Origin of the sequence: Streptococcus plurextorum DSM 22810, from assembly GCF_000423745.1 — a bacterium.
Lineage (GTDB): Bacteria > Bacillota > Bacilli > Lactobacillales > Streptococcaceae > Streptococcus > Streptococcus plurextorum.
Window position 1 is genome coordinate 173,015 of the sequence record NZ_AUIO01000002.1, and the last position, 54,452, is coordinate 227,466.

53 protein-coding genes, 2 pseudogenes and 1 riboswitch (1 of these 56 cut by a window edge) are annotated in these 54,452 nt (G+C 41.9%); of the genes and pseudogenes, 16 read left to right on the forward strand and 39 right to left on the reverse strand.

Features of this window, described 5'->3' with window-relative positions; all coding sequences use genetic code 11:
• From G575_RS0102755 to G575_RS0102765, 3 genes are all read left to right on the forward strand, one after another.
• Window positions 1–945 carry the 3' portion of an AAA family ATPase gene (locus G575_RS0102755; protein ID WP_027971349.1) on the forward strand. 711 nt of this gene lie to the left of the window's left edge, so the window shows 945 of its 1,656 coding nt (coding positions 712–1,656); its start codon lies beyond the left edge, outside the window; the stop codon is at window positions 943–945.
• Window positions 946–1,002: 57 nt separating this feature from the next.
• Window positions 1,003–1,860: a DNA adenine methylase gene (locus G575_RS0102760; RefSeq protein WP_027971350.1), complete on the forward strand. Its 858-nt coding sequence runs from the start codon at window positions 1,003–1,005 to the stop codon at window positions 1,858–1,860.
• 123 nt (window positions 1,861–1,983) lie between these two features.
• Complete coding sequence (locus tag G575_RS0102765; RefSeq protein WP_027971351.1) at window positions 1,984–3,126, forward strand: tyrosine-type recombinase/integrase; 1,143 nt, start codon at window positions 1,984–1,986, stop codon at window positions 3,124–3,126.
• Between the two features lie 146 nt (window positions 3,127–3,272).
• On the opposite strand, the gene G575_RS0102770 is transcribed toward G575_RS0102765, so the two are convergent.
• Window positions 3,273–3,548: an HU family DNA-binding protein gene (locus G575_RS0102770; RefSeq protein ID WP_027971352.1), complete on the reverse strand. Its 276-nt coding sequence runs from the start codon at window positions 3,546–3,548 to the stop codon at window positions 3,273–3,275.
• 304 nt (window positions 3,549–3,852) lie between these two features.
• On the opposite strand from G575_RS0102770, the gene nrdH reads away from it, so the two are divergent.
• The 3 genes from nrdH (at window position 3,853) to nrdF (ending at window position 7,477) form a co-directional block, all read left to right on the forward strand.
• Entirely contained in the window at window positions 3,853–4,077 is a 225-nt protein-coding gene (gene nrdH, locus G575_RS0102775) for a glutaredoxin-like protein NrdH (RefSeq protein WP_027971353.1), read from the forward strand.
• A gap of 37 nt (window positions 4,078–4,114) precedes the next feature.
• The gene (nrdE, locus tag G575_RS11035) at window positions 4,115–6,274 is read left to right on the forward strand and encodes a class 1b ribonucleoside-diphosphate reductase subunit alpha (RefSeq protein ID WP_037622536.1); all 2,160 of its coding nucleotides are present in this window, start codon (window positions 4,115–4,117) and stop codon (window positions 6,272–6,274) included.
• 243 nt (window positions 6,275–6,517) lie between these two features.
• Window positions 6,518–7,477 (forward strand): class 1b ribonucleoside-diphosphate reductase subunit beta, encoded by a 960-nt coding sequence (gene nrdF / locus G575_RS0102795; RefSeq protein ID WP_156874708.1) that lies wholly within the window; start codon window positions 6,518–6,520, stop codon window positions 7,475–7,477.
• A gap of 80 nt (window positions 7,478–7,557) precedes the next feature.
• On the opposite strand, the gene ileS is transcribed toward nrdF, so the two are convergent.
• The 14 genes and pseudogenes from ileS to G575_RS0102860 form a co-directional block, all read right to left on the reverse strand.
• Window positions 7,558–10,350: an isoleucine--tRNA ligase gene (gene ileS / locus G575_RS0102800; RefSeq protein WP_027971355.1), complete on the reverse strand. Its 2,793-nt coding sequence runs from the start codon at window positions 10,348–10,350 to the stop codon at window positions 7,558–7,560.
• A 266-nt stretch (window positions 10,351–10,616) separates the two neighbouring features.
• Window positions 10,617–11,426, reverse strand: coding sequence for a DivIVA domain-containing protein (locus G575_RS0102805; protein ID WP_027971356.1), 810 nt, complete (start codon window positions 11,424–11,426; stop codon window positions 10,617–10,619).
• Window positions 11,427–11,436: 10 nt separating this feature from the next.
• Window positions 11,437–12,231: a YlmH family RNA-binding protein gene (locus G575_RS0102810; RefSeq protein ID WP_027971357.1), complete on the reverse strand. Its 795-nt coding sequence runs from the start codon at window positions 12,229–12,231 to the stop codon at window positions 11,437–11,439.
• Window positions 12,225–12,500 (reverse strand): YggT family protein, encoded by a 276-nt coding sequence (locus G575_RS0102815; protein WP_027971358.1) that lies wholly within the window; start codon window positions 12,498–12,500, stop codon window positions 12,225–12,227. The genes G575_RS0102810 and G575_RS0102815 overlap by 7 nt, the downstream gene beginning before the upstream one ends.
• A 7-nt stretch (window positions 12,501–12,507) precedes the next feature.
• Window positions 12,508–13,065, reverse strand: a complete 558-nt coding sequence (locus G575_RS0102820) for a cell division protein SepF (RefSeq protein ID WP_027971359.1) — start codon at window positions 13,063–13,065, stop codon at window positions 12,508–12,510.
• Window positions 13,066–13,076: 11 nt separating this feature from the next.
• Window positions 13,077–13,748 (reverse strand): YggS family pyridoxal phosphate-dependent enzyme, encoded by a 672-nt coding sequence (locus tag G575_RS0102825; protein ID WP_027971360.1) that lies wholly within the window; start codon window positions 13,746–13,748, stop codon window positions 13,077–13,079.
• 1 nt (window position 13,749) lies between these two features.
• Window positions 13,750–15,018 (reverse strand): cell division protein FtsZ, encoded by a 1,269-nt coding sequence (gene ftsZ, locus G575_RS0102830; protein WP_027971361.1) that lies wholly within the window; start codon window positions 15,016–15,018, stop codon window positions 13,750–13,752.
• Window positions 15,019–15,044: 26 nt separating this feature from the next.
• A complete protein-coding gene (locus G575_RS12640) occupies window positions 15,045–15,236 on the reverse strand; it encodes a cell division protein FtsA C-terminal domain-containing protein (RefSeq protein ID WP_425423298.1) in 192 nt (63 codons plus the stop codon).
• Window positions 15,212–16,406 (reverse strand): annotated as a pseudogene (gene ftsA, locus G575_RS0102835) (cell division protein FtsA); the annotation flags it as partial. The pseudogene ftsA and the gene G575_RS12640, both read right to left, overlap by 25 nt.
• 131 nt (window positions 16,407–16,537) lie before the next feature.
• Window positions 16,538–17,254, reverse strand: coding sequence for a 5'-methylthioadenosine/adenosylhomocysteine nucleosidase (locus tag G575_RS0102840; protein WP_027971363.1), 717 nt, complete (start codon window positions 17,252–17,254; stop codon window positions 16,538–16,540).
• Between the two features lie 14 nt (window positions 17,255–17,268).
• Window positions 17,269–17,523 carry a cell wall synthase accessory phosphoprotein MacP gene (macP, locus tag G575_RS0102845; RefSeq protein ID WP_027971364.1) on the reverse strand — a complete coding sequence of 85 codons (255 nt, stop codon included), beginning with the start codon at window positions 17,521–17,523 and terminating at the stop codon, window positions 17,269–17,271.
• A complete protein-coding gene (locus G575_RS0102850) occupies window positions 17,520–18,074 on the reverse strand; it encodes an NUDIX hydrolase (RefSeq protein WP_027971365.1) in 555 nt (184 codons plus the stop codon). The genes macP and G575_RS0102850 overlap by 4 nt, the downstream gene beginning before the upstream one ends.
• 14 nt (window positions 18,075–18,088) lie before the next feature.
• Window positions 18,089–19,468, reverse strand: coding sequence for a bifunctional UDP-N-acetylglucosamine diphosphorylase/glucosamine-1-phosphate N-acetyltransferase GlmU (gene glmU, locus G575_RS0102855; RefSeq protein WP_027971366.1), 1,380 nt, complete (start codon window positions 19,466–19,468; stop codon window positions 18,089–18,091).
• Window positions 19,469–19,733: 265 nt separating this feature from the next.
• On the reverse strand, window positions 19,734–20,699 hold the full coding sequence (locus tag G575_RS0102860; protein ID WP_027971367.1) for a Gfo/Idh/MocA family protein: 966 nt from the start codon (window positions 20,697–20,699) through the stop codon (window positions 19,734–19,736).
• A 199-nt stretch (window positions 20,700–20,898) separates the two neighbouring features.
• Here G575_RS0102860 and G575_RS0102865 point away from each other — a divergent pair, with 199 nt between their 5' ends.
• From G575_RS0102865 to G575_RS0102900, 8 genes are all read left to right on the forward strand, one after another.
• Window positions 20,899–21,705, forward strand: a complete 807-nt coding sequence (locus tag G575_RS0102865) for a formate/nitrite transporter family protein (RefSeq protein ID WP_027971368.1) — start codon at window positions 20,899–20,901, stop codon at window positions 21,703–21,705.
• 80 nt (window positions 21,706–21,785) lie between these two features.
• Complete coding sequence (locus G575_RS0102870; protein ID WP_027971369.1) at window positions 21,786–22,241, forward strand: hypothetical protein; 456 nt, start codon at window positions 21,786–21,788, stop codon at window positions 22,239–22,241.
• A 5-nt stretch (window positions 22,242–22,246) separates the two neighbouring features.
• A complete protein-coding gene (locus G575_RS0102875) occupies window positions 22,247–22,672 on the forward strand; it encodes a hypothetical protein (protein WP_027971370.1) in 426 nt (141 codons plus the stop codon).
• A gap of 219 nt (window positions 22,673–22,891) precedes the next feature.
• A complete protein-coding gene (locus G575_RS12565) occupies window positions 22,892–23,023 on the forward strand; it encodes an SPJ_0845 family protein (RefSeq protein WP_281168243.1) in 132 nt (43 codons plus the stop codon).
• Window positions 23,007–23,213: a hypothetical protein gene (locus tag G575_RS11040; protein WP_037622541.1), complete on the forward strand. Its 207-nt coding sequence runs from the start codon at window positions 23,007–23,009 to the stop codon at window positions 23,211–23,213. The genes G575_RS12565 and G575_RS11040 overlap by 17 nt, the downstream gene beginning before the upstream one ends.
• Entirely contained in the window at window positions 23,200–23,364 is a 165-nt protein-coding gene (locus G575_RS12100; protein WP_156874706.1) for a hypothetical protein, read from the forward strand. The genes G575_RS11040 and G575_RS12100 overlap by 14 nt, the downstream gene beginning before the upstream one ends.
• Window positions 23,357–24,256: a permease gene (locus G575_RS0102895; protein WP_027971371.1), complete on the forward strand. Its 900-nt coding sequence runs from the start codon at window positions 23,357–23,359 to the stop codon at window positions 24,254–24,256. Before G575_RS12100 ends, G575_RS0102895 begins: the two co-directional genes overlap by 8 nt.
• Window positions 24,253–25,068: a TIGR03943 family putative permease subunit gene (locus G575_RS0102900; protein ID WP_027971372.1), complete on the forward strand. Its 816-nt coding sequence runs from the start codon at window positions 24,253–24,255 to the stop codon at window positions 25,066–25,068. The genes G575_RS0102895 and G575_RS0102900 overlap by 4 nt, the downstream gene beginning before the upstream one ends.
• A 528-nt stretch (window positions 25,069–25,596) precedes the next feature.
• Here the strand turns inward: G575_RS0102900 and G575_RS0102910 are convergent.
• Together G575_RS0102910 and pcrA are read right to left on the reverse strand one after the other, a co-directional pair.
• Complete coding sequence (locus G575_RS0102910) at window positions 25,597–26,334, reverse strand: cyclase family protein (RefSeq protein ID WP_027971374.1); 738 nt, start codon at window positions 26,332–26,334, stop codon at window positions 25,597–25,599.
• Between the two features lie 235 nt (window positions 26,335–26,569).
• Complete coding sequence (pcrA, locus tag G575_RS0102915; RefSeq protein WP_037622543.1) at window positions 26,570–28,858, reverse strand: DNA helicase PcrA; 2,289 nt, start codon at window positions 28,856–28,858, stop codon at window positions 26,570–26,572.
• A 227-nt stretch (window positions 28,859–29,085) separates the two neighbouring features.
• Window positions 29,086–29,179, forward strand: a riboswitch (glycine riboswitch).
• Window positions 29,180–29,284: 105 nt separating this feature from the next.
• Between pcrA and G575_RS0102920 the strand changes: the two genes are divergently transcribed.
• Together G575_RS0102920 and G575_RS0102925 are read left to right on the forward strand one after the other, a co-directional pair.
• Window positions 29,285–30,628 carry an alanine/glycine:cation symporter family protein gene (locus G575_RS0102920; protein WP_027971376.1) on the forward strand — a complete coding sequence of 448 codons (1,344 nt, stop codon included), beginning with the start codon at window positions 29,285–29,287 and terminating at the stop codon, window positions 30,626–30,628.
• A gap of 87 nt (window positions 30,629–30,715) precedes the next feature.
• Complete coding sequence (locus G575_RS0102925; protein ID WP_027971377.1) at window positions 30,716–31,909, forward strand: cation diffusion facilitator family transporter; 1,194 nt, start codon at window positions 30,716–30,718, stop codon at window positions 31,907–31,909.
• Window positions 31,910–31,977: 68 nt separating this feature from the next.
• On the opposite strand, the gene G575_RS0102930 is transcribed toward G575_RS0102925, so the two are convergent.
• The 22 genes and pseudogenes from G575_RS0102930 to G575_RS0103035 form a co-directional block, all read right to left on the reverse strand.
• Window positions 31,978–32,958 (reverse strand): aldose epimerase family protein, encoded by a 981-nt coding sequence (locus G575_RS0102930; protein ID WP_027971378.1) that lies wholly within the window; start codon window positions 32,956–32,958, stop codon window positions 31,978–31,980.
• Window positions 32,959–32,970: 12 nt separating this feature from the next.
• Window positions 32,971–34,125, reverse strand: coding sequence for an N-acetylglucosamine-6-phosphate deacetylase (nagA, locus tag G575_RS0102935; RefSeq protein ID WP_027971379.1), 1,155 nt, complete (start codon window positions 34,123–34,125; stop codon window positions 32,971–32,973).
• 13 nt (window positions 34,126–34,138) lie between these two features.
• On the reverse strand, window positions 34,139–34,948 hold the full coding sequence (locus G575_RS0102940; protein ID WP_027971380.1) for a 6-phosphogluconolactonase: 810 nt from the start codon (window positions 34,946–34,948) through the stop codon (window positions 34,139–34,141).
• Between the two features lie 25 nt (window positions 34,949–34,973).
• The gene (locus G575_RS0102945) at window positions 34,974–35,639 is read right to left on the reverse strand and encodes a response regulator transcription factor (RefSeq protein WP_027971381.1); all 666 of its coding nucleotides are present in this window, start codon (window positions 35,637–35,639) and stop codon (window positions 34,974–34,976) included.
• A complete protein-coding gene (locus G575_RS0102950; protein WP_027971382.1) occupies window positions 35,632–37,140 on the reverse strand; it encodes a sensor histidine kinase in 1,509 nt (502 codons plus the stop codon). Before G575_RS0102950 ends, G575_RS0102945 begins: the two co-directional genes overlap by 8 nt.
• 155 nt (window positions 37,141–37,295) lie before the next feature.
• A complete protein-coding gene (locus G575_RS0102955; RefSeq protein WP_027971383.1) occupies window positions 37,296–38,336 on the reverse strand; it encodes an ABC transporter substrate-binding protein in 1,041 nt (346 codons plus the stop codon).
• A 30-nt stretch (window positions 38,337–38,366) separates the two neighbouring features.
• On the reverse strand, window positions 38,367–39,158 hold the full coding sequence (locus tag G575_RS0102960; RefSeq protein WP_027971384.1) for an ABC transporter ATP-binding protein: 792 nt from the start codon (window positions 39,156–39,158) through the stop codon (window positions 38,367–38,369).
• Entirely contained in the window at window positions 39,134–39,919 is a 786-nt protein-coding gene (locus tag G575_RS0102965; RefSeq protein WP_037622545.1) for an ABC transporter permease, read from the reverse strand. The genes G575_RS0102960 and G575_RS0102965 overlap by 25 nt, the downstream gene beginning before the upstream one ends.
• A 113-nt stretch (window positions 39,920–40,032) precedes the next feature.
• Window positions 40,033–41,505 carry a lactate racemase domain-containing protein gene (locus tag G575_RS0102970; protein ID WP_027971386.1) on the reverse strand — a complete coding sequence of 491 codons (1,473 nt, stop codon included), beginning with the start codon at window positions 41,503–41,505 and terminating at the stop codon, window positions 40,033–40,035.
• 3 nt (window positions 41,506–41,508) lie between these two features.
• Window positions 41,509–42,363: a triose-phosphate isomerase family protein gene (locus G575_RS0102975; RefSeq protein ID WP_027971387.1), complete on the reverse strand. Its 855-nt coding sequence runs from the start codon at window positions 42,361–42,363 to the stop codon at window positions 41,509–41,511.
• On the reverse strand, window positions 42,360–43,166 hold the full coding sequence (larE, locus tag G575_RS0102980) for an ATP-dependent sacrificial sulfur transferase LarE (RefSeq protein WP_037622548.1): 807 nt from the start codon (window positions 43,164–43,166) through the stop codon (window positions 42,360–42,362). Before larE ends, G575_RS0102975 begins: the two co-directional genes overlap by 4 nt.
• Before the next feature lie 57 nt (window positions 43,167–43,223).
• Complete coding sequence (locus G575_RS0102985) at window positions 43,224–44,483, reverse strand: glucose-6-phosphate isomerase (protein ID WP_027971389.1); 1,260 nt, start codon at window positions 44,481–44,483, stop codon at window positions 43,224–43,226.
• 4 nt (window positions 44,484–44,487) lie between these two features.
• The gene (locus tag G575_RS0102990) at window positions 44,488–45,639 is read right to left on the reverse strand and encodes a class II fructose-bisphosphate aldolase (RefSeq protein ID WP_027971390.1); all 1,152 of its coding nucleotides are present in this window, start codon (window positions 45,637–45,639) and stop codon (window positions 44,488–44,490) included.
• A gap of 15 nt (window positions 45,640–45,654) precedes the next feature.
• Window positions 45,655–46,818 (reverse strand): diphosphate--fructose-6-phosphate 1-phosphotransferase, encoded by a 1,164-nt coding sequence (locus tag G575_RS0102995; RefSeq protein ID WP_027971391.1) that lies wholly within the window; start codon window positions 46,816–46,818, stop codon window positions 45,655–45,657.
• Between the two features lie 133 nt (window positions 46,819–46,951).
• On the reverse strand, window positions 46,952–47,497 hold the full coding sequence (locus G575_RS0103000; protein WP_027971392.1) for a DUF924 family protein: 546 nt from the start codon (window positions 47,495–47,497) through the stop codon (window positions 46,952–46,954).
• Window positions 47,494–48,447: an ABC transporter substrate-binding protein gene (locus tag G575_RS0103005; RefSeq protein ID WP_027971393.1), complete on the reverse strand. Its 954-nt coding sequence runs from the start codon at window positions 48,445–48,447 to the stop codon at window positions 47,494–47,496. Before G575_RS0103005 ends, G575_RS0103000 begins: the two co-directional genes overlap by 4 nt.
• 26 nt (window positions 48,448–48,473) lie before the next feature.
• A complete protein-coding gene (locus tag G575_RS0103010) occupies window positions 48,474–49,232 on the reverse strand; it encodes an ABC transporter ATP-binding protein (protein WP_027971394.1) in 759 nt (252 codons plus the stop codon).
• Between the two features lie 3 nt (window positions 49,233–49,235).
• On the reverse strand, window positions 49,236–50,258 hold the full coding sequence (locus G575_RS0103015; protein WP_027971395.1) for a FecCD family ABC transporter permease: 1,023 nt from the start codon (window positions 50,256–50,258) through the stop codon (window positions 49,236–49,238).
• A gap of 9 nt (window positions 50,259–50,267) precedes the next feature.
• Window positions 50,268–51,293 carry a LacI family DNA-binding transcriptional regulator gene (locus G575_RS0103020; protein ID WP_027971396.1) on the reverse strand — a complete coding sequence of 342 codons (1,026 nt, stop codon included), beginning with the start codon at window positions 51,291–51,293 and terminating at the stop codon, window positions 50,268–50,270.
• Window positions 51,286–52,583, reverse strand: a pseudogene (gene larC / locus G575_RS12420) (nickel pincer cofactor biosynthesis protein LarC). The gene G575_RS0103020 and the pseudogene larC overlap by 8 nt, the downstream one beginning before the upstream one ends.
• A gap of 1 nt (window position 52,584) precedes the next feature.
• On the reverse strand, window positions 52,585–53,253 hold the full coding sequence (gene larB, locus G575_RS0103030) for a nickel pincer cofactor biosynthesis protein LarB (protein ID WP_027971397.1): 669 nt from the start codon (window positions 53,251–53,253) through the stop codon (window positions 52,585–52,587).
• A 186-nt stretch (window positions 53,254–53,439) separates the two neighbouring features.
• Window positions 53,440–54,222, reverse strand: coding sequence for a sulfite exporter TauE/SafE family protein (locus G575_RS0103035; protein ID WP_027971398.1), 783 nt, complete (start codon window positions 54,220–54,222; stop codon window positions 53,440–53,442).
• Window positions 54,223–54,452: the final 230 nt, after the last annotated feature.

A 54,452-nucleotide genomic window follows, 5' to 3' on the forward strand; every position in this document is an offset into this window, starting at 1 on the left:
ATCTCGTTCATGAGAGTCTTTCAATCTAAGTCTGATGCAAAACAACTAACCGGCTTACTTTCAATTGATGAATTCGAGGCAAGTTTACATCCAATAGCCCAATTAAATCTATTTAATTTTTTATTAGAGTGGTCAAGAAATTATAATGTTCAAATTTTGCTAAATACCCATTCATTATATCTTATTCAAGAAGTAATGAAAATGGAGACTAGATTAAACAACAAAGTAATCCGTATCAATTTTATTACGAAACGTTTTTCGGACCATTTAGAAATCTATAGCAATCCACAATTTAAGTTTGCTAAAGAAGAGCTTACGCTAACACGTGATGAATATACAGAAACTTTATCAAAGGTAACCGTACTCTGCGAAGATCAAATTGCAGAACAATATATAAAGCAAATAGCAGGAAGGGATATATCAAAACGATGTAATTTTATAACTAATGTAACGGGAGAAACTGGCAGTAGTTGGAAAACATTAAAATCTCTTGCAAAAAATGGATTTACATTACTGTCCGATGCAAGAGCTCTGATAATTTTTGATGCTGATATCATACCTAAAGATATAGGTAAAACAAAATTTGATAAAATATTGTATCTACCGTCAATTACGGAGAATAAGCTCCCTCTTGAAAAAGAGATAGTTAATTATATTCTTAATCTCCCTGATAATCATGACTTCTTTAAAAAATTCAGTAAAACAAAAGGAATGTTTTGTCAAAGCTTTACAGAATTTAATATTTCGTTAACTACCGATAAAATTAAAGATGAAAAAGTTGACTACTACAAAAATTGGTTTAATTCTATACCTAAAAAAGAAACAAATAAATATCGAAATTATATGATTAAAGATAATCATAAAATATTCGATGAATTTAAATTAACTTTAAAAAACAAAATCAATGAAGTTTTTGAGGAAAACGGAATTCCCACAATTGAATAATTAGGCTGGCCAAAATAAAATAAATAGTGTATTCTAAATAGAAAGGAGGTATAACATATGAAAAATATAAGCCCATTAAGATATCCCGGTGGGAAGTCTCAAGTTTACGATTATGTCAGAGAACTTGTTGTAGCTAACAACGCTACAACCTATATCGAGCCTTATATGGGAGGTATGGGGATTGCTCTAAGATTGCTATTAAATAAAGATGTTAATAAAATCATGGTAAATGATTATGATAAATCAATATATGCGTTTTGGTATTCTGTTTTAAATTACACAGATCAACTCATAGAAAAAATAGAGAATACTCCTGTTACAATTGAAGAATGGAAAAAACAAAGAAACATCCAGCAAAATAAAAACACCTGCGACAACTTGCTCTTGCTTGGTTTTTCGACCTTATTCCTTAATCGTACAAATCGTTCAGGGATTATAAAAGCCGGTGTAATCGGTGGCCTAAAACAGGACGGAGATTACAAACTCGACTGTCGCTTTAATAAAAAGAAAACCATTGAGAAAATAAAAATAATTGCTTCTATGAAAAATCGCATTAAACTTTACAATATGGATGCTGAAAAATTTATCCGTTTAAATATTTCTAGAACGAAAAATTCATTCACTTTTTTCGACCCTCCTTACTACTTAAAAGGTCCTGGTTTATATACAAACTTTTATAATCATGAAAACCACCTCAGTTTGGCCAAGACTATAAAAAAATATATGTCTAATAAAAAATGGATTCTTACATATGATATTTCAGAAGAAATATTTAAAATGTATAACGACTTTCGAAATGAAAAGTATTATCTGAACTATTCGGTGACAAAACCTAGTAAAGGAATAGAATATATTTTCTATTCTGAACAACTAAACATTCCACCAGCAACACACCATTTGAAAAAAGCTAAATAAAAAGCCCCACGCTCTCAAAGTTTGGCGACTCAGAGCGTGAGGCGAATTCGATATAGTAAAAACCTGCTTTTGCAGTAGGTCTCTTTACTATACCCATTTTAACACAGAAATGAGGTAAAATCAATGTGGCCAGAAGCACATAAATCGGGAAAAATAAATTTTGTTGAAAGATACAAAGACCCGTACACTAACGAGTGGAGAAGGACATCTACGCTCATGGAGAAAGATACTCCACGGATCAGAAAAGAAGCTCAGAAGATATTGGATGCGAAGATAGCTAATATCCTCAGCAATCTGAAGGCCTCTGAAATGCTTTTTACAGACCTTTTTGACCAGTGGTGGGGTTTTTATCGCCAAGAGATAAAACGCTCCTCTATCGCCTCGTTAGAGGGCAATATAAGAGAGATAAGAGAAAGTTTCGGATTAAATATCAAAGTAACAGCCATTGATCCCAAATATGTCCAAAATTACCTAGATAAACTGGATTGCTCCAGGAACAAGAAAGAGCGTAACAAATCCATGTTGAATCTTGCTTTTGATTATGCAGTAGACCTGGACATCATCAAAGACAACCCTGCTAGGCGGGCTAAACTGCCACGGATCAAAAAGACTTTGGAAGACTGGAAGAAGATTGAAGAAAAGTATCTTGAGGAAGATGAAATTAAGCCCCTGCTGAAAGAATTATTCAGGCGACCTAGCACATACCGAACTGCATTACTAGCAGAATTTATGAGTCTTAACGGCTGCCGTATCGGCGAAGCTGTCAGTCTTGAGCCAGAAAACCGTGATTTTGAGACCAAGATTTTACAATTACACGGTACCTACGACCATACTGAAGGCTATCGTAACGGTGAGAAAACAACTCCAAAGACAGTCGCATCGTACCGTGAAACATTAATGACCAAGCGGGAAATGGAAATTATCGAGGAATTGGAATTTATGAATGAGCTAGAAAAAAATACCAATCCACGGTACAAGGACATGGGCTACATATTCACAACTAAAAATGGTGTACCGATACAAACAAATTCTTTCAACCTAGCCTTGAAGAAAGCTAATGAACGACTCGAGAAGCCAATCAAAAAAAATCTGACCAGCCACATCTTCCGCCACACCTTGGTCAGTCGCCTGGCAGAGAATAGAGTACCACTCAAAGCAATCATGGACCGTGTAGGACATGCAGACGCTAAGACAACAACCCAAATTTATACCCACGTCACAAAAAAACTCAAAGCAAATGTAGCTGAAATCATGGAAAATTACTAATTTTATGCCCCAAATTGAAGCAAAAGACTTTTGCTTTATCTCCAACCTCCCAGAGTCACTCCCCTGACTCTGGGAGCCCCAAACCACACAAAAAAGCCCATCGAACAAGCTAGAAAGCTTGATATGACGGGCTTTTAAAGGGTAGATTATTTTACAGCGTCTTTAAGTGCTTTACCAGCTTTGAATGCTGGAACTTTAGAAGCTGCAATCTTGATTTCTGCACCAGTTTGTGGGTTGCGACCTGTACGAGCAGCGCGCTCACGAACTTCGAAGTTACCAAAGCCAATAAGTTGAACTTTCTCACCTGCTGCAAGATAGTCAGCTACCGCTGCAAACACTGCATCAACTGCAGCTGCTGAATCTTTTTTAGTCAATGAAGTTGCTTCAGCAACTTTTGCAATCAAATCTTGTTTGTTAGCCATGTTAACAAATCCTCCAATTTTTTTATGGGCTATGCCCTAACAAAGATTATCATATCTTAAAAACCCTTTACAGTCAAGTTTTAGAAATCATTTTTCTCACTTAATCAGAAAAATTCTGCCTATTCTTAGCTTAGCAAATCCCCTTTATTCCCTAAAGTGATTTTCAGGTTACAATTCCAAAAACACTATATCTTGTATTCTTCAAAAACAAGCCCTACAACATTTTGTGCTTGACTCAAATTTAATACTTGATTTTTTGGTAATTTTTGATATGCTAATAAGGTATTACTTTAAGGAGAAAAACATGGCAAAAATTACGGTTTATTCTAAAAACAACTGCATGCAATGTAATATGACTAAAAAATTCTTGGAAAAAGCTGGCGCAGATTTTGAAGAAATCAATATTGATGAAAAGCCAGAATTTATCGAACACGTGAAGTCTCTTGGTTTCACAGCTGCTCCCGTCATCGAAGCTGGCGATACCGTTTTTTCTGGTTTCCAACCTGGTAAATTGAAAGAAATTATTTAATTACTTTCTTCAATAATTGAAAGAAAAGGATTTTTAGATGTCATTAAAAGATTTGGGCGATATTTCTTACTTCCGCCTCAACAATGAAATTAACCGTCCCATTAACGGACAGATTCCCCTCCATAAAGACAAAGAAGCCTTAGACGCTTTCTTTAAGGAGAATGTTATCCCAAACACTAAGCAGTTTGACAGCATGATGGACAAGGTCCACTACCTGATTGAACATGACTACCTTGAAAAAGAATTTATCAGCAAATACACGCCTGATTTCATCGAAAAACTAGCGCAGGATTTAAAAGGGGAAAACTTCCAATTTAAGTCCTTCATGGCTGCCTATAAGTTCTACCAACAATATGCTTTGAAAGACAATGCTGGCGACTTTTATCTCGAATCCATTGAAGACCGTGTAATGTTTAACGCCCTCTATTTTGCAGATGGTAATGAAGCACTAGCACATGACTTAGCGATGGAGATGATTCACCAACGTTATCAGCCTGCTACACCATCATTTCTTAATGCTGGGCGTAGCCGTCGCGGAGAGCTGGTGTCATGTTTCCTTATCCAGGTGACTGATGATATGAACTCTATCGGGCGTTCGATCAACTCTGCATTGCAATTGTCCCGTATCGGTGGAGGTGTTGGTATTTCTCTCAATAACCTTCGTGAAGCTGGTGCTCCTATCAAAGGCTTTGCTGGTGCTGCTTCTGGGGTCGTTCCTGTTATGAAACTTTTTGAGGATAGCTTCTCCTACTCTAACCAGCTTGGTCAGCGTCAAGGGGCAGGCGTGGTTTACCTCAACGTGTTCCACCCAGACATCATCGCTTTTCTGTCGACGAAAAAAGAAAATGCAGATGAAAAAGTGCGTGTCAAAACTCTATCACTTGGTGTAACTGTCCCAGATAAATTCTATGAATTGGCACGCAAAAATGAAGACATGTACCTCTTTAGCCCTTACACAGTGGAAAAAGAGTACGGCATTCCTTTTAACTATATCGACATCACAGAAATGTATGACGAGTTAGTTGCCAATCCTAATATCACAAAAACCAAAATCAAAGCACGTGACTTGGAAACAGAGATTTCTAAACTCCAACAAGAATCTGGCTACCCTTATATCGTCAACGTTGATACAGCAAACCGTAGCAACCCTATTGATGGTAAAATCATCATGTCAAACTTGTGTTCAGAAATCCTACAAATTCAAACCACTAGTACCATCAATGACGGTCAAGAGTTTACACAAATGGGTATGGATATCTCATGTAACTTGGGATCTACCAATGTCATCAACATGATGACTTCCCCTGACTTTGGTAAGTCTATCAAAGCAATGACACGCGCCCTCACCTTTGTCACTGATTCTTCTAGTATCGATGCCGTCCCAACTGTCAAATACGGCAATGAACAAGCTCACACTATTGGACTAGGAGCAATGGGGCTTCATTCTTATTTGGCTGTCAACCATATTGAGTATGGTTCTCCTGAGTCTATCGAGTTTACAGACATTTACTTTATGCTGATGAACTACTGGACCTCGGTGGAGTCAAATGCTATCGCACGTGAGCGTGGGGTAACCTTTGCTAATTTTGACAAATCTGCCTACGCAGACGGTTCTTATTTTGATAAGTATGTAACCGGTCAATTTCAACCAAAATCTGATTTGGTTAAAGAGCTTTTCAAAGACCACTTTATTCCGACTGGGAACGATTGGGCGGCACTTCGCGACTTGGTTAAAGCGCACGGCCTCTATCACCAAAACCGCTTAGCAGTAGCGCCAAACGGCTCTATCTCATACATTAATGACTGCTCTGCTTCTATCCACCCAATCACACAGCGCATTGAAGAGCGCCAAGAAAAGAAAATCGGTAAAATTTACTACCCAGCTTATGGGCTTTCAACCGACACCATCCCTTACTATAAATCAGCCTATGATATGGACATGCGTAAGATGATCGATGTCTATGCTGCTGCCACTGAACACGTGGATCAAGGGCTTTCTATGACCCTCTTCATGCGTAGCGAGATTCCTATGGATCTCTATGAATGGAAAACAGAGAGCAAACAAACCACTCGCGACCTCTCTATCCTACGTAACTATGCCTTCAACAAAGGTATTAAGTCTATCTACTACGTCCGCACCTACACTGATGACGGTGAAGAAGTCGGCTCAAATCAATGTGAATCTTGTGTTATCTGATACAAGTGCGAGCAAAAATCCAAGCCAAGAGCTTGGATTTTAATATAGTAAAAATAGCCTTCTAGACACAGGCTTACTATAATACCTAGGACAGTCATAATTGATAAAAAAGAAGCTAAAACAATTAGAAAGCACTAGACAACGCTTTCTCAAATCCTTTCAGGAATCACGTCCTCCTTTTAGCCAATTATATTAAAAAATGATATAATATGACGAGTAAAGCTTAGAAAGAAATTGGGAGTAATCATGAACTACTACAACGCCATAAACTGGAACGCTATTGAAGATGTTATTGACAAGTCTACTTGGGAGAAATTAACTGAGCAATTTTGGTTAGATACCCGTATCCCACTATCTAACGACTTGGACGATTGGAGAAAGCTCTCTCCTATTGAAAAGGACTTGGTTGGTAAAGTTTTCGGAGGTCTGACCCTTCTTGATACCATGCAATCTGAGTCAGGTATTGAAGCTATCCGTGCTGATGTTCGTACTCCTCACGAAGAGGCTGTTCTTAACAATATCCAATTCATGGAGTCTGTCCATGCTAAATCTTACTCTTCTATCTTCTCAACCCTAAACACCAAAAAAGAAATCGAAGATATTTTTGAATGGACCAATAACAACGAATACCTCCAGAAAAAAGCGCAAATCATCAACGATATTTACCAAAATGGTAATGCGCTTCAGAAAAAGGTTGCCTCAACTTATCTAGAAACTTTCCTTTTCTATTCAGGTTTCTTCACACCTCTCTACTATCTTGGAAACAATAAACTGCCTAACGTAGCTGAAATCATCAAGTTGATTATCCGTGATGAATCTGTACACGGCACCTACATCGGTTACAAATTCCAACTTGGTTTCAATGAATTAAGCGAAGCAGAACAAACGGAATTCCGTGATTGGATGTATGACCTTCTCTATCAACTGTATGAAAATGAAGAAGACTACACACGCTCGCTGTATGACGCTGTAGGGTGGACAGAAGAAGTCCTTACTTTCCTTCGCTACAATGCTAACAAAGCCCTTATGAACCTTGGACAAGATCCCCTTTTCCCTGATACTGCTAATGATGTTAACCCTATCATCATGAATGGTATCTCAACAGGAACCTCTAACCATGACTTCTTTAGCCAAGTCGGCAATGGTTACTTGCTCGGTACCGTTGAAGCCATGCAAGATGATGATTATAATTACGGCCTCTAACCCCTTGACACCAATCAATTGATTGGTGTTTTTTTAGTGTGGACAAACAAAAAAGTAGCAGAGTCCTGCTACTTTTTAGATTAGTTAGTTTCAAAACCTTGAGCCACTGCTTCTGGGTAGTTTTCTTCCACTACACTTGCACAGTGATCACAGATAGTTGCACCGTAGCTGCGTTCTGCTACGCTAGTTTCAATGCGACGGCAACGGTCACAAACTTCACCTGCTGCACGTTCAACTGTAAAGGCTACGTCTTCTACTAGAGTTGCACTTTCAGGAGCTGCTTCAGCTGCCACAGTCAGATTAGAAACAATCAAGAGCTGGGCTAGGTCGGTATTCAACCCTTCCAAGAAAGACTTGGTTTCTTCAGAAACGTAGGCTGTCAGGTGAGCCTCCAAGGACTTACCAATCACTTTGGCGTTACGGGCTTCTTCAAGGGCTTTCTGGGCTTGTGTGCGGAAGTTCATGAAGCCTTCCCAGTTGGTCAATACTTCATTTTCATTAGCAAACTGGTCCGCCTCTGGAAGCTCTGCCAATTGGACGAAGTCCTCTGCCTCATGCTCCAAGTAAGACCAGATTTCCTCGGCAGTATGCGGAAGAATTGGCGTGATCAGCTTGGTGATTTTGACCAGCATGTCGTAGAAGACTGTCTGCATCTGGCGGCGGGCAAGGGATTTTGCACCCTCGATATAGACTACATCCTTGGCAAAGTCAAGGTAGAAGGCAGACAGGTCAAGAGTCATAAAGTTGACCAAAGCCTTATAAATGGTCATAAAGTCGTAGTTGTCGTAGGCCTCACGGATTTGAGCAACCAGCTTGTTGAATTTCACCAAGAGGTATTGGTCAACCGAGCGGAGTTCGTCGTAGGCTACTGCATCGCTAGCAGGATTGAAATCAGAAGTGTTGGCAATCAAGAAACGAAGGGTGTTACGGATTTTACGGTAGGTCTCAGAAACCTGTCCCAGAATCTCCATGGATACCCGCACATCGTTAGAAGTGTCCACAGATGTCACCCACAAACGCAAGATTTCCGCACCAAACTGTTTCTCCACATCGCTTGGTAAGATGGTATTGCCAAGAGATTTAGACATTTTCATGCCTTTACCGTCTAGGACAAAGCCCTGTGACAAGACAGCCTTGTAGGGAGCCTTGCCGTTGACTGCTACTGAGGTGATGAGGGAAGAGTTGAACCAACCACGATACTGGTCAGATCCTTCTAGGTACAAATCAGCTGGGTAGCCCAAGTTGTCACGGGCATTCATAACCCCATTCCAAGAAGAACCTGAGTCAAACCAAACGTCCATAATGTCCGTTTCTTTAGTGAATTCACCATTTGGTGAGCCTTGATGGGTAAAGCCTGCTGGCAGGAGGTCTTTGGCCTCACGTTGCCACCAGATGATTGAGCCATGCTCTTCAAAGAGAGTCGCTACATGATCTGTCACTTCCTTGGTCATGATTGCTGTGCCGTCTTCAGCGTAGAAGATTGGAAGTGGCACACCCCAGGCACGTTGACGGGAAATCACCCAGTCGCCACGGTCACGAATCATGTTGAAAAGACGGGTTTTACCCCAAGCAGGATAGAAGGTTGTCGCTTCGATTTCATCCAAGATTTCCTGACGGAATTTGGAAACAGAGGCAAACCATTGCGGTACCGCACGCCAGATGATTGGCTTTTTGGTACGCCAGTCAAATGGATAGGAGTGGTTGATGACTTCGCTAGCAAGGAGCAAGTCGCCCAATTTTTCCTTAACGGTTGGAACCACCTTATCATAGAATTGGCCTTCAAAATCAGGACCAGCAGCTTCGTTCATGATTCCACGCTCGTTGACCGTTACGGCAACTTCCAAGTTATATTTGACACCAACATTGTAGTCATCCTCACCAAAACCTGGAGCCGTGTGGACGATACCTGTACCAGAGTCTGTGGTAACATGGTCACCCAAGATGACCAATTCATCTACTTCTCTATCCCAAGGGTGTTCTGTGACGATGTATTCAAACTCCGCACCCTTGTGTTTTGAAATCACTTCAAAGGATTCCCAGCCAAATTTTTGAGCTAGGCTATCTACCAAGGCTTCTGCCAAGATGTACTTACGATCTGAGCCAGCAGGTTGAACGAGAACGTAGTCAATATCTGCTCCCATGGTCAAACCACGTGAAGCCGTCACGGTAAATGGAGTTGTGGTCCAGACAACGATGTAGCTATCTGTGTCTAAAACACCCTTTCCGTCCTTGACCTTGTTGGCATAGTAGAGAGAAGTTGAATCAATATCATGGTATTCGATTTCCGCTTCTGCAAGAGCCGATTCAGATGACCAAGACCAGTAAACTGGCTTGGCACCACGGTAGATATAACCCTTGTCTGCCATAGCACCGAAAACACGAATTTGAGCGGCTTCATAGTCTTTGGTCAAGGTGATATAAGGATTTTCCCAGTCTGCCGATACACCCAACCGCTTGAAGTCATCACGTTGCTTGTCAACTTGGCTGAGGGCATAATCACGACACATTTCAAGGTATTCCACCAGGTCCATTTCCTTGCGTTTGACACCTTGCTTAGACAAGACCTGCTCGATAGGAAGACCATGAGTATCCCAACCTGGTACATAAGGTGCTCGGAAGCCTGACATAGACTTAGAACGGACGATAATATCCTTTGAAATCTTATTCAAAGCGTGACCAACGTGGATATTTCCGTTGGCATAGGGTGGGCCGTCATGCAAGTGAAAGGCTGGTTTGCCTGCATTTAACTCTTGACGGCGGGCATACAAGTTTGCCTCATCCCAGGCTTTTTGCCATTCTGGCTCACGTGTTGGTAAGCCTGCTCGCATTGGGAAGGCTGTTTGACCTAGATTCAGTGTTTCTTTTAATTTCATGACTAATGATAGTGGCTCTGCCACATGTCCTTTCGTATAAAATAAAAAGCAGTATCACAAAAAGTCATCATAAGGACGACGAATCGTGGTACCACCTTAGTTCAGGTAAAAAAATCTACCCCTCTACGATCGATAAGGAGATCAGCCCTTTTAACTTACTGATTTCAGCTAAAATGTCAATGAAGATGATAAAATATCCAAGAGGGAGTGCAGGACTCTCACCATCGCCTGCTCGCTTTAACTATCATGGGTATTCTGTGTTCTTCTTAGCCTTCAATATTAACCGTGAAGGTTTGTGAGATTGGTTCTGTTGTAGGAATTGGTTCTAGAGATACTGGGCTATCTTGAACAAGATCAATCGGATTCTCTGACACTGTAAATTCCTGCGTTTGATTATTTGTATTTTCCAACTCAAGATTTGCTTCAGCGACACGACGGTAAATCTCTTCCATTTCCTCTGGAGTAAATTGACGAGTCGCATCGAAGGTTAATTGCTCTTCACTCTCTGAAAAGTTTTCATGAAGAACTTTTTCAACCACTTCTTTAAACGCTGCGTCAGAATTTTGCAAGTAAACTGCTGTTGGTTGTAAAAGTTCCTGCCATTCTGGCGAATTCACAAGATTAACTTGACTCTCCATGGCTGATAGCAGACGTTGATGGAAATGACGACTTTGGCGTTTTAAATCTTCCGTTTCAACAGCGACACGTTTGGCATTGTCAGTTGCATCACGTAGAATTTCATTAGCCTTGTTTTTGGCTTCAGCAATTAGGCTGTCTGCATCATAAGTAGCTTTGTTGATCAGATTTGCCGCCTCTGCTTGAGCAGAAACTTTAACTTTTTCAGCTGTTTCTTGAGCCAAGACAACTGACTGCATCAATGACTCTTTCATGTCATTGAAATAAGCTAACTTTTCTTCCAAATCACGAATACGCAATTCTTGTTCACGATTTGTACGCGTAAGGGCTTCATAGTCATCGGTTACGATATCCAAGAAGTCATTGACTTCTTCTTCGCTGTAACCGCGAAATTTAACGCTAAACGTTTTATCTTTAATATCAAGTGTTGTTAAAGCCATTAGGGCCTCCTTATGGTTCTGTAATATGATGTATTGTCATTTTATGTTTGCCAGATTTACTCTGACCGCTACTGTTTGCAATGATAAAGCGTCCGTAGCCTCTAACGCTTAACAAATCTCCAACTACAAGTTCTTGTGATGCCTTTCCTAAGCTAGTGTAATTTAACCTTACCTTATCTTTTTCCAATAATTTCAAAACATAACTGCGTGATACCTTTAGGGTTTCAGACAAAATAGCATCTACTCTCCAGGAAACCGTCAAAATATCTCTACTTTGATAAGCAATTTGACGCGGTAATAGATTATTGAAATCAACCTTGGCTAAATGAACGGGTACCTTACCTATTTTCGTCACATGCTGAAGAAAATACGGACTCATATGACGCTCAACGAGCACTTGTGCCTTACCTTCTGTTAAGAGAATGTCTCCAAAAAGGCTTCGTTTGATTCCTAATTGATTGATTAAAGTCCCCATAATCTGACGATGGCTTAAATGATTGAATTTTGAGTTATAGGTTAGCTCTAGCAAATCTATGTCAAAATCATCGCGGTCAAGACGATAGTAGTCTGGAGCCACAATCACTTTTGCATACTCCGTATCAAAATATCCAGATGAAGAATAAGAGACGAGACCTGCTTGAGCCACTAAACTCTCTAAAATAGTGACTTGTCGCGGATTAAGGAAATCTGTCACCTGGTAGGCATAGTTTTCTTGAACCTGACGAATCACATCCAGACTTCGATCAATGAATTCTCTTTCTTCTGGCCGAAAATGCTGATAAACAGCTTTGCTATTGTTTACCATAAGCCTAAAAGACCAGAATACAGTTGAATGAGAAAATAACGTAGAAACTGCAAGGTTGCAAAAACAACTAGAACAGTAATGTCGATAAGACCAAACCTTAGGTTGAAGCGTCTAAATGGCAAAACAAGAGGATCAACAAAATATCTGATCAAACGACCAAATCCTGTTTGGTAAGCTCCTGGAAACCATGAGAGCAAGGCATAAATCCCAAGTAAGCCCATGTAGACTTCCAAAACTTTTACTAAGATGCTAAAGATATAGTAACTCATCAACATACTAACGTCTCTTCATGTCATAGTCAAAGGAAGCTGTTTCACGTTGACCATTTGCTGCCAAACCAAGTTCTTCAATATCGACAACAACATTGGCTGGTGTCAATAAATACATTGAAGAACCTACTTTTTGCAAGTTACCAAAGAGAACCGTGCTGGCACCACTTAGATAATCTAAGCAACGACGCGCTTGCACATCTAGCATATATTGAAAATCAATCAAAACACTCTCATTTTCAATCAGGAGATCAACAATCTCTGGAGCATCTTCATATTGACGAGGGTATTTAATGGCAATTTTAGTCTTCTCAACTGCTGGAGTTTTTTGAGCCAACTGCTCCCGTTGTCTCGCAAGATTTGGAGCTGGCTCACTAACCGCTCTCAAATGCACAGGTTCTTTAATTTGGGAACGGGTTTGCACGGATTCTTGACGAGCTGGTTGCACTGCTACAGCAGGACGCTCTGGCTCTTGATATTCTACACTCCCTACTTCTTCAACATTTGAAACTTCGTCAGTATCAAAATAGGCAATGATACTATTAAATCTATCTTTAAGTCCCATATTTCCTTCCTTTATTCAAAAAATGCTGTTCCTATACGGACAAATGTCGCACCTTCTTGAATGGCCAAATGATAATCACCTGACATTCCCATGCTGAGTTCTGTAAAAGGCATATTTGCGATTTTTTTAGCCTGTATTTGCTCCTGCAAAATCTTAGCTTTTTGGAAGATATCGATTAAGGTCTGATCATCTGCACCAAGAGGCGCCATCGTCATCAGACCAACCAATTCAATCTTATCCAAATGTGCCAATTCCAATAGAACATGATCCAACTCTTCGACGCTAAAACCGTGTTTGCTTTCTTCTCCAGAAATATTAACCTGTAGAAAACATTTGATCGTTTTTAAAGCCCGCTTCTGAATTTCATTTGCTAAAGAAAGAGAATCCAGGGCATGGAAGTAATCAACACGATTAATAACATCTTTTACTTTTCGACGTTGCAAACTTCCAATGAGGTGCCAGATAACTGGCTTTTCCGATAAGGCATTATGCTTATCCAAAAACTGATCAACTCGGTTCTCACCTATATGGCGAACGCCAGCTTCTATAAGCTGGCTAGCCACATTATTGTCAACATATTTGGTAACAGCAATAATAGATACCGCCTCCTTTGAGCGGTTTGCCTGATGACAAGCCGCTTCAACGGAAGCGAAAACCTTTTTGACTTGATGTTCAAATCCCATATTAACGGTTTTTAAAGAATGGTGGTGTTTCTAATTCATCGTCGCCCTCAAATGAATCTTTGAAGCTCGTTACTGACAACTGACGATCCAACTCTCCCTCTGTAGGACGAGTGATTGGTTCGCGACGAAGATTCCAGTCTCCAAAAGCGCTTTGCGGAGCTGCATGAGATGGCTCAACAGAATGACTTGTAGGCATTGTTGGTTTTTCAGACAAATCAAAATCTGTAATAGGCTGGCGCTGTGCTTGCACCGTTGATTGCGTAAAGGTTCGTTGAGTAGGTTGTGTAAAGCCACCCATTACTCGCTGTGCCTTTTCTTGGCCGACCCCAGTAGCTACAACAGTAACACGAATCTCATCACGCATATCAGGATCGATTGATGTTCCCAACCAGATGTTGACATTATTACCAGCAGCCTGACTAACAATCTCAGATGCTTCTTCAGCCTCTGTCAAGGTCATATCCATACCACCTGTCACATTGACAATCACATCTTGAGCACCGTCAATAGTTGTCTCTAGAAGTGGTGAGTAAATAGCTTTACGAGCAGCTTCTACGATGCGCTCTTCGCCTGTTCCAATACCAATCCCCATAAGAGCATTGCCTTTGTTTTCCATCACTGTTTTAACATCGGCAAAGTCAAGATTGATAAGCCCTGGACTTGTGATTAAATCTGTGATACCTTGAACTCCTTGGCGAAGCACATTATCTGCCTCACTAAGCGCTTCTAAGAGCGGTGTTTTTTTATCAACAATCTCAAGAAGATTATTGTTTGAAATAATCAAAAGGGTGTCAACATGCTCGCGTAACTCTTGAATCCCTTCAATGGCAAAGTTGCCACGCTTATTGCCTTCAAAACCAAATGGACGTGTTACAACGGCAACTGTCAAAGCACCTAGACTTTTAGCAATACGAGCGATGACTGGTGCAGCACCTGTACCGGAACCGCCTCCCATACCTGCTGTGATGAAAACCATATCTGCGCCAGAAAGTGCTTCTGCCAAAACTTCTTCACTTTCTTCTGCCGCTTTACGGCCAACCTCAGGCTGACCTCCAGCACCTAGGCCACGAGTCAATTTTGGACCTAACTGAATCACTGTCTCTGCCTTAGACGAGCTAAGAGCTTGGATATCTGTATTTGCCGCGATGAATTCAACACCTGCAACACCTTCGTCAATCATACGGTTAATGGCGTTTCCTCCGCCACCGCCGACACCAATTACTTTAATGATTGCGCCTGTCACAGACGCTGTATCAAATGAAAATGCCATTTATCTTTTTTCCTCACTTTTACTAATTAATCAAACATGCTTCCAAAAATATTACGCATACGGTCACTGAATTTTGGCTTGTCGCTAGTTTTATCATCTTGAGCTGGAAGCGGTGGAACAGAGTGCTCTGTCGTCTGTGTTGGATAGGCCTGTAGCGGTACTGAACGAGTAGGTTCAGGATGATAAGCAGGTGCAACATCTACTGGCTTTCTACGCAACAGTTCTTCTGCATAGACCGCACTCTGTGCAATGGCATCAACCTCCGTCATATTACCAACATAGTCTACTAAACTAATGACATTTGCAAACATTGGGTTACGGATACCGACTTGGTTTGGAATATAAAGCTTAACATTCGTTCCAAAAACTTTCTCGGCCATTTCAACCATTCCAGGAAGAATAGCCCCGCCTCCTGAGAGGATAACCCCTCCTGGCATGTCCAAAATACGACCACGGTCTAAATCTTGTTTCACACGTTCTAGAATATGGCGAACACGTGCAGAGATAACCTCCGATAAGTAGCGTTCTGTCACATCTACAGGACGACTCTCTCCAACAACATCAACTTGAACAGTCTCAGTAGAGCTTGCTGCGTCCACATCAGCGTTCCCAAAGTTAATTTTCAAAGCTTCTGCAATATCTCGAGAAGTCTTCAACACTTTTGAAATGTCCTTTGTGACATAATCTCCGCCTTCTGCATAGACGTTGGTGTACTGCAATTCTTGGTTACGCATTGAGGCAACTGTCGTTTGCCCACCACCCATGTCAATAACCGTCGCACCAAACTCACGTTCACCTTCATTGAGAACGGTCTGACCTAGGGCAAGCGGTGAAATGACAATATTCTGTAATCCAATGCCTGCTTTTTCAACGGCTTTTCTCAGATTGTGAAGTAAGGTGCTTGGTCCTGTATAAATCATACCGCGCATCTCAAGTCGAATCCCCATCATGCCACGAGGGTCTTTAATCCCTTGGAAGCCATCTATGATGAACTCTTCTGGAATAAGTGTAATGACTTCACGTTCTGGCGTAATGCTCTTTGTCAGTGCTGATTTGACAACACTGTCAACATCCTCATCTCTAATCTCTTTTGTTTCACTAGGAACGGGTATCATTCCTTGTGTTGGTTCAATTTGAAGGTGATTTGCTGGCAAGCTCACATTTACCTTGTCAATGTTGACACCTGCTTTTTCTTCAGCTTGCTCCACTGCTGATTTGATGGCTGCTGATGCTGCGTCAATGTCAACGATAATGCCATCCTTGACACCTGCACTTTTTACGTTACTAACGCCAATCACATTCATCTCACCATTGATAAATTCAGCGACTAAAACCTTAATGGTACTTGTTCCAATATCTAATCCTGTAAAAAAGCCACTTCTAGCCATTCACTAACTCCCATTCTTCCTATACTTTTTGGTAAAAAATTCTAATTTACCATCTTGAACTATTATAACACAAAAAAACACAAATTGTCTTTAATTTGCGTTTTTTTCATGCTATTCTCTCATCTTTTTTATCATTTTGTGACAAGCGAGTTATGATTGTCAACTTCTTGTAAAAATTCTAATAAAGTCTGGGCGGATTTTCTGCCGGCTTGAACAATAAATTCATCAAAACTGATATTGGCATCATGATTGGCTGTATCACTCATTGCTCTGACAACCACGAAGGGTTTGCCAACATTTTGTGCAGCTTGAGCAATGGCTGCCCCCTCCATCTCAACGGCTAAAACCTCAGGAAAATGGCTTTTGATATGATCAATCCTATCCTGGCTAGCCACAAAACTATCTCCTGTGGCAATGAGACCGATATGACTTGGTAGCTCCTGCTTTTTCAAGGCTCTCTCAAAAGCCTCAACAAGGTGACGGTTACTTTCAAAAAAGAGAGGTTGCCCCGCCATTTGCCCGTAAGCATAACCAAAAGCCGTCACATCAACGTCATGATAAGCCAATGAGCTTGCAACCACAACATCACCAATCTGTAATTGGTCTGCAACAGCGCCAGCTGATCCTGTATTGATGACAACATCGACCTGAAAATGGTGCGCCAAAATGGCCACACTCATAGCCGACATGACCTTACCGATACCAGACTGAACAATGACCAAGTCATGTTGTTCAATGCGCCCAAGATAGTAGTCTTTCCCCAATACTTGCTCCGTGACACTCTCTTTTAGATGAGGTAAGAGGGTTCTCATTTCTTCTTCCATGGCGGCAATAATACCAATTTTCATTTTTCCTTCTCCTTTTACCAGTTAAAGACCGCATAAAATAGCAGAGCTAGCAGCAGTACAATTCCCACCAAGATAAGATTCAATTTACGTCTAAATTCTGCTTTTCTAGCGTTCTCAATACGACGGCTTTTGACCATTCGATCAATGTCAAGCTCATTGATTTTTATGGTTTGTCCGGTGTGGCGTTCGTGTTCACTCAGCAAATCTTCTAAAGATTCTCCCCGATTGTAACGCTCAATGATCTCATCCGTTAGTAAAGGTCTGCTCATGCTCGACCTCCAAAAGAGAGCGCATAATACTGTATCGCAATAATAGTCTTCGCATCACAAATACGACCGTCTGCAATCATTTCTAGACACTCTTCAAGACTTAGCTCAAAAATTTCTAGAACCTCGTCGTCATCCTGGGGACGCGGATTAGCTACTTTTTGCAAATTTGTCGCTAGATACAACTTGATTTTCTCATTACAAAAACCAATTGCCGTGTAAAAGTCGTGGATAAGGTTTAAGTCTCCCGTATAAGAAGTTTCCTCTTCTAATTCTCGAAGGGCAGCTTCTTTCTCTGAACCATTTTCCCCAATTTCTAATTTTCCTGCTGGGATTTCATAGCTGATTTGCTCAATAGCCTTACGATACTGTTTCACAATGATAATCTTATTTTCTGGAGTAACCGCTAAAATAGCCACTGCTCCTTTATGAAAGACCAATTCTCGCTTAGCCTGACCAAGATTGTTTGGCAAATCAACCTGGTCAACAGCAACTGTAAAGATATTCCCTTCAAAAATAATATCCCGATGGCTTGTTTTTTCTTCAAATTCCATAGTAATCTCCAAAATTAGTGATGATTTGGGTGATGAGGCAAACGAAGGGCGTAGCCTTCTTTATTTTCCTGACGACTGCGGCCGATGGCGACACTGTCTTTGGGTACGTCTTTGGTAATGGTTGAACCAGCTGCGGTCAGAGCGTTATCTCCAATGGTTAGTGGGGCAATTAACGTAGCGTTTGATCCGACAAAAACATTGTTCCCAATGGTCGTTTGGTATTTGCCTTTACCATCATAATTGACTGTGATCGTACCTGCACCAAAGTTGACGCCACTCCCCACTTCTGCATTCCCAATATAAGTCAGATGCCCTGCTTTTGTCCCTCGACCAATCGTTGAACTTTTCACCTCAACGAAGTTACCAATGTGAACCCCTTGGCCTAGGGTCGAATCTGGACGAATATGAGCGTAAGGGCCTACGGTCACTTCATCAGCTACGACTGACGCTTCAATCATAGAGTGAGTAATGGTAGTATGAGCACCTAGCCTTGAATCCACAATATAAGTCCCATTCGTCAAGAGACTGGCTTGTCCGATTTTAGTGCGCCCTTTAAGCGTCACATTTGCCTCAATAACAACTTCTGGTGCAATCTCCACGTCAACATCAATGTAAGTGCTAGCTGGGTCAAGCAAGGTGACGCCATTGACCATATGAGCCGTGTTGATGCGCTTGCGCATAACTTTTTCAGCTCTAGCTAGAGCAACACGGTCATTGACTCCTAAACTTTCGTCAAAATCACGAAGTTTATAGGCACCTACTTTTTCACCAGCATCTTTAAAAATACCAATAACATCTGTCAAATAGTATTCTCCCTGAGCATTATTAGTGTTGATATTCTGAAGAGCCTCAAAAAGACGCTTATTGTCAAAAACATAAGTTCCGGTATTGATTTCTTTAACCTGCTGTTCGTAATCGGAAGCATCCTTTTGCTCAACGATTTTAATCACTTCATCATGCTGATTGCGGATGATGCGACCATAGCCAAATGGATCATCGGCATCAGCTGTTAAAATAGTTGCCACATTTTTATGATTAACATGGTAGTTAATCAAATTTTTCAAACTTTCTCCCGTAATAAGCGGTGTATCTCCTGCGATAACAAGGGTTTGTCCTTCCAGTCCTGAAAGCTGACTTTCAGCCATCATAACAGCGTGGCCTGTCCCCAATTGCTCAGTTTGAAGGGCAAACTGAGATTTACCAGCTAGAACGTCCTCAACCAGTTCTGCCTTATGACCGATGACTGTTACCGTTTTCTCTGGCGTAATAGCTGAAACACTACGAAAAACGTGTTCCAACATGGTGATCCCTGCCACCTTATGCAAAACTTTTGGCAAGTCTGATTTCATGCGAGTGCCTTTCCCCGCAGCAAGAATAATAGCGTAATTTGACATATAAATCTGCAAGTTGAATAACTTGTCCTTTCTCTTACTTAGAATACCTTAACATTATAACACAAAAGCCTTAAAATAACTCAAAGCTCCAAAAAGGAGCTTAAGGTGATTCTGATGACGTCTAGGTTTATCATTACTGTGGTGAGAAGGTTGCGCTTTTTCAGAAATCATATTCCAAAGAGACTTGTCCCATCTTCTCATAGCTTTGACTCTGCAAAACAGCTCCCCATCCTAGCTCCATCGTCAGAGAAAATAAGACAAAGGATTAGGGCAACATCTGACTAGCAGCCTCTAAAACTGACATAACTGCTCTGCTATGTTCCAGAGCCTGATCACGTGCCTCAATATCCATCTCACGAATCATGCGCTCAAAGGCGACAAATTCTGCTGTCATCCGATGTTGACCAGTATTATGATTTTCCAAAGTAGGCATTTCTCCATTAAGGGTTAGCTGAATCTCAGGCATACTATTTGTCGGGCCAATAATGGTCAGCGTCCCCTTATCACCTTGGATACTGGTTCGCGTATCAGCAGAACAATCTTTAGCGGCAATGGCTACGGCTTTAAAGCTTCCATAATCCATCAAAAGAATTCCAGAAGTGTCTACCCCACTTTCCATATTAGGCTGATAAGTCACCACCATTGGTTTTCCAAAGAGCCCTACGATGAGATGAATGTTATAAATGTTCAGATCACGAAGAGCGCCACCGCCCATTTCAAGATTGAAAGCTGGAGCGATTTCACCCCTTTTAAAAGCATCATAACGAGAGCTGTATTGGGAAAAATTACAATCAATGATTTTGATATCCCCTAAGGTTGCTAACTGTTTGCGTATGAAGTGAAAATTTCCTAGGTATTGATTCGTTATGGCTTCAAGTAGTATCAATTGATTTTGTTCTGCAATGGTCACTAACTCATCCAGTTCACGAACTGTCATGGTAAAAGGTTTCTCACAAATGACATGTTTTCCTGCAAGAAGGGCTTGCTTTGCAAAGCCATAATGGGTCTTATTTGGAGTCCCAATATAAATGGTGTCAATCGTTGACTGTTCTAAAAGATCATCAAACTGACAGGTCACAAATGGAATGGCGAAGACCTTTGCCAAATCATGCGCCTGATTAAGACTACGTGGGCTAGAGCAAATGCCCGCCAATTCGATTCCCTTAATGCCTTTTAATACTGGTAACACTTCTTTAACAATCATGCCAGTACCAACAAGTGCTAATTTCATCATTTTCCTCCTCTTTTTTCATCTATTGTACCACAGGACTGACTGTGGATGTGAAAAGACTTCACCTTTCACTAAAGCATCTACTGCGTTTTTAAGATGTTTTTTCCATAAAATCTCTTACATTTTTTGAGAGTTTTTGATATACTCTCTTATTGTGAGTATTTACTCAAGTTTTTTTGGAATCATAAAGGAGATTATTATGGCGGCAGAACATGACACGCTGATTTATAATATTGATAAAAGCATTAAGAAAAAGGCTGATCTGATTGAAAGCAACTACTTTGCCTACGCTATCCGTTCCGTTATGGCTAGCGTCTACCTCGCTATTGGTTTGGCCATCTCGGCATATACTGCTGATAAATTGAATCATATTGTCAATGGTCTAGGTAAATTCAGCTACGGTTTGATGTTTGGTTGGTGCTTGGTCATGATTCTCTACATGAACGCTGAGCTTGGAACATCAAACATGATGTACATGACATCGGCTATCCACCGCAAGGTTATCCCGACAAAGACAGCTCTTAAAATCTTGGCAACTTGTATCTTCTTCAACTTTGTTGGAGCTGTTATTGTGACTTACTTCCTGTCATTTACAACACCTTACCAGGTTGGACACTTGAATGAGCACAGCTACCTGATTGAAGCAACTGTCGCTAAGCTAGCTAAGACCCCATGGACACAGTTCGTTGAAGGGATTTTTGCTAATATCGTGGTTAATATCGCTGTCTTCATCTCTATGCGAATGAAAGACGATGCAGGGCGTGTCATCTCACTTATCTTTATCATCTTCATCTTTGCTTTCCTAGGGTTTGAGCACGTGATTGCCAACTTCTCGACCTTCTCTCTTGCTTTCTTCTCAAATGGCGGAGCTGTTGAGGGAATGACGGTTATGAGTGTCTTGAGCAACTTCCTATTCTCAGGTCTTGGAAACTACGTCGGAGGCGGACTCTTAATCGGACTCCTCTATAGTTGGTTGAGTGACAAATCAAAATTATACGTCGATTAAAACAGCAAACGGTTGGGTTTCCCAACCGTTTTTTAAGGGCTTGATATATATATATATTAGACTGGTCTTAAGGAGGTTATATGGAGACTATTTATAAACCTAAAGTGACAACACTCATTTCTCGCCTGATTGGTAGTCTTTTGGGAGCAGCTTTTGTCTATATTCTTAGATGGGAGCCAATCTTGACAGATCAAACTAGTCCATGGATTGCCCTTGCCATACCTAGCCTTACCCTTTTATTTGGTTTATTGGCTATGCGCCGCCAGATCATTGTTGGTAAAGACAGCTTGACGGTGGTTCAAGGTAAGAGCAGACAGTTTTATGCTTTAGCAGATCATGCTTTCGGAGCAATCACACACAATGACGGACGACAGTACCTTCTCATCTTTCTTCCCGATGGAACCAAGAGAGAAATTGACTGCGAATACCTGAGTGACGCTGACTTCCAATCCTTGACAGATGAGTTAGGAATCACGGGCGAGAAACAAAAAGCAATCAAACTAAAAACAAAAGAAAAATCACTTATTGAGGAATAAATCAAATGGAAAATATGTATATCTACATCCCTATTGTACTTGTGGTCTTTATCGGAGCAGGTATTTATGGCGTCTTCATGAATAAAAAAATGAAGGCAAGTTCGAATGCTTACTTGGAACAACATCCTGATGCTGCCCGCATTTTTATCCCTTACCAGCAAACACCTGTCTCAAGCGGCTCTATTATCATCGACAGTGTCGATGGTGAAAAACCAGCACAGTCCTTTGAAGGTTCAAAAGGTTTCGTTTATGTCGCTCCTGGTACTCGTATCATCGAAGCGAGCTTTACCTCAACACGTCCTGGTGTCATGCACAAAACAGTTTCTAAAACTTGGGGACCTGTCAAGTTGGAATTGGACATCAAGCCAAACGCCACTTACGAATTAACATTCGATAAAAAAGCAGAACAGTTTGAATTGATTGAAAAATAGCTTATGGCAAGCTGAAGAGACTTAAGCCATAACTCCTAACATAAGGCTCCTAAAAAGCTCGGAAGTTCCGAGCTTTTTCTGATACTCGTATCGTTCAGAAAGCAAGACCAGATGTGACCATAATCTTACCTTTTAGGTAGTATATTCCATTATCTTTCTGCAGAATTTAACCTTCATTTTAGGTTCTCGTGTTATAATAAAAAGAAAAGGAGTATCAACATGGCTTTAACAGTAAAAAAACAAGATGAATTTGAAAAGGTTTTGGAAAGCTTTGCTAAGCTACCTGAGTTAGAAAAGGTTGAATTTCCAGATCCAAAAGGCAAGGAAAAAACGAATGAACCAAAAAAATAAGCAGAAAAAAGATGATCATCTGGCCATCGGCTTAGTGCTTGGGATATCCATTGGCTCAGGACTAGGTCTGATGATTGGGAGTGCGATTGGTAATATTCCTATGGGAATTGCTCTGGGACCTAGTATTGGTATCATCTTTGGTATACTAGTTTCTCAACTGATACAGGAGAGGGATGATGACAAGAAATAGACGTGATAAGGCCTTTTTGATCACTTTAGGCCTTCTAACTGCTGGAATTGGCTTGGTTATTCCTCATTGGTGGCGACTGCTCTTTGTCGTCCTTTTTCCGCTCCTTATGAGCTATCTCTACGGCTACTGGAAGCGAGAGTCTCATGATTAATACGCTTCCTAATCATGTCCTGCAATGGCTCGCTGTCTTTTTATCCATCATCATTGAAGCTCTGCCATTTGTCCTTATAGGCGCTATATTATCAGGCTTTATCGAAGTTTTTGTGACTCCTGATATCATTGATAGGCACCTACCTAGGCATAAACTACTGCGAGTGCTCTTTGGTACGCTGATTGGCTTTGTCTTTCCTTCCTGTGAATGTGGCATTGTCCCTATTGTCAATCGCTTTTTAGAGAAAAAGGTCCCTAGCTACACAGCTGTGCCCTTTCTTGCCACAGCTCCAATCATCAATCCTGTGGTACTATTTGCCACCTACTCGGCTTTTGGCAATAGCTGGCGCATTGTAACCTTGCGACTTTTGGGTGCTATTAGTGTTGCCCTGATACTTGGTATTCTCTTAGCCTTTCTTGTCGATGATCATATCCTTAAAAACGAAGCCAGTCCCGTCCATAGGCACGATTATTCAGATAAGTCCCTCCCTCAAAAAATCTTTTACGCCTTAGCACATGCTATAGATGAATTTTTTGATGTGGGACGGTATTTGATTATAGGCACTTTAGTAGCGTCTGCTATGCAAATTTACCTGCCGACACGGCTTTTGACCCAAATCAGCACCACGCCGCTTCTAGGGATTTTATTGTTAATGCTTATGGCATTCATTTTATCTCTTTGTAGTGAAGCGGATGCTTTTATTGGTGCTTCTCTTCTCTCAAGTTTTGGCCTATCGCCGGTTATGGCTTTTCTCTTGATTGGCCCTATGGTAGATATCAAAAACTTGCTGATGATGGCTAAGTCCTTTAAAGCTTCTTTTATCGCCTTTTTCGTGGGAACATCTAGTCTAATCATTGTGCTTTATTGCTTAATGCTGGGGGTAATAGGATGATACGTTTTTTAATATTAGTGGGCTACTTAGAGGTCTCTATGTACCTCTATTTGTCTGGAAAACTTAATCAGTACATCAATACTCACTATACTTATTTAGCTTTCATTTCTATGGGGCTGTCTTTGATTCTAGCAATCGTGCAACTGATTATCTGGGTCAAAAATCTAAAAATGCACAACCATTTATCTGGAAAAATAGCTGCACTCACCAGTCCTATGATTCTCGTATTTCCCATCTTAGTCGCTCTGCTTGTTCCAACCGTAACCCTAGATGCTAAAACCGTCTCCGCAAAAGGCTACACCTTTCCCTTATCAGCTGGCTCGGATCCCGAAACTGCACAGCAAGAAGGTACAGATATCCAGTACCTCCGACCTGATACCAGCCTTTACTTTACTGCTTCTGGCTATCAAAAGGAGATGGCTAAATCTCTGGAAAAATACAAGGGTTCTAATCTTTTGACCATCACCACAGAGAATTATATGGAGGTTATGGAACTGATTTACCTTTATCCAGAAGATTTTTTGGGAAGGGATATCCGTTTCACAGGTTTTGTCTACAATGAACCTGAACACGAGGGAGCTCAATTTCTCTTTCGCTTTGGTATTATTCACTGTATCGCGGACTCTGGGGTCTTTGGCCTATTGACAAAAGGTGGACAAGTTAGCTATCCTGATAATAGCTGGGTTACCGTAACCGGCCAGCTAACTTTAGAATATCATCAAGAACTTGGGCAAACTCTTCCTACCCTTCACATCAAGGAAGAAAAACAGGTTAATCAACCTGAAAACCCTTATGTTTACCGTGTCTTTTAAGTCTCGGAGGAACTCCTATGCATCACCTTTATCAGACGTTGATAAAAGAGAGAGCTATTATCTGTACGCTATTTCTAATAGTCCCACTCTTGATCACTTTCTCTCTGAATAGGCATCCCAAAAAGTCCAAATGGTATCGAGCAAAACTCTGGTACCTGCTCATTTTCTATGGCCTTATGCTCCTTTTTAGTCTTTCTATAGCAGTCTTATCGTGTTTCCTCCTCGTCAAGCTGCCACAAATTCCAGGCTTCCTGATACTAACAGTAGCTCTCCTGTCTTGTATCATATCTTCGTGTCGCTTTTGGGCCGTTTTATCAATGTTGAAAAAATCTAAAAAGAGGCTGGACAGTTAAAGTTGTCCAGCCCTTGTCTTTTTTCTAGATGCTTGATGGAGTGATTCTTTTACTTTCCATTTGCCTTAAGACCAAAACAGAGAAGCTGTGCAATCACACTTCACTGCTCCTTATACTATATGACAGACTTCGCGTCACACAAAAAAGGAACTAAAGGGTCTGATTCCCTTTTGCATTATTCCACATATGCTAGGGCACGAACTGGTGAACCTGTTGCCTTGTCCCAGTTTGGGTAGGCAATTGAAATAAAGGCTCCTGTTGCTGGCACTTGGTCTAAATTAGCCAGAACCTCTACCTGATAGATGCCCTGCTCCAGAAGGTAATACTCTTCTGGCAGGCTACCGCCGTTTTTAGCAGCAGATAAGCCACTATCTGTATCTAGCGTTTCGTGACCAACTGCTTTAACCTGACGCTCAGTTATTAAGTATTCTAAAGCATCGTGCGCCCAGCCTGGTGTTCGTTGAACGCCATTCTCATCTAAATTACGAAAGGCATCCTGGCTAGGCCAACGTTTTGACCAGTCGCTACGAAAGGCAACAAAAGCACCTGCTTCAATCGGACCATGATCTGCTTCAAAGGCTAGAATATCGGCCTTAGTCAACTCAAAATCTGGGTTTTCAGCCACGGCTTTTGACTGATCAATCACATAAAGGGGTAACAATAAATCTGTCAACTCGATATCGTCTAACCAAGCACCACCTTCCACAAAATGAATAGGAGCATCAATATGGGTGCCATATTGACCCACTACTGAAAATTGCTGCACATGGAAACCATCTGCTAGGGTGAATAAATCTTTTTTGGATAGGTTTGGTAAAGCCGGAAAATGCGGGCTGTCTTCATTGATCTTATGCGTTAAATTGACCAATTTGGCTTTTTTTAGTGTGTTATAGGCATCACGTAAACTTGTCATATGAGAACTCCTTTTTTCTAGTTACCCTATTCTACTGCATTTCCACCAATCTGACTAATACTTATTCCAAAGGCTATTGTATAGTTTAAAACTATAAGTAAAGAGACTGGCCGAAAAATCTTAGAAATAGAAAACAGCTTAGAATTGCGTTATCAGCAACGTTGATTCTAAGCTGTTTTTGCTTGTTTAAATGTTAATCGGAAGGGGAATTCTTTAGTTTTGCCCAGCCTCTCTGTTATTTCTTGGTGATCGGTGCTAAACTGGCAAGGAGTTTTTTTAGTCCCACTTCTGGGAATTTAATCTTGAGTTCCTGTGTTTTGCCACTTCCTGAAACTTCAAGGACTGTACCTTCTCCCCATTTTTTGTGGATGGCAATGTCCCCAACCGACCAATCAAGGACTTCTTCATTAGCTGTTTGAGTTTGTCCAAATGGTAGGCCACCTCCTAGGACACGGTTTGGCTGAACTTGAGACTTGCGGCTTTGCAAGGCGTCTTGTAAGCTCATGCCCTTGCCAAACTCTTTTGTATCCTTATTAGCAAAGGAGGCTACAAAAGAGGTGTTGGCAGGTCTCGCTAGCCCTTGATAGGTAAGAAGTTCTTCCGATATTTCACGTAAAAAACGTGTCGGACGATTGTAATTAGTCTTACCAAAAAGGGTGCGGCTATTGGCATTGGTCATAAAGAGGAGTTCCTCTGCTCGGGTAATACCCACATAGGCCAGACGGCGCTCTTCTTCTAGTTCGCCGGGGTCTTCTGTAGCACGCGTGAGCGGAAAGACACCCTCTTCCATCCCTATCAAAAAGACAACAGGAAACTCCAAACCTTTTGCGGCGTGAAGGGTCATAAGGGTCACTTCTGCTGACTGGGTATCTCCATCATCGGTATCAGCAATCAAGGCCAGGTCATTTAGAAAACGCGATAGACGATCAAGACCGGTTTCATCCTCAACAGCTACTTCCTTATTATCATCGAAGTTCTTCGTGACTGAGAGAAACTCTTCGATATTTTCAATACGGGCTTGGCTTTCTAGAGTATTTTGAATGCGCAGAGCTTCTAGGTAGCCTGTTTTATCCAAGACCATCTGCACTAGTTCAGTCAAACTGTAGCTATCCAGTTTATCGCGGAGATTTAAGAGCAAATGAGCCAGCTCATAGACGGCAGCGGCTGCTTTTCCTTTGACAGGAGACAACATGATGTCAGCTGAGGCATCCAGCAGACTCATGTTTTGAGCATAGGCAAAAGTCCGAATTTTCTCAAGGGTTCCTGGTCCAACGCCGCGCTTTGGCTCATTGACGATTCGCTCAAAGCTCATGTTATCAGAGGTGTTAGCAATGAGGTTAAGATAAGCAATGACATCGCGAATCTCCTTACGGCTGTAGAACTTGGTCCCACCCACCATGGTGTAAGGAATGTTAGATTTTAAAAGGGCTTCCTCAATGGTACGAGACTGGGCATTTGTCCGATAAAGTACAGCAAAATCTTTGAAGTTTTTCCCCATTTCACGGACAACATTGGTAATGGTTGAGGCCACAAAAACAGCTTCTTCTTGCTCGTTGTTAGCCCGGTAGTAAACCAGTTGCTCACCGTCAGCGTTTTGCGTCCACAGCTTTTTGGGGCGACGATTGCGGTTATTGGTGATGACATCGTTTGCCGCTTGGAGGATTTTCTTGGTGGACCGATAATTTTCTTCCAAAAGTACCACTTTAGCCTCTGGGTAATCCTTCTCAAAATCGAGGATATTTTGCATGTCAGCCCCACGCCAACCATAGATAGACTGGTCGGCATCACCCACTACACAGATATTTTTAAAGCGAGAAGCCAGTAATTTAACCAATTGGTATTGAGCGTGGTTAGTATCTTGATACTCGTCCACATGAATATACTGGTAACGCTGCTGATAATAGGCCAAGACGTCAGGATTTTTATCAAAAAGGCGAAGCGTCATCATGATAAGGTCATCAAAATCCATCGCCTCACTGCGACGAAGCTCCTCCTGATAAGCCTTATAACACTTAGCTACAATCTGGCTGTACATGTCGCCAGCTAAGCGCTCGTAAGCTACCTCATCCAGTAAATCATTTTTAGCATTGGAAATGGTTCCTAAAATGGAGCGCTCATTCCAATTTTTAGGGTCCAAATTAAGCTGCTTCAAAATCCGCTTCATCAGCGTGCGCTGCTCGCCTGGATCCACGATGGTAAAATTACGATTGTAACCGATATGATCTGCTTCACGTCGTAAGATACGGACACACATGGAGTGGAAGGTGGCAATTAAAGTGTCTTGCGTCGAAGGATTGAGAGCTATGGCACGGTCACGCATTTCCCGTGCCGCTTTATTGGTAAAGGTGATGGCTAAAATATTCCAAGGATTGACCATCTTTTCATCAATCAAATAAGCGATACGGTGAGTTAAGACACGTGTCTTCCCAGAACCAGCCCCCGCCATAATCAACAAAGGACCTTCAGTGGTCTGTACCGCCGCTGCCTGACGGTCGTTCATACCGTTTAATAATGGATTTCCCATGATGCTAAGTATCTCCGTTCACAAAAATAAGCCCTATTATTTTACCATTTTTTAGGTAAAATAGCAGAGCTAAACCTTTAACTTTGTTTGACCTTACGAGTCTTGATCAGCAAAAATATCAATTCAAAACACATTAACCTCTTGACAATTCCTAACGTTTCCTTTAAAATAACCGATAATACAATTAAATAACCGAATGATGTCATCAGAAGATTGCGACTGGTGATTGACGGACTTCTGGAGAGATCACATTAGTGACGCCGAAGGGGCAAGGCAGTAGAAACTGCTGAAACTCTCAGGCAAAAGGACAGAAGATTTAAAAAATCAAAGACTGCTTTTTGTTAAAAGTCGTGTTGGTTTTTAAATCAAATCCCCAGAGATAGCCGTCACTATCTCTTTTTTGACGTCTCGGAGTTAGGAGTTATGATGTTAGATATTTTTACGGCTATTAGTGACTTGGTTTGGGGACCTCCTTTGTTGATTTTACTAATGGGAACAGGGATTTTTCTGACGATTCGTCTGGGCTTGCTGCAAGTTATTCGCCTGCCAAAAGCTTTCAAACTCATTTTTACAGAGGATAAGGGAGAGGGAGACATTTCTAGTTTTGCAGCTCTTGCCACTGCACTGGCTGCAACTGTTGGGACGGGAAATATTGTTGGGGTGGCAACTGCTATTAAAACCGGAGGACCTGGCGCTCTTTTTTGGATGTGGATTGCTGCATTTTTCGGTATGGCAACAAAGTATGCCGAAGGGCTCTTGGCCATTAAATTTCGTACCAAAGATGACAAAGGCAATGTCTCTGGAGGACCCATGTATTACATTACCAATGGTTTTACAGGACGCTGGCAGGCTCTTGCTAAACCACTAGCTGTTTTCTTTGCTTTTGCTGGTGTCTTGGTCGCATGGCTTGGAATCGGTACGTTTTCACAGGTCAACTCCATCACTGCCTCACTAAAATCAAGCTTTAACTGGTCTCCAGAAGTGGTCAGCATCACTTTAGCAATGATTACAGCCATTATTATCTTTGGGGGGATTCAATCCATCTCAAAAGTATCTGAAAAATTAGTTCCTTTCATGGCCGGCTTGTATATCATCGCTACTCTGATTGTTATCTTTAGCCATTATCAAGCCATAGTGCCAAGCCTTATCACTGTTTTGCGCTCTGCTTTTACAGGACAGGCAGCGACTGGAGGTTTTTTTGGAGCGACTGTTATGATGGCTATGCAACGTGGCATCGCTCGTGGCGTCTTCTCAAATGAATCTGGTCTTGGATCGGCACCTATCGCTGCTGCGGCTGCTAAAACAGATGAACCTGTCGAACAAGGCTTAATTTCAATGACTGGTACTTTTATTGATACGATTGTCATCTGTAGTTTGACAGGACTGGCGATTCTAGTGAGCGGAGAGTGGACTGGACCACTTGAAGGAGCTCCAATGACACAGGTTGCCTTTGCCTCTGTTTTTGGCAGTATCGGAAGTTTAACCTTAACCCTGTCTCTTTGTCTTTTTGCTTTTACCACAATTCTTGGCTGGTCTTATTACGGGGAGCGTTGCTTTGAATTTCTGACTCAGACAACCAAATACATCCCATTTTATCGCCTTGTCTTCGTGCTTATGGTCGCACTTGGTGGTTACCTTACGCTTGATGTGGTTTGGAAAATTGCTGATATCGTCAATGGACTCATGGCCATTCCAAATCTCATTGCCTTATTGGTTCTCACCCCGATTATCCTAGCGGAGACAAAATCATACTTTAGCCGTCATCGCTAAGCTACTTCAAGCTCTCATTTAGGAGAGCTTTTTTGAAGTCCTCGCCTGGCTATGATATAATAGTTAAATCCCGCATCTGGAGGCATTATGACAAGTCACACTAATCAATTTCGTCTAGCTAAACGTGGTCCGATTCTTTCTATCATGGCCTACCTACTCTTAAGTGGAGCCAAATTGAGTTTTGGTTACTGGTTAAATTCAAGCTCTCTTATCGCGGATGGCTTCAATAACCTCTCTGATATTGTGGGAAACGTTGCTCTGCTCATTGGACTCCACCTTGCCAGCCAACCAGCTGATGAAGACCACAAGTTCGGCCATTGGAAAATTGAAGATTTATCCAGTCTCATCACCTCCTTCATCATGTTTACGGTGGGGATTCAGGTGCTTATTCAAACCATTGAAAAGATTTTATCTAAAAGTAGCTCTGCTATTGACCTTGAAGGGGCTATCGTAGGGCTAATCTCCGCTCTTGTCATGTCAGGAGTCTATCTCTATAATAAAAACCTGTCAAAAAAGGTCCAATCCTCTGCCTTGGCCGCCTCAGCTAAGGATAACCTATCCGATGCTGTGACATCTATCGGGACTTCTCTGGCAATCCTAGCAAGCTCCGTCAATTTATTATGGTTAGACAATTTATTTGCCCTGCTTATTACTTATTTTATTTTGAAAACGGCCTACGATATTTTTATGGCCGCCACTTTCAGTTTATCTGATGGTTTTGATGACAAGCATTTAAAAGCCTATGAAGCTGCCATTTTGGAAATTCCAAAGATTTACGCCGTTAAATCTCAACGTGGTCGTACTTATGGCAGTAACATCTATTTAGATATTGTATTAGAGATGAATCCGGACCTCTCGGTTTACGAGAGTCATGAAATTACTGAAAAAGTGGAACAACTGCTTCGCCATCGTTTCGAGGTTTATGACATTGATATTCATGTGGAGCCTGCTCCCATTCCAGAGGATGAGATTTTTGAAAATGTCTACCACAAACTGTATAAAAACGAAAAAATCATTCTGTCAAAAATCCCTGATTACCAAGTCTTTCTAGCAGATGACTTTAAACTCATTGATCGCGACGGTTCCCTGCTCAATAAAGAACAAGTCATCGCAAGAGACAAGCACTATCTCAGTCATTTTCAGTACTTTAAGATGACTTCTGTTAGTCAAAAAACCAAACTTATCACCTATCAGCTTGACGGTCACCACCATACGAGCATTTGGCGCCGCCATGAAAAATGGTATTTGATTTTCCATCAGATCACTAAAATAAACCAATAAGGCTAGGACTTTTGTCCTAGCCTTTATAGCATCAATTTAGCAGATAAAAGTTTTCAAGCCCTCTACTTTCAATAGTCGAAAGTATACTTTGTCCAAGATTCAACTTCTTCTTGTGCCTCAATGATGTGACTTTGCTCTATAGAGGCAAGGCATTCCAGACTAAAGACACCTTGTTTGATCGCTAATGCGGGGTTGTTATGGTTGTAAGTGTAGATGATGAGACCATCCTGATTTGTGGCAACCGAAAGACCTATTTTGCCATCTGGACTAGTAATACTAGCCGCCTGATGAGGATGATCTAAAATCCAGCAATTGTCAAAACCTCCTAGCAATGCTAGCTGTTCATCTTTTTCTTGCAAGGCTTGACCTATTCTTTTGGTTCGATTAAAATCATAAGGGCTATCAGCCACCTGACGAATGCCTACTCCTTTTCCGTTTTCATCATAGACCACAACTCGACTAGCCGAGATTTGAAACTGATGGTCTTTAATGGATTCAAAAAAATGTCCTGTTAAGTTAAAAAAGACATGGTTGGTAGGGTTAAAAAGGGTCTTTTTGGGACTGACTCCCTTATAGCGCACTTCTAGACAATTATCCTCAGTCAAGGTATAGGTTGCTGTCAAATGAATAGGACCAGGAAAGCCATTATAACCATCTTCTAGGGTCAACCTAAACACCAGTTGGTTGTTCTCAGGAAAAATATCACATGCCCAAATCTGCATACTGGCTGATTGTGGCCCCGAATGCAATGAAAAACCTGGACCATTTTCCGCCAGATTTAAGACCTTACCATCAATAGCAACCTGATGGCTAAAAAGCCTACCTGCTACTGGTGCCACTGTTGCACCAATGTAAGGTGTTGTTTGATAATCCTCTGCCGAATGGCGTGTTAGACAAATATTTCTAAGGCTTCCATCTTCCTCGACAGGTAACAAAATTTGAACGATTCGGGCACCAAAATCTGTCAAGACAACCTGCATGCCCCTAGCATTTTTCAGGCGATAAGTTTTGGAAGATAAACCAAAATCTTCTGTTTCAATACGATACATAAAGCTTCCACCTTACTGATCAATCGAATAAACGACCCGGCCTCCCATCAAGGTCTTTTGCACCTCAAGTTCTGGGTTTAGAAATACCATATCTGCTGCTTTGCCATAATCAATAGAACCGACGCGGTCAAAAACACCGAGCATTCTGGCTGGGTTTTCCGTTAAAAGTGGCAGGACTTTTTCAAGCGACTCACCCGTATAGTGACAAATATTGCGTAAGGCTTGAATGGTTGTTAAGGTACTTCCAGCACGCACTTTTTCTGTTGCTAACTGGGCATCCCCATCAATGACTACGATATCATTGACACCGAGTTTGTAATTGCCATCTGGCAAGCCGGCAGCCATGATGGAGTCCGTAATGGCAATCACCTTGTCCCACCCTTTAGCTGCTAATAGCATGCGGACAGTTCCTGGATGAAGGTGTCTACCGTCACAAATAGCTTCGCAGTAAACAGCATCCTTTTCGAGGACTGCTCCCATAATCGCTGGTTCATGCTGATGGAAAAGCCGCATGGCATTGAAGGTATGGGTACAAGTCTCAGCTCCCTTCTCAATGGCCTGGCAAGCAATGTCATAGCTGGCAGCTGAATGCCCAATGGAAACTTTTATTCCTAAGCTCCGTATCCATGGAATGGCTTCTAGAACGCCAGGCACTTCGGGTGCTAAAGTAATATAGTGGACAGCCCCCCTAGCCCGCCTTTGCAACTCTTCTAGCATCTTGGCATCAAAATCCACTAGCAAATGCGCTGGCATAGAGCCTCTGTATTCATGTGATAGGAATGGCCCTTCCAGATGAATCCCCCGGATAAGCTGAGTAGAAGTATCACTATAACTATTATAAGCATCGATACAAGCCTCAATCTGGGAACGTTCATCTGTCACCAATGACATGTGGGCATAGGTTGTTCCTTGGCTAGCAAAAAAGTGGCTAACCTTGTCCAAATCTTCTGGACTGGCATGGTTAAAGTCTACATGGTAACCACCATGCGTATGAATGTCAAAGAAACCTGGGACAATCAACTGACCTTCTGCATCAATAACTTCTGCCAAATCATCTTCTATCCCTTTTCCAAATAATCTAAAAACACCATCTTCAATCACAATATCTACGGTTTCAAAGTGGCCATGTCGATAGACCTGACCATTTTTTATCACTTGTCTCGTCATCACCTACTCCTCTCTAGTTTGCTAAATCTTTATTCAGGTAAATCTCAATATCAGGGTGAGACTGTAACAGGGTTACTGGAAATTCAGGACTTGGCTGAGCACAAACCGCTCTTCGAATCACTGCGTAATGCCAGTCACGAAACACACCTAGCCGAATTTTTTTAGCCTTCATTATCTCACGCATCCCAATGCTAACACAATCCCTTGGCATATCTTCAATAGCACCTCTTAAATCCCCGACACTATTGATGGCTCGTGTCTCAGGAGCAATAGGTAACACCCTAGTCGGTAAATCCATAAAGGCTTGATGGCTTAAGTTAGGCTCTGGTTCATTAAAAGCCACGTGACCATTGATTCCGATCCCTCCTAAACACAGATCAACCTTCCCAAGTTGCGAAATCGTACGTTCCACAAGACTAAGGTCAAGCGGATCAGGAAAAAGACGCTGACTCTCTGGCATCACCAAGTCTTTGTCAATCTGGCTATAGACTGTCCTTTTCATAAAACCACGGAAACTAAGCGGATGGTCTTCTAGAACCCATTCTTTATCTGCTGTTAGGTACTCATCCATATTGATAAACCAAACAGAGTGTAAAGAAAGTTTCTTCGTATTGACCATATCAACAAAATAAGGGTAATGACCAATTGGCCCAACAGGACAAATGATAACCGTGGGTTGATTGTTAGCATTATTTGCCTCGATGGTGGCTACCATCTCTTGAGCCAATGCTTTAAAAATCTGGTCATTATCACTAGCGATAATCAAAGGAATGCGACTATGGCTGATGAGTTCTTGGTTTTTGTATTGATAATAAGGCTTCATGGTGTCTCCATTCTGTATGTCATCATTAAAAAAGGTGTTCTAAATTCAAATCGCGAATGGTCTGGACCACTTCCTTACTGCGACGAACACCGAATTTTTTCAGGATAGAGGTCATTTGAGTTTTAATTGTAACGGGTTCTACATAGCGTAGGCGAGCCATTTCAGAAATCTTACAGTCCTCTAAAAGGAGTTTGATAATTTCCCGTTCAGAAGCCGTCAATCGCGATAGGTTTGTGATAAAAAAGAGTAAACTTTTTTCGGACTTCTGTAGGCGTTTATATTCTTGAATGAGGACTTCTTGTGCAACACCTTCCATCAAAGGATGCCCTTCTACTACTGCCTCCATATGTTGAAAAATCTTCTCGTAGTCAACACCTTTGACAATGTAATCAACAGCTGGCGTAGCCATGGCTGTCAGTATGGTCTTTCGACTTTCATGAGCCGTTAAGTAAATGACTTGCGTCTTAAGACCTAAGTCCCCTATGGCTTCTGTTGCTAAAATTCCCGCATTCATGGATTCCATTTCAATATCCATAAGAACTAAATCTGGTGGATTGTGCTTAACAAGATCAATAATCCCCTCGCCTGTCTTAGCTCTACCCGTCACTTGAAACGAGGGATGCTGATCGATTGCCTCTGCCAAATCTTCTAAGATGAAAGGCATATCTTCAGCAATCATGACATCAATCATTGGTCTTTCCTCCTACTTGATATTTTGGAAGATAAAGGGTAAAAGTCGTTCCCACCCCAAGCTTACTGTCACAATAAATACCTCCAAAATGGTCCTTTAAAATGCCACGAACAAAGTAGAGGCCCATCCCCCAGTTTGTTGACGAGTTTTTTTGTGAGTAAAAGGGTTCAAAAATTTTAGAATAATGTCGCTTACTGACACCACAGCCGTTGTCCTTGACTTCAATGACCGTAAAAGCACGCACATTTCGTAAGTTCAGCATAATATTCCCTGACTGATTGTCCCCCTTTTGCAAAATAGCTTCGTGTGCATTGGCGAGTAGATTGGCAATTGCTTCGCTTAACAACGCTTGGTCTGCCAAAATATAGGTATCAACCAGACAACTTAATTGAACCTCTCGACTGGGATACTGCTGATGAAAAAGCGTAATAGCTTGTTCTAAGACTAGATTAGCCTTTACAGGCACCAGATAGGAAGTATTGACACGTAAGGATTTGTAAAAGCGGTTGATTTTATCAAGACTTTCAGACACATCCTGCTCTAGGGCTGTGATGTATTTGTCTATCTCTTTTTCTGAAGCCCCCTCCTGCCAGGCTTTTTTTAATCTCCTTGTTAGGATTTGGTGTGATAGGAGTTGATTTTTCATCCCATGAATAAACATCGAAGTCGCTGGTGCAATCAACTGGGCTTTTTTTCGAATAGCAACTTCCTGACGGGTCACTTGGATGGCACCTTGGATGTAACGAACAAGACCAATAGCACCTAATACTGTCACGATAATCGTGGCAAAGACTAAAAGGTAATATAGACGGATTGGCAATAAAGCCCGTAAATAGAAAACACCTTGCTGCCAAACATAATTGGACAAATAAAAATAATAAATTTGCCCCGGCTCCTGAACAAAATAGAGCAAGTATAGCCCTGTTACTGATGTCACCAAAAGCGAAAACAGGAAGAATTGCCTTTTAAAGATGATAAGCTCTATGGCAACCAGCTCCTTATAAATAATCCCCAAAGCTAAAACCACCATGCCTATCAAGGTCACATTTACCAACCTTATGACAACATCCATAATCCTTGGGACCGTGATTAAATAAGTGTAGATGGGGGGGCTTGATAGCATTAGGAGGCTTAGATTGATCAGGCTAATCCATTTAAAGATAGGCATTAAGCTCCTAGCCTTTTGAGAAAGCGAATAAGAAACGGCAACTTTAAGCAAGAAATAAGGGAAAAAGCACCTCCCTATAGCCAAAAGAAAACCCAGTTGGTAAAGGCTTAACGGCAAATAGCGCAAGCTATCTCTCATGCCTTTGTTCAGAAAGAAAAAGGCGATAAAATCATCTTCAATGCCACCTTTTTTAGCAATATAGATGACCACTGCTCCAATGGTTAACACCACACTAAGAAGCAAACAAGAGATGGCGACTGCCTCCCTTGACCGATAAAAGAAAGGCAAGATGGCTGATACTATCACAAAAAAGAGCAATAGAAAAATAAGCATACCTTCTCCTTTCTGACAATGTGTTCACCTTGCCCTGAAACAGAGCCTCACAACCTTTTCTAAAGCGAAAGAGAGTAGCGCAGGAGAAAGCTCCCCTGCAGACTACTCTATTGATAGGACCACTCATTTCTCAAAGCAAAGCCAATCTTGAGCTATTATTGGATTGCTTTTAGTGCTTCACTCATTTGATCAAAGAAAACATATTCTGTGACGTCGCGTGAGCTACTTACTGCACCTGATTTCAGGAAGTTTTCTTGTTGTTTTTCATAGTAGATTTTCATATCTCCACTATCGATTAGCTCTTTGATTTCTTTACTAGTTAACCAGTCACCATCATTGAGCTGAGCTTTGATGGTCTCAACATCACCACCGATTTGTTTTGCAGTCCACTCTGCCACTTCTTCCTCATGCTCTGCACGGTAATCCATAGCACGATAAAGGCCTTTTAAGAATTTAGCGACCTTATCTTTATTCTTTTCAGAATAGCCTGGAGTTGTTGCGTAAGAAGCAATTGATGGGAATTCTTTGGCATAGCGCACATTATTTGCAAGTGACACGGCTGAATCACCTAGTTGGTCTTTAATGGCAGTCGTATTTGGTGACCAAGTTGCTGCGGCATCAATAGAGCCTGAAATCATCGCTGTTACAATTGCAGAGGCATCCATATCGACGATTTCAACATCACTCGCCGTCAAACCTGCTTCAGCCAAGGCTAAGTTTAGGATGGTTTCAGCAGATGTTCCTGATGCAGAGGCAATTTTTTTACCTTTCAAGTCTGCTAAAGTATTGACACCTTTATCTTTACGACCAATGACCTCATCAGCATTTCCGAGTTGTGAGAAGGAAATGACTTCTGCTCGGCCTTCAATTGGAAGTTTGTGAGCACCTGGTCCGATATTACCAATATCAATGGTTCCAGACTCCATGGCTGCGATGATGGTTGGTCCATCAGCAAATTCAACCAACTTCACATCTAGACCTTCTTCTTTGAAAATGCCTGAATTGACACCAGCAATAATATCATGCAAACTTGCGTAGTTAGGCATGTAAGCAATATTGATAGTTTCTAATGTCGGTGTTGCTGCCTCTGTCGTTTTCTCCTCCTTAGTAGAACTTGAAGAGCAGGCAGCCAAGCCAAAAGCTGCCATTAGGCAAAGAGTGGAACGGAAAAATTTCCGTGTGTTAAAGTGAAACATAATGAACTCCTTTCATTTTTGCTTATGTTACTACTTTCTGACTTCTAAATATTCTTCATAGACCTGAGACCAAATATAATTTTTGATGTCTAAAAACTCCTTACTGAGTTTTGTGGATTGGTCTCGTGGATGAGGAATATCAATTGGGACAATTTCCTTGATACGACCTGGACGTGCACTCATAATAATGACACGACTTCCTAAAATAATGGCTTCATCAACATCATGTGTGATAAAGAAACAAGTTTTCTTCTCTTTTTCCCAAGTTTTGATCAGTTCTTCTTGAAGCTGAGTTCTAGTCTGGGCATCTAAGGCGCCAAAGGGCTCATCCATCAGTAGAATCGAAGGGTTGACAGCATAAGCTCTGGCAATGGCAACGCGCTGTTTCATCCCTCCTGAGAGTTCTTTAGGGTAGTGATCTGCGAAATCTTGCAAGTCAACCATCTTGATGTATCGCTCTGCTATTTCTGCTGCTTCAGCCTTAGATTTTCCTTGCATTTCAAGGCCAAACATGACATTTTTCTTAACGGTTAGCCAAGGAAAGAGAGCATATTGTTGGAAAACGACACCCCTATCGGTTCCTGTCCCAACAACTTCTTTGCCATCGCAGTAAACTTTACCAGATGTCGGTTGAGACAGACCTGCAATGATATTTAGCAGGGTCGATTTCCCACAGCCTGATGGTCCTACAACGGTGATAAATTCATTCTCGTAAATATCTAGATCAACCCCATTTAAGGCAACAACTTCTCCATTTCGTGTGGGAAATGACTTGACCACATGATCAATTTTGACTTTTACAGCTCTTGTTTCTCCTGCCATCCAGTTAACCTCCTTTCCATCAAAGCAACCAGTTTATTGACAACCATACCGATAATTCCAATAATTAAAATGTAGAGTAGCATAGGTGGTGAATCAAAGGAGTTGTTAAGTGACCTGATACGCATCCCTAAACCAGCTGATGCACCTGTTGATTCTGCGGCAATCAAAGTTGTTAAGGCTACCGATGTTCCCAAACGAATGGCCGTCATGACAAATGGTAGAGAGGCTGGTATTAGGATACGTTTAAAAATATCCATATCTGATGCTCCTAAGATTCGCGCAGCTTTAATCAAGGTTGGATCAATATTGATGACCCCTTGATAAATGGTAATAGTCATGGTCAAGAAGGTCGCAATCGTAATGACAATCACCTGAGGCAGACGCCCTACACCAGCTGAAATAACCACCAATGGAACATAAGCTAGCGGTGGGATATTTCGGATAAACTGTATCCAAGGCTCCACAATATTGCGATAAGGCACATACCATGCCATCACCATAGCATTAGGGACTGATATCACAAAACCAGCTAAGAAGCCTAAAAAGACAGAAATCATACTTGATTTGATATCTTCAAAGAATACCCCTCGTTCTATCATTTTAAAGAGCGACTCCCAAACCAAAAACATATTTGGGAAGCTACGAGCTGTTTTTTCATTGATAGACAAGAGCCACCAAACAATCACAGCGACGACTAGCGACAAGGTTAGCCAAGCGTATTTTTCTAACTTGGCATTTTTAATAAGTGATTTTTTTCTCACACAGGCACCTCCTAATGTATTTGTCAATGATATTGTAAACGCTATCATTTTGAAAAACAAGTCGGATTTTCTATCATACTTTTTCTCATCTTAGCTATTTTTTTGAGCAAACCTTAATGATTCTCCTCATAACGAGGCGTCATAGGGGGCAGGTCATTTTTCATCATCAGATGGACTGCTGCTGTTTTAAAGGCTTTTGGCAAGGCAAGGATATTTGGCTCCTGACCAACAAATTTTTTCTTAGCATCTTCCAAAGCTTCTTCAAAGGTAGCTCTGGTCTTCAAGCCCATACCACGCGCATAGCCTGGTTTTTCAGCTCCCACAAGATAGATGGCTGCGGTGTGTTTTTCCGCCAAGTGAGCACAGGAAATCATGCTAAAGCCATGGAAAGGATGGAAGGCGTGTGCATAGCGATACTTGCGAATATACTCTTCATTAGTAGCAAAATATTCGCCATATTGATTGAGGTCAACCAAGGTATTTCCCTCTTTTTGGAACAGATCATAAAGTTCCGGCAAATACGGCCACAAGCTTTCATTAAAATATCCATTGCAGGTGCTAGCACAGATAAAGACACAATTATCACTCATGATGCGTTTATGACGAATGACTTGAGCTGAAAGAGCCTGCATGAGCATGATAGGGTTTGTCCCCATACCATCACCATAGTGGAAGAATTGAGGCATACCAAAGACAATAATGTCGTACTTCTTCTCAGCAAATGGCACATAGGTTCTGGCATTTCCTAGTTTCCATGCCTTTTTTTGAACCTCATCGGCAGCACCGCTATTGATTTCAATCTGACGAGATTTGGTGTCTAAAACAGCATCACAGCAGAAAAACTTTTTCCCCATTTTTTCTTCCATGTGCATACCGATTTCATCAAATTTGTGGCGCATCAATGAGTTATTATTCACAGGTACAAAGTCTTTTCGGTGCATGACCTTTGGCACATGATGAGACGCTATCGATTTCCAGTGGGTAATCCCTGTCGAGCAGTGCTTGTAGCCACCTGAATAGCCACCATAAGGATTCCCTTGAGTATGACCAATCAAAATGGCCACATCGCTTTCATAAACATACTTGTTCATGATAACAGGATCACCTTGCTTGGTTTTACCAAGATCAACCAGATGCTCATAGTCTTCGCTATCATGGTTAATAATCTGACCAGTTGGCGCAAATTGATGATAGAGGTCTGGGCCTAGAACACCGAGAATTTCCTTCTCAGTATTCTTGCGGTGAAGGCCATTTGAACAAATCAACAGAATATCCTCTTTTTTAACACCAACACTATACAACTCTTGTAAAATCAGCTTGATAGATACCTTGCGGTGAGCTGTTGCCTGCTCCCCACCTTTGACCCGGTCAGGAAAGACGATGGTGACTTTACTTCCAGGTTTGGCCAATTCTGTCAACGGTGGCATACCTAACGGGTTGCGGATCGAGTCCAGGGTCGCAGCTTCAATCTGATCTTCAGGCAGACACTCTGGATCTGCAACCGTCTCTCCTGGGATGAAAATATCCGTGGTATCTGGTAAATCAGCAGTCATCGTCCCATGACCGTATTCAAAATCAATTTTCATGTGTCAAGCCTCTCTTCTTTCTTTTAAAAATAGGTCTACAATGTCCAGGTATTCTTCGGGATAAAAGCCAATATCTCCTGTAAAGCGCGTCAAAGCAATCAACCCTCCATCTAAGGAGCTAATCTGAGCTAAGCTGGCTGCATTATCAGACTTAAGCCCTCCTCCGTAAAGAACATCCAGACTTGGATAAAGGCTCTTGATGTAGGTGACCACCTCTTCGACTTGGTGACTAGTCGGTGGTGTCTTTCCTGGGCCAATAGCCCAAACAGGTTCATAAGCAATCATGACCTTGCTCAAATCGACACCTTCTAAACCAACTCTTAATTGCTCTTCTAAGACCTCCTGCCAATTTTCCCTTTCCTCAAAGGTTTCACCGATGCAATAAAGAACCTGCATCCCAGCTGCCTGAGCAGAGCAAATTTCCTGACCTAGGAGATGGTTAACTGCTGAAAAATCTGTCACACCTGCCTGAGCTAAAATGCCTTTCTTATCCAGACGCTCTTCTAGGTGACCAATGATTGTTCCCTGCACCCCAAGCTGTCGCATGCTATTGGCTGTGCGGTGACTGGTAAAGGCTCCAAAATTTCCTCCAGGAGCGGTATCTGAACGGTAAACACTCTGACAACCAAGAATAATTGGGGATGGTTCTGGTAAAGCTGAAGCTGCCCCAATCAAATGCGCCTCTGGAAAGTAAATGGTAAATTCCACATCAGGATAGGTCTCTTTAACTGCCGTCAACTGATCTGCTACCTGACTAATAATCGTCTCCCCCCAAAGCTGAGGCTGAGATAAACTATTGACACCACCTAAGTGCTTTTCAATATCAAAACGTTTTAAATTAAGATGTATATGTATCATGTTGTGTGATTTTCCTCCAATTCAGCATTCATACGGCCCGACTCGTAACCTACTAGGTCAAGGGCTACATGTACAAAGCCTAGGTCTTTGAAAGCTTTAGTAATGTCAAGGCGTTTATCAAAGGCATAATCCAGTTGATCTTTTGGGACTTCTATTCTAGCCAATGTCCCATGATGCCTGACACGAACTTGGACAAAGCCTAGCGCTTCAAGAAAAGCTTCACTTGCCATGACCTGTTTGACCTTTTCAGCTGTGATCAAGCTCCCATAAGGAAAGCGAGAAAAGACACTACAGGACGACGGTTGATTCCAACGTATCCCTTCCATTTCCTTTGCTGCCTTGCGAATGTCTGTTTTGTAATAACCAGCCTCTTGCAATGGACTGACAATGCCTAATTCATTTCGAGCCCTCATGCCTGGTCTGACATCTGCCAAATCATCCATAATCATGCCATCTGCTAGATGCTCAATCTGATGATGACGGGCACGTTCTAGCATGCGGTGATACATGAGTAACTTGCTATAATACCAACTATCAACCGTATAATGACAAATGGCCTCAACCTGCAATTCTCTCAATTCCACAAGTTCAAACCAAATATCATGCTGCTTCGCAAAGGAAATGGCATGTTCCGTGTCAGATGACTTTATCAACTCCGAATCCATAATGAGAGCTAGAACATTTTCCTTCCCCAGAATCTCCCTAGCCTTCAATAAGAGAACGCTCGAGTCAATGCCTCCAGAAAATGCAACAGCTAGACGCCCGTAAGACCTGAGGATTTGTGTCAATGTCTCTTCTAACATAATCAACTTCCTTTCCTTTAAGCCCCTTCTTTATATCTAAAGCCCTTTAATTTGGCGCTAAGAAGGCTTTCCTAGACGCTCAAACATCAAGGTCTTATACGCCTCTACTCCTGGCTGATCAAAGGGATTGACCCCGATCAACTGACAGGACAAATAACAAGCAAAGGCAAAGAAGTAAAAGAGCTGTCCAAAATGATAAGCGTCTAAGGCACCCATCGTGATAAGACCACAGGGGAGTTTTTGTGAATGAGCTGAGAGCGTGGCTTCAAAAGCCACCTGGTTTATCTGCCAAAAGTCCTTACCATCGAGATAATCAAAACCATCACCTTTAGAATCAGCTGACACCCAGAGAGAAGCATTAGCTTCCTTAACAGCTAGAAAAGTTTCAAACAGTATCGGACTGCCCTCTTGGACAAATTGACCGATGGCATGTAAATCCTCAGTATACTCCGCAAAGGTTGGTAAAATGCCTTTATTGTCTTTGCCTTCGCTTTCTCCAAAAAGCTGTAACCACCACTTATGAAACCAGCGAAATTGAGGCTCAAAACTCGCCAGCATTTCAACACCATAACCATTTTGGTAACTACACTGACGATAAGCCGCATAGGCATAAGCCACATTAGCAGTTGAACGATTCGTATGGAGTTGTTCCTGCATGGCCCTAGCTCCTCGAACCAGCTCTACAATATCAATACCAGCTACAGCCATCGGAAAGAGCCCTACACTACTCAAGGCTGTAAAGCGTCCTCCCACATCCTCTGGAAAAACGAGAAAATCATAACCTTGCTCTTGGCAAAGGTGCTCTAAGGAAGCCCCTGGAGTTCCTGTGGCAATAATCCGACGCGCAGCTTCTTTTTCACCGTAACGATCTATGAGATACTGTCGCAAGAAACGGAAGGAGGAACCTGGTTCTAAGGTCTCAAAATTCTTAGCAATACAATGAAGATAGACCGATTTCCCATCTAGAGCCTTCAATACTTTATGGAGCTGATAAGGCGACAAGGTATTGCCAGCATAGATAATTTCTGGCCCATCTGTTTGTAGGGCTTTTATAACTGCTCTTGCAGCATTGTTTGAACCACCGACACCTATGAGAACAAAGACTTCTGCGTCGTTACTCACCTTCTCTGCTAATGCTTTAATATGAGATAGCGTCGTCTGGTTAGCCCACTTATCTATGAAAAACCAGCCCAAACTATCTGAAAAGGTCTCTTGGTCATCCAAAACCATCTCAAGAATAGACCTATGCGTTTCAAGATAGGTCTGATACTTCTCTTGAAGGTTTTTATTGGTAAAGGTTACTTGAAAATCAATCATAGCATCATTCTTGACTCTTATACCAATCAGCCATTTCTTCTAGTGACCGTTGGGTAACCTGATTGGCTTTTCCGACACTTCCAAACTGAACGATGAGGGTGCCTACAACTTCCTTAACAGCCATTTCCATAGCATGAACAATCGCTGCCACATCATCTGATGGCACGTGGCCATACATGAGAGTCTCCATAATTGGGTGAAGAAAGGCACGGGGGTCGGACACTTCAGGATGTTCTTTTAAGAGTTTGAAAATCTCACCTATGGCCGGAGAGTCTTGTAAGTCAGGTTTCTTAGCAAAGAGTTCGCGGATGTTGCGAGTCGTTGCTATGCGAATATCCGTATCCACATTGATTTTATTGATGCCTACACGGGCAACGTCAATCAACTGCTTGACATCAATCCCATTAGCATCACTGATGGTACCACCTAAGTGATTAATGTCGTCCACAATGTAGCTTGGTACGGTTGATGACCCATGACTGACTAAGAAACCTTCAATCCCTTCATGACGCATGCATTCTTTGATAGCAATCGGAATTTCCTTCCGAATTTTAGTATTTTTGCCCTTATTTGGACCGTGAGTAGTGCCGTAACTAATAGCCAAAGCATCCACCCCTGTCTTTTTAAAGAAATCAATGGCTTGTAGAGGATGTGTGTAAGTTGATTTGTCACTGAAGACATCATCTTCTACCCCGGCAATAACTCCCAGTTCACCTTCAACAGAGACACCACGGGCATGAGCATACTTGACCACTTCACGGGTCAATTCTAAATTATCCTTGTAGCTGTGGCTTGAGCCATCAATCATGACACTGGTGTAACCACCGTCAATGGCTGCCACACAGGCATCAAAATCATTGCCGTGGTCTAAGTGTAAAACAATTGGAATATCCACTTCCGCAGCATATTTTTTAACCGCATCTGCAATATTCTTGGCACCTTTTCGCTTTTCTTCTAACGTACAGTTTTGGAAATCAATCCGACCTCCCATAAAGCCATTAGCAAGGTTGGCTCCTTGAATAATCGCTGGACTCCGTAATTGGGCGTGGACATCAATGACACTCTTAATTTGAGCAACAGCATTGACATTAAAAGCTCCTTGAGCATAGCCATAGCGATCAGCTGTCGCTAACACATCTCGTAACGTTACTAACATATTGTCTTTATCTCCTTAATTAAATGAAATCATTTCAGGTAAATCCGCACCAATCAATGGTTGACACCAGTCAATAAAAGCTTGGGTTACCCCATTTTGCGTCTCATTGATATAGTGAGCTGGTAAGGTCTTCTCATGGAGCATAACCTCCTTGATATCAACCAATACTGGGGTTATCGCATAAGCCTCCCCAGTCTCTCGCTCAAAAGCGACCATTTTGCCAGTCTGACCAGAAAGAGCCGCTTCAACCGCCACACGCCCTGCTAAAATCGCTTCTTCCCTATCTATAGGACTTTGTAGAGCAATAGAAGCCCGCCCTAGTAGACCTGGCTTTTCACCTCTAGCCTTGTAGCCTAGCTCCTTGACAATCAAATTCGCCAAATGAGAACTCACATCCCCAAAATAAGTGGCACGGTCGGTTTTAAAAATGGGTTTGACAATCGGATTTCCCTCTTTATCTTTCAACCCTTCACTAGCAACCACCACAAGTCCTGACTTCGTTTTCAGTTTTTCAGCCACATCTACTAGAAATTGCTGCTCATCAAAGGCCACTTCTGGTAGGTAAATCAAATCAGGGCAATAAATGCCTTCCGGGTCTGATAGAGAACTTGCTGCCGTTATCCAACCAGCGTTACGACCTGAAGTCTCGATAACCACGACATGAATGGGCAAACTTCGAACATCATAGCATACCTCTTTGACACTTTGAGCAATGTAACGAGCAGCACTAGCAAAGCCTGGACTATGATCTGTGATAGCAAGGTCGTTATCCATGGTTTTTGGTACCCCCATGACACGAACCAGACTTCCTTTTTCCTGACAGAGGTCATAAAGATGACCGCAGGCATCCATAGTGCCATTGCCACCGTTAAAGAAGACATAGCCAATATGGTGCTTTTCGATGACCTCTAACATACGCTCATAATCACGTCTCTCCAGAGGATCTCTCGAGGTGCCAATCGCAGTTCCTGGACTACTCTTTAATTTTTCCAAGTCTTCCTCGGACACATGGGTCAAATCAATCAGATCATCTCTAATCAGACCTCCCGTTCCGTTGCGTGCAGCATAAATCTTTGAGTGACTGCACAATTCTCTAGCTGCTGTGATAACGCCATAAAGAGAGGCATTCATCACCGCTGTAGGACCGCCGCCATGAACAATTAGTACATTTTCTGTCATTGCCTGCTCCAATCTTTTTAAGATAGAACAACCATCAAGTCTTGATGTTTGTTTAATTGTATTCTATATATTAAATTATAAACTCTAAAAGCGGGATTCTCTAGCTTATCAACGAAAACGTTTTCATTTACTCTTAAAAATGTGGAGCTTCCGCTTTCAAATACTGTATTTCTTCTAAGCTGGAGCTCCTACCTAAACAATTATTTCGGTGAGGAAATCGCCCAAAGCGTTCAATAATAGCCTTGTGTTTTTCCTCATAATACAACTTTTTAGCATTTCCAAGTCTCCTAAATAAGACAAGGGCTTCTTCGTGAATCAAGCGACTTTCTGAATGCATAAAGGGCATCAAGCCTGCAATTTTCAAGTCCTCATCGAGCTCCCAAAAACCAGCTTCCTTTATGGCCTCTTGAGCCAAAACCAGCGCTAGAGCATCCTGTTCAAAGGCCTCCTTAGATGCTCTAAAGAGATTTCTTGAAAACTGATCAAGTACAATAATTTCTGCGATACGCCCTGCTAAACTTTGCCGCCAAGAAAATAACTCTCCGGCCTTAGCCGCTTGCCAGGTATTGAAAAATCGGCTGCGAATCTCCTGATCAAAGGCATCTGACTTGTCAAAGTGACGGTGCCGATTGTCTTCTGAGAACCAAAACGCTAAAACCTCCTGTGCTTGGACAATCATTTTCTTTCCCCCACATTTTGAAAAGCTTTAGCTAAAATTTCTACAGTTGTTGCAATACGTGGCCCTGGTAGAGCATTTTCTAGCGAAATCACGACAAATTGTTCATTTTTGACGGCCTCTAATTGGCCCAAGACAGGATCGCTTTTAAGTTCTGCAATCTTTTCATCCGCTGTCTGAGCATCATAGTCATGAATGATGATAACTTCTGGATGTCGCGCAAAAACCTCTTCTTTACTAACGGTTATCCAGTCTTTACTGGTCAAATCAGAAAAGATATTCTGACCGCCGGCTGCCTCTATCAGACGACTTTCAAAGTTTGACTGACTTGCTGTAAAGACACCATTTTGCCCACTGTCATAAACCAAAACGGTAACCGAAGAAGACGGAAGACTTTCTTTAACCTTAGCCAGCCGTGATTGTTCACGGTCAATAAAGTCTTTTGCCCGATCCTCGATGGCAAAAATACGGCCAATATCCGCAATTTCTTGAAAGGCTTCCTCAATAGTCGAAGCACTGTTAAGGTAGGTACTAATGCCATAGGTCCTTAATTCATCAATGTCCAGACCCTCTTTACCAAATTCCCAGTCAATCCCATAGATGAAATCAGCCCCACTGCTAAGCACAGCTTCTCTAGTTGGTGAGCCGTAAGTCAACTCTGGTATCTTATCATAGGCTTCTTTATATTCTGGTAAGGGACCCCTACTGTGATTATCCAAAGCATTGCCAATGATCACATTCTCCAGACCCAAGGCCACAAAAAGTTCAGTCGCATTTGGTCCAATGGTAAGAACCTTTTGCGGAACCTGAGTCAATGTCAATTGGCGACCATAGTTGTCAAGACTAATCTCAGGGCTTTCTTCTGCAGTCTTTTTGGCTTCGCTTGAGCTGGCACAAGCTACTAGCCCTATAGTTACAAACAAGGTTAAACATGCTGTTATAAATCGCTTCACTAGATATTCCTCACTTCGTGTAATGCTTATAAATAGACAAGTACTGGTTGCTTAGTCGGCTCATGAACAACAATGTCCACATCAATATGAAAGACCTCTTTCAATAAATCCCTACAAAGTACCTGCTTAGGCTCACCTGTTGCCACAATCTGACCTTCCTGCATCACGACAAGATAATCACAATATTTAAAAGCCACATTGAGGTCATGGACAGCCATGATCACCGTCTTATCTTCTTCTTTCAATAAATCAAAGAGTTTCATTTGGTGATTCATATCAAGATGATTGGTCGGTTCATCCAAAATGATTAAGGAGGCCGATTGCGCCAAAGTTCTAGCAATCATCGTCCGTTGACGTTCCCCTCCTGATAAATCCTTATAGGGACGATCTTTCAAAGCCAATAATCCTGTTTTTTCCAGCGCTTTTGATACCTGCGCCTGGTCTTCCTGGTCAATTCGGTCAAATAGACCTTTGTAAGGGTAACGCCCCATCATGACAATCTCAGCTACGGTAAAATCAAAATGATTTTCCCGTTCCTGACTAACGATAGACAAGGTCTTTGCCAAATCTTTAGCCGAAAATGCCGTCAAGGATTGGCCATCGATACTAATGTCACCTGATGTCAACGCCAGTAAGCCAGACAAGGTTTTAAGCAAAGTCGTTTTTCCGCTGCCATTAGGCCCAATAATCCCAATCATTTTCTGACCTGAAAAGGAGAGTTCAATCCCTTTTAGAGCCATGTAACGGTTGATTTCAGCTCTAACATCTGTCATTACAATTTTCATTTATTAGCCTACTTTCTTGCCCTTTTTTAAGAAGAAGATAAAGAAGGGGCCACCAATAATAGCTGTCAGAATCCCAAGAGGCAATTCCTCAGGAGCAATCATAACACGCGCAAGAACATCTGCCCAGATGACCAAAAGGCTACCCAACATTGCAGCCACAAAAAGCAATCGCTTATGGTCACTGCCGACCAATAGTCTCGCAAAATGAGGACAAATGAGACCCACAAAACCAATGGTACCACTGATCGCTACACTAATCCCTGTGAGTAGGGAAGCTAGAACAATCAATATTTTCTGAAATCGCTTGACATTGAGCCCTAAATTCTCTGCTGTCTCCTCACCAAAAAGCAAGAGATTCAAATAACGATGATGTAGCCACAAATAGGCTACACTCACACTGATCAGGAAACCTGGTAGCAATAAATAGTCCCATTTGACACTGGCCAAGCTACCTGCCATCCAAAATTCGACATGATGTAGGCCCAGAGCATTTGGAGCACTCAAAGTGATGGCTTTTGTCAAAGCATCACAAATCATAGACACCACTACCCCAGATAAAAGTAAATGAGACAGATTGATTGCTCCTCTCATTCTACTGAGCAAATAGACTAAGATAAAGGATACGAGCGCTCCTAAAAAGGCTGAAAATGGAAGGGCATAGGTCCCTAACCAGGTAAAAGCCCCAAAGATGATTCCCAACGTCGCAAAAACACTAGCTCCTGAAGAAACCCCAAGGATAAAAGGCTCTGCTAAATGGTTTCGCGTTAAAGCCTGCATACAAACCCCAGAAAGCGACAAGGCTGCTCCGATAAAAGCACCCATGACTACCCGTGGTAAGCGTAGCTGCCAGATAACATTGTCCTGAACCATAGACCAATCAGAGGGATCAAATAGACCAAAAAGGTGATGACTTATGATGCTATAGGTTGTCTGTAAAGGGATAGTAACTGACCCCATACCCACTGCAAACACCATACTAATCACTACTATGAGACACAAGCCGACATAGATGCCCCTTTCTTTCATCTCTTACTCCTATTTCCTGGTACTCTCCCGAATAATCAGTTTTGGTGGCAATACCACTTTCACTGGAACATCATTACCATTTTCAATACGATTGATAATCGCATTGGCTGTATATTTTCCCAAAAGCTCTCGATCCACACGAACCGTGGTCAACATGGGATCAGCATATTGTGCCATCTCAATATCATCAATACTGACAATAGACACATCTTTTGGAATAGTCAAATTTACTTCTCTCAGCGCTTTAATGACCCCTAGTGCCGTCACGTCATTGCCACAAAAGATAGCCTTAGGTTTAATGCCATTTTCAAGTGCTTTTTTCATCGCAGAATAGGCTGAACTAGCAGCAAAATCGCATTCAATGACCTTATGTTGATTTTTAATGCCCATTTTACGAATGTAGTCGCAAAACACCGTAAACCTGACTTCTTGTTTCACCTCACCCACATAGTAAATGTCATTAAAGCCAAGCTTTTCTAAATGCGCCATAGCTTGCCAACCAGCTTCGTAGCCATCACAGATGACCTGATCGATAGGAAATCTTAACTGATTAACCCCAGTGTAGACGATATACTTGGCATAGCGTTTTATGATATCCACATGGTGTTCCTCTATTTTCCCCAGAATCACTACCCCTGAGGTAATTCCGTCTCTTAGAAGGCGATCTAACTCTTGACCACTTAAATGATAAGCCGAGAAAACTAGCTTCATGACATAGCCTCTTTTGAGTAGTTCAGTCTCTAACATTCTCGCAATTTCTGAGAAAAAGGGATCATTTTGCGTATCCGCAGTCCTGGAAAAAATACAGGTAACGGTCTTATCCGAGCTGTCTTGACTTGTTTTTTTTCGTTTCAAGTCCTGAGCAGCCTTATTGGGAACGTAAGACAAGGCCCTAACCGCTTCCCAGACACGATTTTGAACGGCGACACTGGCAGACTTATTAGCTTCTCCATTAATCACACGAGAAGCTGTTGTGATGGACACTCCTGCAAGCTTAGCCACATCCCTTAGGGTTGTTTTCTTTTCCTCACTCATTTAACGGCTCCTTGTGACCTATTTTTTCACTTGCCAACACGGCTAATTCTTGATATAGAGGCGTAAAGGCTAGATGAAATTTCTTGGCTAGCGCTTTGACATCTTCGTATTCAGGGACAACTTTTATCAAGTCATCTCCTAAAAAACCTAATTTAACTTGACATCTGCCATAAGGGCTATCCAGCTGTTCAAAACGCCGCCTTAAAATCTCCCGTTCAACAGGGTACATTCTGACCCCAAAACTCGTGCTTTCACGTAATATCAGATCAGCTACGGCACTGGCCTGACTGGCTGTTGTTAAAACCGTCAGTAGGATTCCAGGACGATTTTTTTTCATGTGAATGCTGGTATAATAGGCATCCAAAACCCGCTTATCTTCGGTCAACAAGTCCATCAGATAGCCCATAGCCTCACCTGTCATATCATCAATCTGACACTCAATGACCTGAATCACTTCTTTTTTTTTACCTGCATAACCCGTAGGATATTAGGATGGTCAAAGGCCTTAGTACCTGCACCGTAGCCTATTTTTTCAATAACAGCACTAGGACTTTCGGCATAACTGTTGGCTAAAACTTTAGCAAAGGCAGCACCTGTTGGGGTAGTCAATTCTCCTTGACAAGCAAAATCATTGAGCGGTACGCCAACTAAAATCTCGGCTGTTGCTGGAGCAGGAATCGGGTATAAGCCATGTGCCATATGCACCTTACCATATCCTGTCGCCACACTTGAAAAGACCAAGTCATCGACACCCAAATTCTCTAGTGCTAAGGCAACCCCGATAATATCAATGATGGAGTCCATAGCCCCCACCTCATGAAACTGAACTGTCTCAATAGCTTGCCCATGAATCTTAGCTTCCGCGCGAGCAATCTCACGAAACAAGGCAAGGCTACGCTCCTTGACCCGTTCTGGTAAGCAACTATCTTCAATCATAGCTAAGATATGACCCGCATCATGATGATGGTGATGGGCATCATGGTCATGTAAAGGATGATGAGAATAGTCATGGCTGTGTTCGTTGTCATGAATGTGACTGTGCGAGTGGGCTTGCTCTGAACCATAGGATTGGTGCCCTATCTCATGCTGCGTTTCGCCAAATGACAAGACCAGGTGCTTGGCCGCAATTCCCTGATCAACTTTAGTCTCCACCCCAAGCGAAAAATGGGAGATTGGAAGTGCTTCTAAGTGAGTGCAAATATAATCCACATCTGCCCCTAAATCTATCAAAGCTGCCAAAAACATATCACCTGCGATGCCGTATTGGCAATCGACGAAAAGCTTTGTCATCTTACATCTCCTTATTTAAGAGTTTGATCATCAAGGCGGCTTGATAAGCTGCCCCGAAACCGTTGTCAATATTAACCACGCTAATTCCTGACGAACAAGACGTTATCATAGCCAGCAGCGTTGTCAGGCCTTCTAAATTAGCCCCGTAACCAACAGAGGTTGGGACTGCAATGAGAGGGACTTCAACTAAGCCCGAAACCACACTAGGTAGAGCCCCTTCCATACCAGCAACAACAATGACCACACTTGCTTGTCGGATTTCCTCCAAACGGCTCAAAAGACGGTGGAGGCCTGCTACCCCTACATCTTGAATAATCTTAGTTTGACACCCTAACCACTGGGCCGTTATAGCTGCCTCTTCCACAACTTTAAAGTCAGAGGTTCCCGCCGATAAAATGACAAGACTTCCTTTTGCCATCAAAGGATGATTAGTCGTGTAAAAGATCTCTCCTCCTGCATGATAATGCCCATTTGGCAGGTCATCGGCGATTTGTTCATATTTTTCTTGTGACAATCGGGTAACCAAAAGAGGCTGTCCCGCAGCAGCAATCTCTCTTGAAATAGCTAAAATCTGCTCAGCTGTCTTGTGAGCTCCATAGACAATTTCTGGGTAACCTTTGAGTTGCCCCCTATCGAGGTCAACCTGACTAAAAGCTTGTAATAATTTCATACCAACAAACCACCTATATTGATATATTTATTTTAACATGGTTTTTCGGAAAAATAAATCAAATAAACGAAAACGTTTTCGTTTAAAAAGACCCTCATTTAATGAGAGTCTCTTCTGTATGCTATTTTAAATAAAAAGAGGAAACTCTTTGATAAGTTCCTCTTACGGGCAGTAGAATAGTTGCCCTTACCCTAATATCTGCCAAGCGTTATAGGCATTGATTCCCATAACAAGGAGTATGACAAGCTGAAAAACCTTATCAAGATTTTCAGACCTTATTCTTTTGCTCACCATTGCTCCTAAATAACCACCTAAACACGCCGCTGGGATGATAAAAATGAGACGACTTAAGGGGTAGGCATCAACTCCCGTCACCGTTAGTATGGTCAGAAGTTTCGCTGCTTGCGAAAAGAAAATAATCGCAATCGAATAGACTGTTGCCAGTCTCATCTCCATTGAAAAAAGGAAAACCAAAAGCGACACATTGATAGGACCTCCTCCTATTCCAAGAAAACTCGCTAAGAATCCCAAAGCAAAACCACAAGTCAAATAACTAAAAGGGCTTTGACAATGATAACTTTTGAGCTTATAGCGATTGTACACAAGGGCAAATAACAAGCTGACCATGGTTAAGCCAATCTGGATCAACTGCACCTGATGCTCATCCTCTAAGCGCTCTAAAAGCCTCTCAAAAGCCACATTTCCAACCAAACCACCTAAAAGAGATCCCGTGGCAATCATCAACAGCCAAAAAAGATTAAGCCTTACTCCATTTTTCCACTGACGATAAGTGGACACAATAGACATGGTAAAAACTGCAACACTTGAAAAAAAAGAGATAGCAGCTAAGGAATCCGCGCCTATGAGATCAAAAATGGGCTTGATTAAAACACCACCACCCATGCCCGAGATGGCACCAAGTGTATTGGCAAAAATAATAACCAGAAAATACAATAGGCCTACTGACATCTGAAACCTCCTACTTATTGCCATTGTACCAAGATTACAGAAACAAATAAAGAGAATTTCCGAAAACGTTGCAGGTTCTAGCTGTTAAATCGTTGAAATATTTAGAATCTGGAGATTTACGTGGTATTGTTTTGGAACCATTCGAAACAACACAGCTCTAAAACAGAAGTATGTTTGGTGAAGTAACTGGAGTAGTTTTGGAACCATTCGAAACAACACAGCTCTAAAAC

Bases quoted from the DNA above. Each gene is read 5' to 3' on its own strand.
- G575_RS0102825 (WP_027971360.1), bottom strand. From the start codon at position 13,748: ATGGGATTTGAACATCAAGTCAAAAAGGTTTTCGCTTCCGTTGAAGCG.
- ftsZ (WP_027971361.1), bottom strand. From the start codon at position 15,018: ATGGCATTTTCATTTGATACAGCGTCTGTGACAGGCGCAATCATTAAA.
- G575_RS0102925 (WP_027971377.1), top strand. From the start codon at position 30,716: ATGACAAGTCACACTAATCAATTTCGTCTAGCTAAACGTGGTCCGATT.
- G575_RS0102975 (WP_027971387.1), bottom strand. From the start codon at position 42,363: ATGATACATATACATCTTAATTTAAAACGTTTTGATATTGAAAAGCAC.
- G575_RS0102960 (WP_027971384.1), bottom strand. From the start codon at position 39,158: ATGGCAGGAGAAACAAGAGCTGTAAAAGTCAAAATTGATCATGTGGTC.
- G575_RS0102930 (WP_027971378.1), bottom strand. From the start codon at position 32,958: ATGTATCGTATTGAAACAGAAGATTTTGGTTTATCTTCCAAAACTTAT.
- G575_RS0103010 (WP_027971394.1), bottom strand. From the start codon at position 49,232: ATGAAAATTGTAATGACAGATGTTAGAGCTGAAATCAACCGTTACATG.
- G575_RS0102875 (WP_027971370.1), top strand. From the start codon at position 22,247: ATGGAAAATATGTATATCTACATCCCTATTGTACTTGTGGTCTTTATC.
- G575_RS0103000 (WP_027971392.1), bottom strand. From the start codon at position 47,497: ATGATTGTCCAAGCACAGGAGGTTTTAGCGTTTTGGTTCTCAGAAGAC.
- G575_RS0102945 (WP_027971381.1), bottom strand. From the start codon at position 35,639: ATGATTGATGTCATGATTGCTGAAGATATGCCTTTCATCTTAGAAGAT.
- G575_RS0102765 (WP_027971351.1), top strand. From the start codon at position 1,984: ATGTGGCCAGAAGCACATAAATCGGGAAAAATAAATTTTGTTGAAAGA.
- G575_RS0102810 (WP_027971357.1), bottom strand. From the start codon at position 12,231: ATGGTAAACAATAGCAAAGCTGTTTATCAGCATTTTCGGCCAGAAGAA.
- larB (WP_027971397.1), bottom strand. From the start codon at position 53,253: ATGAAATTATTACAAGCTTTTAGTCAGGTTGACCTCGATAGGGGGCAA.
- G575_RS0103020 (WP_027971396.1), bottom strand. From the start codon at position 51,293: ATGAGTGAGGAAAAGAAAACAACCCTAAGGGATGTGGCTAAGCTTGCA.
- G575_RS0102840 (WP_027971363.1), bottom strand. From the start codon at position 17,254: ATGAAAATTGGTATTATTGCCGCCATGGAAGAAGAAATGAGAACCCTC.
- G575_RS12565 (WP_281168243.1), top strand. From the start codon at position 22,892: ATGGCTTTAACAGTAAAAAAACAAGATGAATTTGAAAAGGTTTTGGAA.
- glmU (WP_027971366.1), bottom strand. From the start codon at position 19,468: ATGTCAAATTACGCTATTATTCTTGCTGCGGGGAAAGGCACTCGCATG.
- G575_RS0102970 (WP_027971386.1), bottom strand. From the start codon at position 41,505: ATGAAAATTGATTTTGAATACGGTCATGGGACGATGACTGCTGATTTA.
- G575_RS0102910 (WP_027971374.1), bottom strand. From the start codon at position 26,334: ATGACAAGTTTACGTGATGCCTATAACACACTAAAAAAAGCCAAATTG.
- G575_RS0102865 (WP_027971368.1), top strand. From the start codon at position 20,899: ATGGCGGCAGAACATGACACGCTGATTTATAATATTGATAAAAGCATT.
- G575_RS0102955 (WP_027971383.1), bottom strand. From the start codon at position 38,336: ATGTTTCACTTTAACACACGGAAATTTTTCCGTTCCACTCTTTGCCTA.
- G575_RS0102920 (WP_027971376.1), top strand. From the start codon at position 29,285: ATGTTAGATATTTTTACGGCTATTAGTGACTTGGTTTGGGGACCTCCT.
- G575_RS0102820 (WP_027971359.1), bottom strand. From the start codon at position 13,065: ATGGGACTTAAAGATAGATTTAATAGTATCATTGCCTATTTTGATACT.
- G575_RS0102760 (WP_027971350.1), top strand. From the start codon at position 1,003: ATGAAAAATATAAGCCCATTAAGATATCCCGGTGGGAAGTCTCAAGTT.
- G575_RS11040 (WP_037622541.1), top strand. From the start codon at position 23,007: ATGAACCAAAAAAATAAGCAGAAAAAAGATGATCATCTGGCCATCGGC.
- G575_RS0102770 (WP_027971352.1), bottom strand. From the start codon at position 3,548: ATGGCTAACAAACAAGATTTGATTGCAAAAGTTGCTGAAGCAACTTCA.
- pcrA (WP_037622543.1), bottom strand. From the start codon at position 28,858: ATGGGAAATCCATTATTAAACGGTATGAACGACCGTCAGGCAGCGGCG.
- G575_RS0103015 (WP_027971395.1), bottom strand. From the start codon at position 50,258: ATGAAAGAAAGGGGCATCTATGTCGGCTTGTGTCTCATAGTAGTGATT.
- G575_RS0102850 (WP_027971365.1), bottom strand. From the start codon at position 18,074: ATGGAATTTGAAGAAAAAACAAGCCATCGGGATATTATTTTTGAAGGG.
- G575_RS0102940 (WP_027971380.1), bottom strand. From the start codon at position 34,948: ATGAAGCCTTATTATCAATACAAAAACCAAGAACTCATCAGCCATAGT.
- G575_RS0102870 (WP_027971369.1), top strand. From the start codon at position 21,786: ATGGAGACTATTTATAAACCTAAAGTGACAACACTCATTTCTCGCCTG.
- nrdH (WP_027971353.1), top strand. From the start codon at position 3,853: ATGGCAAAAATTACGGTTTATTCTAAAAACAACTGCATGCAATGTAAT.
- nagA (WP_027971379.1), bottom strand. From the start codon at position 34,125: ATGACGAGACAAGTGATAAAAAATGGTCAGGTCTATCGACATGGCCAC.
- G575_RS0102895 (WP_027971371.1), top strand. From the start codon at position 23,357: ATGATTAATACGCTTCCTAATCATGTCCTGCAATGGCTCGCTGTCTTT.
- G575_RS0102900 (WP_027971372.1), top strand. From the start codon at position 24,253: ATGATACGTTTTTTAATATTAGTGGGCTACTTAGAGGTCTCTATGTAC.
- G575_RS0102805 (WP_027971356.1), bottom strand. From the start codon at position 11,426: ATGGCTTTAACAACACTTGATATTAAAGATAAAACGTTTAGCGTTAAA.
- G575_RS0102990 (WP_027971390.1), bottom strand. From the start codon at position 45,639: ATGTTAGTAACGTTACGAGATGTGTTAGCGACAGCTGATCGCTATGGC.
- G575_RS0102860 (WP_027971367.1), bottom strand. From the start codon at position 20,699: ATGAAATTAGCACTTGTTGGTACTGGCATGATTGTTAAAGAAGTGTTA.
- G575_RS0102985 (WP_027971389.1), bottom strand. From the start codon at position 44,483: ATGATTGATTTTCAAGTAACCTTTACCAATAAAAACCTTCAAGAGAAG.
- G575_RS0102950 (WP_027971382.1), bottom strand. From the start codon at position 37,140: ATGCTTATTTTTCTATTGCTCTTTTTTGTGATAGTATCAGCCATCTTG.
- macP (WP_027971364.1), bottom strand. From the start codon at position 17,523: ATGAGCAGACCTTTACTAACGGATGAGATCATTGAGCGTTACAATCGG.
- G575_RS0102815 (WP_027971358.1), bottom strand. From the start codon at position 12,500: ATGAGTTACTATATCTTTAGCATCTTAGTAAAAGTTTTGGAAGTCTAC.
- ileS (WP_027971355.1), bottom strand. From the start codon at position 10,350: ATGAAATTAAAAGAAACACTGAATCTAGGTCAAACAGCCTTCCCAATG.
- G575_RS0102995 (WP_027971391.1), bottom strand. From the start codon at position 46,818: ATGACAGAAAATGTACTAATTGTTCATGGCGGCGGTCCTACAGCGGTG.
- nrdE (WP_037622536.1), top strand. From the start codon at position 4,115: ATGTCATTAAAAGATTTGGGCGATATTTCTTACTTCCGCCTCAACAAT.
- larE (WP_037622548.1), bottom strand. From the start codon at position 43,166: ATGTTAGAAGAGACATTGACACAAATCCTCAGGTCTTACGGGCGTCTA.
- G575_RS0103035 (WP_027971398.1), bottom strand. From the start codon at position 54,222: ATGTCAGTAGGCCTATTGTATTTTCTGGTTATTATTTTTGCCAATACA.
- G575_RS12100 (WP_156874706.1), top strand. From the start codon at position 23,200: ATGACAAGAAATAGACGTGATAAGGCCTTTTTGATCACTTTAGGCCTT.